The 55,589-nt window shown below is 63.5% G+C and carries 56 protein-coding genes, 1 tRNA gene, 2 pseudogenes and 1 riboswitch (2 of these 60 running past the window's edge); of the genes and pseudogenes, 27 read left to right on the top strand and 32 right to left on the bottom strand.

What is annotated here, in order from left to right; translation table 11 throughout:
* The 4 genes in view from E5CHR_RS25035 to ureC are tightly spaced (at most 16 nt apart) and all read left to right on the top strand, a layout consistent with a single transcriptional unit that may run on beyond the window.
* Positions 1-230, top strand: the 3' portion of a protein-coding gene (locus tag E5CHR_RS25035; RefSeq protein ID WP_162582337.1) for an urease subunit gamma. The gene continues 73 nt to the left of window position 1, outside the view; 230 of the gene's 303 nt are visible here — the last part of the coding sequence; its start codon lies beyond the left edge, outside the window; the stop codon is at positions 228-230.
* A 16-nt stretch (positions 231-246) separates the two neighbouring features.
* On the top strand, positions 247-849 hold the full coding sequence (locus E5CHR_RS25040) for a HupE/UreJ family protein (RefSeq protein WP_174255742.1): 603 nt from the start codon (positions 247-249) through the stop codon (positions 847-849).
* Positions 849-1,154 (top strand): urease subunit beta, encoded by a 306-nt coding sequence (locus E5CHR_RS25045; protein WP_162583891.1) that lies wholly within the window; start codon positions 849-851, stop codon positions 1,152-1,154. Before E5CHR_RS25040 ends, E5CHR_RS25045 begins: the two co-directional genes overlap by 1 nt.
* Before the next feature lie 2 nt (positions 1,155-1,156).
* Entirely contained in the window at positions 1,157-2,875 is a 1,719-nt protein-coding gene (ureC, locus tag E5CHR_RS25050) for an urease subunit alpha (RefSeq protein WP_162582338.1), read from the top strand.
* Positions 2,876-2,883: 8 nt separating this feature from the next.
* Here ureC and E5CHR_RS25055 read toward each other — a convergent pair whose 3' ends face one another.
* Together E5CHR_RS25055 and E5CHR_RS25060 are read right to left on the bottom strand one after the other, a co-directional pair.
* Complete coding sequence (locus E5CHR_RS25055) at positions 2,884-3,270, bottom strand: type II toxin-antitoxin system death-on-curing family toxin (protein WP_162582339.1); 387 nt, start codon at positions 3,268-3,270, stop codon at positions 2,884-2,886.
* Entirely contained in the window at positions 3,267-3,491 is a 225-nt protein-coding gene (locus E5CHR_RS25060; RefSeq protein WP_162582340.1) for an AbrB/MazE/SpoVT family DNA-binding domain-containing protein, read from the bottom strand. The genes E5CHR_RS25055 and E5CHR_RS25060 overlap by 4 nt, the downstream gene beginning before the upstream one ends.
* Before the next feature lie 74 nt (positions 3,492-3,565).
* On the opposite strand from E5CHR_RS25060, the gene ureE reads away from it, so the two are divergent.
* The 3 genes from ureE to ureG are packed head-to-tail and all read left to right on the top strand — an operon-like array spanning position 3,566 to position 5,514.
* On the top strand, positions 3,566-4,159 hold the full coding sequence (ureE, locus tag E5CHR_RS25065) for an urease accessory protein UreE (RefSeq protein WP_162583892.1): 594 nt from the start codon (positions 3,566-3,568) through the stop codon (positions 4,157-4,159).
* On the top strand, positions 4,159-4,848 hold the full coding sequence (locus E5CHR_RS25070; protein WP_162582341.1) for an urease accessory protein UreF: 690 nt from the start codon (positions 4,159-4,161) through the stop codon (positions 4,846-4,848). The genes ureE and E5CHR_RS25070 overlap by 1 nt, the downstream gene beginning before the upstream one ends.
* Before the next feature lie 15 nt (positions 4,849-4,863).
* The gene (gene ureG, locus E5CHR_RS25075; protein ID WP_162582342.1) at positions 4,864-5,514 is read left to right on the top strand and encodes an urease accessory protein UreG; all 651 of its coding nucleotides are present in this window, start codon (positions 4,864-4,866) and stop codon (positions 5,512-5,514) included.
* On the opposite strand, the gene E5CHR_RS25080 is transcribed toward ureG, so the two are convergent.
* Complete coding sequence (locus E5CHR_RS25080) at positions 5,480-6,538, bottom strand: AraC family transcriptional regulator (protein WP_162582343.1); 1,059 nt, start codon at positions 6,536-6,538, stop codon at positions 5,480-5,482. The two genes, ureG and E5CHR_RS25080, sit on opposite strands and share 35 nt — an antisense overlap.
* Positions 6,539-6,658: 120 nt before the next feature.
* On the opposite strand from E5CHR_RS25080, the gene E5CHR_RS25085 reads away from it, so the two are divergent.
* From E5CHR_RS25085 to E5CHR_RS25115, 7 genes are all read left to right on the top strand, one after another.
* A complete protein-coding gene (locus E5CHR_RS25085) occupies positions 6,659-7,507 on the top strand; it encodes a TauD/TfdA dioxygenase family protein (RefSeq protein WP_162582344.1) in 849 nt (282 codons plus the stop codon).
* Between the two features lie 37 nt (positions 7,508-7,544).
* Positions 7,545-8,603 carry a 3-keto-5-aminohexanoate cleavage protein gene (locus E5CHR_RS25090; RefSeq protein ID WP_162582345.1) on the top strand — a complete coding sequence of 353 codons (1,059 nt, stop codon included), beginning with the start codon at positions 7,545-7,547 and terminating at the stop codon, positions 8,601-8,603.
* A gap of 19 nt (positions 8,604-8,622) precedes the next feature.
* Positions 8,623-9,594 (top strand): Bug family tripartite tricarboxylate transporter substrate binding protein, encoded by a 972-nt coding sequence (locus tag E5CHR_RS25095; protein WP_162582346.1) that lies wholly within the window; start codon positions 8,623-8,625, stop codon positions 9,592-9,594.
* Positions 9,595-9,656: 62 nt separating this feature from the next.
* A complete protein-coding gene (locus E5CHR_RS25100) occupies positions 9,657-10,628 on the top strand; it encodes a quinone oxidoreductase family protein (RefSeq protein ID WP_162582347.1) in 972 nt (323 codons plus the stop codon).
* Positions 10,629-10,656: 28 nt separating this feature from the next.
* Positions 10,657-12,285 (top strand): 3-(methylthio)propionyl-CoA ligase, encoded by a 1,629-nt coding sequence (locus E5CHR_RS25105; RefSeq protein WP_162582348.1) that lies wholly within the window; start codon positions 10,657-10,659, stop codon positions 12,283-12,285.
* 37 nt (positions 12,286-12,322) lie between these two features.
* Positions 12,323-13,552, top strand: coding sequence for a porin (locus E5CHR_RS25110; RefSeq protein WP_162582349.1), 1,230 nt, complete (start codon positions 12,323-12,325; stop codon positions 13,550-13,552).
* A gap of 146 nt (positions 13,553-13,698) precedes the next feature.
* The gene (locus E5CHR_RS25115; RefSeq protein ID WP_162582350.1) at positions 13,699-13,971 is read left to right on the top strand and encodes a hypothetical protein; all 273 of its coding nucleotides are present in this window, start codon (positions 13,699-13,701) and stop codon (positions 13,969-13,971) included.
* 41 nt (positions 13,972-14,012) lie between these two features.
* Here the strand turns inward: E5CHR_RS25115 and ilvB are convergent, their stop codons facing one another.
* Positions 14,013-15,770, bottom strand: a complete 1,758-nt coding sequence (gene ilvB, locus E5CHR_RS25120) for a biosynthetic-type acetolactate synthase large subunit (RefSeq protein ID WP_162582351.1) — start codon at positions 15,768-15,770, stop codon at positions 14,013-14,015.
* A gap of 64 nt (positions 15,771-15,834) precedes the next feature.
* Here ilvB and E5CHR_RS25125 point away from each other — a divergent pair, with 64 nt between their 5' ends.
* Positions 15,835-16,329, top strand: coding sequence for an Lrp/AsnC family transcriptional regulator (locus E5CHR_RS25125; RefSeq protein WP_232062188.1), 495 nt, complete (start codon positions 15,835-15,837; stop codon positions 16,327-16,329).
* A gap of 69 nt (positions 16,330-16,398) precedes the next feature.
* On the opposite strand, the gene E5CHR_RS25130 is transcribed toward E5CHR_RS25125, so the two are convergent.
* From E5CHR_RS25130 to E5CHR_RS25150, 5 genes are all read right to left on the bottom strand, one after another.
* Complete coding sequence (locus E5CHR_RS25130; protein ID WP_162577780.1) at positions 16,399-16,614, bottom strand: hypothetical protein; 216 nt, start codon at positions 16,612-16,614, stop codon at positions 16,399-16,401.
* A gap of 189 nt (positions 16,615-16,803) precedes the next feature.
* Positions 16,804-17,220, bottom strand: a complete 417-nt coding sequence (locus tag E5CHR_RS25135; RefSeq protein ID WP_162582352.1) for a RidA family protein — start codon at positions 17,218-17,220, stop codon at positions 16,804-16,806.
* Positions 17,210-18,355, bottom strand: coding sequence for a DSD1 family PLP-dependent enzyme (locus tag E5CHR_RS25140; RefSeq protein ID WP_162582353.1), 1,146 nt, complete (start codon positions 18,353-18,355; stop codon positions 17,210-17,212). Before E5CHR_RS25140 ends, E5CHR_RS25135 begins: the two co-directional genes overlap by 11 nt.
* 14 nt (positions 18,356-18,369) lie before the next feature.
* Entirely contained in the window at positions 18,370-19,356 is a 987-nt protein-coding gene (locus tag E5CHR_RS25145) for a tripartite tricarboxylate transporter substrate-binding protein (protein WP_162582354.1), read from the bottom strand.
* Between the two features lie 28 nt (positions 19,357-19,384).
* Positions 19,385-20,059 carry an HAD family hydrolase gene (locus tag E5CHR_RS25150; protein WP_162582355.1) on the bottom strand — a complete coding sequence of 225 codons (675 nt, stop codon included), beginning with the start codon at positions 20,057-20,059 and terminating at the stop codon, positions 19,385-19,387.
* Between the two features lie 71 nt (positions 20,060-20,130).
* Here E5CHR_RS25150 and E5CHR_RS25155 point away from each other — a divergent pair, with 71 nt between their 5' ends.
* Positions 20,131-21,033: a LysR family transcriptional regulator gene (locus E5CHR_RS25155; RefSeq protein ID WP_162582356.1), complete on the top strand. Its 903-nt coding sequence runs from the start codon at positions 20,131-20,133 to the stop codon at positions 21,031-21,033.
* A gap of 212 nt (positions 21,034-21,245) precedes the next feature.
* A complete protein-coding gene (locus E5CHR_RS25160; protein ID WP_162582357.1) occupies positions 21,246-22,268 on the top strand; it encodes an adenosine deaminase in 1,023 nt (340 codons plus the stop codon).
* A gap of 207 nt (positions 22,269-22,475) precedes the next feature.
* On the opposite strand, the gene E5CHR_RS25165 is transcribed toward E5CHR_RS25160, so the two are convergent.
* From E5CHR_RS25165 to E5CHR_RS25200, 8 genes are all read right to left on the bottom strand, one after another.
* The gene (locus E5CHR_RS25165; protein ID WP_232062189.1) at positions 22,476-23,594 is read right to left on the bottom strand and encodes an ABC transporter substrate-binding protein; all 1,119 of its coding nucleotides are present in this window, start codon (positions 23,592-23,594) and stop codon (positions 22,476-22,478) included.
* A 192-nt stretch (positions 23,595-23,786) separates the two neighbouring features.
* On the bottom strand, positions 23,787-24,698 hold the full coding sequence (locus E5CHR_RS25170) for a LysR family transcriptional regulator (RefSeq protein ID WP_162582358.1): 912 nt from the start codon (positions 24,696-24,698) through the stop codon (positions 23,787-23,789).
* 316 nt (positions 24,699-25,014) lie between these two features.
* Positions 25,015-25,794: a class II aldolase/adducin family protein gene (locus tag E5CHR_RS25175; protein ID WP_443083093.1), complete on the bottom strand. Its 780-nt coding sequence runs from the start codon at positions 25,792-25,794 to the stop codon at positions 25,015-25,017.
* A 33-nt stretch (positions 25,795-25,827) separates the two neighbouring features.
* The gene (locus E5CHR_RS25180; protein WP_162582359.1) at positions 25,828-26,238 is read right to left on the bottom strand and encodes a thioesterase family protein; all 411 of its coding nucleotides are present in this window, start codon (positions 26,236-26,238) and stop codon (positions 25,828-25,830) included.
* A gap of 55 nt (positions 26,239-26,293) precedes the next feature.
* A complete protein-coding gene (locus tag E5CHR_RS25185; RefSeq protein ID WP_162582360.1) occupies positions 26,294-27,115 on the bottom strand; it encodes an ABC transporter permease in 822 nt (273 codons plus the stop codon).
* A complete protein-coding gene (locus E5CHR_RS25190) occupies positions 27,112-27,879 on the bottom strand; it encodes an ABC transporter ATP-binding protein (protein ID WP_162582361.1) in 768 nt (255 codons plus the stop codon). Before E5CHR_RS25190 ends, E5CHR_RS25185 begins: the two co-directional genes overlap by 4 nt.
* Positions 27,876-28,721, bottom strand: coding sequence for an enoyl-CoA hydratase/isomerase family protein (locus tag E5CHR_RS25195; RefSeq protein ID WP_232062190.1), 846 nt, complete (start codon positions 28,719-28,721; stop codon positions 27,876-27,878). Before E5CHR_RS25195 ends, E5CHR_RS25190 begins: the two co-directional genes overlap by 4 nt.
* A gap of 66 nt (positions 28,722-28,787) precedes the next feature.
* Positions 28,788-30,884, bottom strand: a complete 2,097-nt coding sequence (locus E5CHR_RS25200; RefSeq protein ID WP_232062191.1) for an acetate--CoA ligase family protein — start codon at positions 30,882-30,884, stop codon at positions 28,788-28,790.
* A 169-nt stretch (positions 30,885-31,053) separates the two neighbouring features.
* Positions 31,054-31,160: riboswitch (S-adenosyl-L-homocysteine riboswitch) on the top strand.
* 83 nt (positions 31,161-31,243) lie between these two features.
* Here E5CHR_RS25200 and ahcY point away from each other — a divergent pair.
* Positions 31,244-32,659: an adenosylhomocysteinase gene (ahcY, locus tag E5CHR_RS25205; RefSeq protein ID WP_443083125.1), complete on the top strand. Its 1,416-nt coding sequence runs from the start codon at positions 31,244-31,246 to the stop codon at positions 32,657-32,659.
* Between the two features lie 45 nt (positions 32,660-32,704).
* On the opposite strand, the gene E5CHR_RS25210 is transcribed toward ahcY, so the two are convergent.
* From E5CHR_RS25210 to E5CHR_RS25230, 5 genes are all read right to left on the bottom strand, one after another.
* The gene (locus E5CHR_RS25210; protein WP_162582365.1) at positions 32,705-33,658 is read right to left on the bottom strand and encodes a 2-hydroxyacid dehydrogenase; all 954 of its coding nucleotides are present in this window, start codon (positions 33,656-33,658) and stop codon (positions 32,705-32,707) included.
* A 32-nt stretch (positions 33,659-33,690) separates the two neighbouring features.
* Complete coding sequence (locus E5CHR_RS25215; protein ID WP_232062192.1) at positions 33,691-34,668, bottom strand: LysR family transcriptional regulator; 978 nt, start codon at positions 34,666-34,668, stop codon at positions 33,691-33,693.
* Positions 34,665-35,849 carry an alpha-hydroxy acid oxidase gene (locus E5CHR_RS25220; RefSeq protein WP_162582366.1) on the bottom strand — a complete coding sequence of 395 codons (1,185 nt, stop codon included), beginning with the start codon at positions 35,847-35,849 and terminating at the stop codon, positions 34,665-34,667. The genes E5CHR_RS25215 and E5CHR_RS25220 overlap by 4 nt, the downstream gene beginning before the upstream one ends.
* 70 nt (positions 35,850-35,919) lie before the next feature.
* On the bottom strand, positions 35,920-37,017 hold the full coding sequence (locus E5CHR_RS25225) for an ABC transporter substrate-binding protein (RefSeq protein WP_162582367.1): 1,098 nt from the start codon (positions 37,015-37,017) through the stop codon (positions 35,920-35,922).
* A gap of 23 nt (positions 37,018-37,040) precedes the next feature.
* Positions 37,041-38,078, bottom strand: a complete 1,038-nt coding sequence (locus tag E5CHR_RS25230; protein WP_162582368.1) for an adenosine deaminase — start codon at positions 38,076-38,078, stop codon at positions 37,041-37,043.
* 500 nt (positions 38,079-38,578) lie between these two features.
* Between E5CHR_RS25230 and E5CHR_RS25235 the strand changes: the two genes are divergently transcribed.
* Both E5CHR_RS25235 and E5CHR_RS25240 read left to right on the top strand, forming a co-directional pair.
* Positions 38,579-39,961, top strand: a complete 1,383-nt coding sequence (locus tag E5CHR_RS25235) for an LLM class flavin-dependent oxidoreductase (protein ID WP_162582369.1) — start codon at positions 38,579-38,581, stop codon at positions 39,959-39,961.
* Positions 39,962-40,402: 441 nt separating this feature from the next.
* A complete protein-coding gene (locus E5CHR_RS25240) occupies positions 40,403-41,329 on the top strand; it encodes a LysR family transcriptional regulator (protein ID WP_162582370.1) in 927 nt (308 codons plus the stop codon).
* Between the two features lie 152 nt (positions 41,330-41,481).
* On the opposite strand, the gene E5CHR_RS25245 is transcribed toward E5CHR_RS25240, so the two are convergent.
* Positions 41,482-42,465, bottom strand: a complete 984-nt coding sequence (locus E5CHR_RS25245) for a flavin reductase (protein ID WP_162582371.1) — start codon at positions 42,463-42,465, stop codon at positions 41,482-41,484.
* Between the two features lie 330 nt (positions 42,466-42,795).
* On the opposite strand from E5CHR_RS25245, the pseudogene E5CHR_RS25250 reads away from it, so the two are divergent.
* A pseudogene (locus E5CHR_RS25250) lies at positions 42,796-42,897 on the top strand (IS21-like element ISPsy4 family helper ATPase IstB); the annotation flags it as partial.
* 194 nt (positions 42,898-43,091) lie between these two features.
* On the opposite strand, the pseudogene E5CHR_RS25255 reads toward E5CHR_RS25250, so the two are convergent.
* From E5CHR_RS25255 to E5CHR_RS25290, 8 genes and pseudogenes are all read right to left on the bottom strand, one after another.
* Positions 43,092-43,290, bottom strand: a pseudogene (locus E5CHR_RS25255) (ATP-binding protein); the annotation flags it as partial.
* 160 nt (positions 43,291-43,450) lie between these two features.
* Positions 43,451-43,538 (bottom strand) — tRNA-Ser (locus E5CHR_RS25260).
* Positions 43,539-43,552: 14 nt separating this feature from the next.
* Positions 43,553-44,251 (bottom strand): TetR/AcrR family transcriptional regulator, encoded by a 699-nt coding sequence (locus tag E5CHR_RS25265; protein WP_162582372.1) that lies wholly within the window; start codon positions 44,249-44,251, stop codon positions 43,553-43,555.
* 16 nt (positions 44,252-44,267) lie between these two features.
* A complete protein-coding gene (hemW, locus tag E5CHR_RS25270; protein WP_443083126.1) occupies positions 44,268-45,449 on the bottom strand; it encodes a radical SAM family heme chaperone HemW in 1,182 nt (393 codons plus the stop codon).
* Between the two features lie 80 nt (positions 45,450-45,529).
* On the bottom strand, positions 45,530-46,129 hold the full coding sequence (rdgB, locus tag E5CHR_RS25275) for an RdgB/HAM1 family non-canonical purine NTP pyrophosphatase (RefSeq protein ID WP_162582374.1): 600 nt from the start codon (positions 46,127-46,129) through the stop codon (positions 45,530-45,532).
* A 30-nt stretch (positions 46,130-46,159) separates the two neighbouring features.
* The gene (gene rph / locus E5CHR_RS25280) at positions 46,160-46,888 is read right to left on the bottom strand and encodes a ribonuclease PH (RefSeq protein WP_162582375.1); all 729 of its coding nucleotides are present in this window, start codon (positions 46,886-46,888) and stop codon (positions 46,160-46,162) included.
* Positions 46,889-46,913: 25 nt separating this feature from the next.
* Complete coding sequence (locus E5CHR_RS25285; protein ID WP_162582376.1) at positions 46,914-47,828, bottom strand: PP2C family protein-serine/threonine phosphatase; 915 nt, start codon at positions 47,826-47,828, stop codon at positions 46,914-46,916.
* A gap of 37 nt (positions 47,829-47,865) precedes the next feature.
* Complete coding sequence (locus tag E5CHR_RS25290) at positions 47,866-48,873, bottom strand: serine/threonine protein kinase (protein ID WP_068681569.1); 1,008 nt, start codon at positions 48,871-48,873, stop codon at positions 47,866-47,868.
* Between the two features lie 92 nt (positions 48,874-48,965).
* Between E5CHR_RS25290 and E5CHR_RS25295 the strand changes: the two genes are divergently transcribed.
* From E5CHR_RS25295 to E5CHR_RS25310, 4 genes are all read left to right on the top strand, one after another.
* Complete coding sequence (locus tag E5CHR_RS25295; RefSeq protein WP_162582377.1) at positions 48,966-49,880, top strand: YicC/YloC family endoribonuclease; 915 nt, start codon at positions 48,966-48,968, stop codon at positions 49,878-49,880.
* A 29-nt stretch (positions 49,881-49,909) separates the two neighbouring features.
* Positions 49,910-50,530 (top strand): guanylate kinase, encoded by a 621-nt coding sequence (gene gmk / locus E5CHR_RS25300; protein ID WP_162582378.1) that lies wholly within the window; start codon positions 49,910-49,912, stop codon positions 50,528-50,530.
* A 37-nt stretch (positions 50,531-50,567) separates the two neighbouring features.
* Positions 50,568-50,771 carry a DNA-directed RNA polymerase subunit omega gene (rpoZ, locus tag E5CHR_RS25305; protein WP_028249368.1) on the top strand — a complete coding sequence of 68 codons (204 nt, stop codon included), beginning with the start codon at positions 50,568-50,570 and terminating at the stop codon, positions 50,769-50,771.
* A gap of 93 nt (positions 50,772-50,864) precedes the next feature.
* Positions 50,865-53,120, top strand: coding sequence for a RelA/SpoT family protein (locus tag E5CHR_RS25310; protein ID WP_162582379.1), 2,256 nt, complete (start codon positions 50,865-50,867; stop codon positions 53,118-53,120).
* 3 nt (positions 53,121-53,123) lie between these two features.
* Here E5CHR_RS25310 and greB read toward each other — a convergent pair whose 3' ends face one another.
* Positions 53,124-53,696: a transcription elongation factor GreB gene (greB, locus tag E5CHR_RS25315; protein ID WP_162582380.1), complete on the bottom strand. Its 573-nt coding sequence runs from the start codon at positions 53,694-53,696 to the stop codon at positions 53,124-53,126.
* Between the two features lie 343 nt (positions 53,697-54,039).
* Between greB and E5CHR_RS25320 the strand changes: the two genes are divergently transcribed.
* Together E5CHR_RS25320 and E5CHR_RS25325 are read left to right on the top strand one after the other, a co-directional pair.
* The gene (locus E5CHR_RS25320; protein WP_162582381.1) at positions 54,040-54,978 is read left to right on the top strand and encodes an NmrA family NAD(P)-binding protein; all 939 of its coding nucleotides are present in this window, start codon (positions 54,040-54,042) and stop codon (positions 54,976-54,978) included.
* Positions 54,979-54,992: 14 nt separating this feature from the next.
* A protein-coding gene (locus E5CHR_RS25325) for a 2-keto-4-pentenoate hydratase (RefSeq protein ID WP_162582382.1) crosses the window boundary here: on the top strand, positions 54,993-55,589 show its 5' portion. It continues 204 nt past the right edge of the window; only the first 597 of its 801 coding nucleotides appear in the window; it begins with the start codon at positions 54,993-54,995; the stop codon falls past the right edge of the window.

Consider the following 55,589-nt stretch of genomic DNA (forward strand, 5'->3'; position numbering starts at 1 on the left):
CACGCGGGCTCAGGCTCAACTACCCGGAAGCAGTGGCCCTGATCTCGGCCGCCGTGATGGAAGGCGCGCGCGACGGCAAGACCGTCGCGGCGCTGATGAGCGAGGGCCGCAGCATCCTGTCGCGTGCCGACGTGATGGAAGGTGTCGCTGAGATGATCCCCGACATCCAGGTCGAGGCCACGTTTCCGGACGGGACCAAGCTCGTCACGGTCCACCAGCCCATCGTTTGAACAACCCGAGCACACCATGACCATTCGCCTTCTTCGCCAGGTTCCCCTGCTCCTCGTCGCCGCACTGCCGCTCGCCGCGGCCGCCCACACGGGCGCCGACGCCGGGCTGCATCACGGCCTCGCCACCGGCTTCGTGCATCCGCTGACCGGTCCGGACCACCTGGCCGCCATGGTGGCGGTGGGTCTGTGGAGCGCCCTGGCCGCACGGCGAGCGTGGCCGGATCTGCTGTGGGCGCCGCTGGGCTTTGCACTGATGCTGCTGGCGGGCGCGGTGCTGGGCCTGGCCGGCGTCGCGCTGCCGGCAGTGGAGCCCATGATCGGGGCATCGTTGCTGGTGCTGGGGTTGCTGGTCTTCACGCAGCGCCGGCTGCCGGCCCTGGCCGCAGCGGCACTGGTCGGCCTGTTCGCGCTCTTCCATGGCGTCGCGCATGGGCAGGAACTGGCCAGCGAGCCGGGCGCCGCGCTCACGCTGGCCGGCATGGTTGCCGCCACGCTGTCGCTGCATGCCGCGGGCATTGCGGTCGGTTGGGCACTGCGCGGCGGCCACCGCTGGATGCCGCGCGTCGCCGGCACGGCGGTCGCGCTCTTCGGCATCGCATTGCTCGGCGGGGTCGCATGATCAATCCGGGCGAACTCATCACCGACGAGGGCGACCATGCGCTCAACCCCGGCCGCCGCGCACTGACGCTGGTGGTGCGCAACGCCGCCGACCGGCCGATCCAGGTCGGCTCCCACTACCACTTTGCCGAGACCAACGGCGCACTGGACTTCGACCGCGAGGCCGCGCGCGGCATGCGCCTGAACATCGCCTCGGGCACCGCGGTGCGCTTCGAGCCGGGTCAGCAGCGCACGGTCGAGTTGGTGGACTTCGGCGGCGACCGGGTGGTCTACGGCTTTCGCGGGCTGGTTCAAGGAAAGCTCTGAGCATGGCAACGATCGGGCGGCGTGCCTACGCCGAAATCTTCGGGCCCACCGTGGGCGACCGCGTGCGGCTGGCCGACACCGACCTGGTGATCGAGGTCGAGGACGACTACACCCTGCGCGCCGGCGGCTACGGCGAGGAGGTCAAGTTCGGCGGCGGCAAGACCATCCGCGACGGCATGGCCCAATCGCAGCGCACGCGCGCCGAAGGCGGGGTCGACACCGTCCTGACCAATGCGCTCATCCTCGACCACTGGGGCATCGTCAAGGCCGACATCGGACTGAAGGGCGGACGCATCGTCGCGATCGGCAAGGCCGGCAACCCGGACGTGCAGCCCGGTGTGGACATCGTCATCGGCCCGGGCACCGAAGTCATCAGCTGCGAGGGCAGCATCGTCACCGCCGGCGGCATCGACAGCCACATCCACTTCATCTGCCCGCAGCAGATCGAGGAGGCGCTGGCCTCGGGCGTCACCACCATGCTGGGTGGCGGCACCGGTCCGGCGACCGGCACCTTCGCAACCACCGCGACGCCGGGGCCCTGGCACATCGAGCGCATGCTGCAGGCGGCCGACGCGTTTCCGATGAACCTCGGCTTTCTCGGCAAGGGCAATGCCAGCCTCCCGGCTGCACTGCACGAACAGATCGACGCCGGCGTGATCGGCCTCAAGCTGCACGAGGACTGGGGAACCACGCCATCGGCGATCAGCAACTGCCTGGACGTGGCCGACGCCACCGATACGCAGGTGGCGATCCACAGCGACACGCTGAACGAGTCGGGCTTCGTCGAGAACACCATCGCGGCGGTGAAGGGCCGGGGCATCTGCGCCTTCCACACCGAGGGCGCGGGCGGCGGCCATGCGCCCGACATCCTGCGCGTGGTGGGCGAGGCGAACTTCCTGCCCTCCTCCACCAACCCGACGATGCCCTACACCGTGAACACGCTCGACGAGCACGTCGACATGCTGATGGTGTGCCACCACCTCGACGCCGGCATCCCCGAGGACCTGGCCTTCGCCGAGAGCCGCATCCGCAAGGAGACCATCGCGGCCGAGGACATCCTGCACGACCTGGGCGCGATCAGCATGTTCAGCTCCGACAGCCAGGCCATGGGGCGGGTGGGCGAGGTGATCATCCGCTGCTGGCAGACCGCGCACAAGATGAAGGGCCAGCGCGGCAAGCTGCCGGAGGACGGCAGCCGCAACGACAACGCACGCGCCAGGCGCTACGTGGCCAAGTACACGATCAACCCCGCCATCGCGCACGGCATCTCGCACGAGGTGGGCAGCATCGAGGTCGGCAAGTGGGCCGACCTGGTGGTGTGGAAGCCGGCCTTCTTCGGCGTCAAGCCCTTCACCATCCTGAAGGGCGGCAGTATTGCGATGGCCGCGATGGGCGACCCCAACGCCTCGATCCCGACGCCCCAGCCGGTGCACTACCGGCCGATGTTCGGCGCCTTCGGCGGTTCGTTGGCGAAGAGCTCGCTGACCTTCGTGTCGCAGGCCGGGCTGGCTGCAGGTATCGGGCAGCGCTACGGCCTGGCCAAGACTCTGAGCGCCGTGAAGAACATCCGCGGCGTGCGCAAGCAGGACATGGTGCACAACGGCTACACGCCGAAGATGGAGATCGATGCGCAGACCTATGCGGTGCGCGCCGACGGGCAGTTGCTCACCTGCGATCCGGCGGTGGTGCTGCCGATGGCGCAGCGGTATTTTCTGTTCTGACCCGGGGCTCAGCGTTGCTTCAGGTGCTCCCGGATCCACGCAGCAAATCCTTCCTCGTCGATCGTGCTTGCCGCGACGTCGAACATCACGAGGGTCGCTTCAGCCTGGGCGACATTCAACCGCCATCCATTGAGTGCCAGGAACAAGCCGACCGCAAGAAAAGCTGCGCGTCTGTTGCCATCGACGAAGGGGTGATTCTTGGCAATTCCGATTCCGTAGGCTGCCGCCAGTTCGGCGAGATCGGGTTCGCCATAGGCAACAAGATGGCGCGGCCGAGCCAGAGCAGACTGGAGCAGACCTTCGTCGCACAAGCCCGATGCGCCACCGTGCTCGGCGAGGCTCTCGTCGTTCAACAGGATGAGCGAATGCTGGTCGACCCAGCGCCATATGCTCACTTGGCGAGCTGGTGGAAGGTGTCGCGAAACTCCCGCATAAACTCGCGCCCCAGCTTCAATTGCTCTTCCATGTCCGGGTCATAGGGCGTGAGCATTACGCCGTTGGACGCTTCCGTCAGGAACAGTGTGTCGCCCTTTTCAACCTTCAAGCGGGCAAGGACTTCCTTGGGCAAGATAACGCCCACGGAATTCCCGATCTGCGTCAATTTGAGTGCCGACATACGAACCCCGCCTAAGTTATAACAATTGTTATGCTACCGGGGAACAGCTGCTACCTCAAGTCCTTCTCTTGTCCATGCTCACAGCCAACAAACTCATGCCCCAGGGCGGCGGCCTCGCGTCCGTGCTCCTGAAGCGCGCCGCCAGCGTCGAACTCGACTGGGACGTGCGCCAGAAAAGCCGCTTCGACGCCACCGACTCCCAGGGCCGCCAGCTCGGCGTGTTCCTGCCGCGCGGCACGCTGGTGCGCGGCGGCGACGTGCTGGTGGCAGAAGACGGCTCGTTGATCAAGGTCATCGCGGCGAAGCAGCCGGTGCTGGTCATCACGCATTGCAGCGAGCACGGCACGCCCTTCGACCTCATGCGCGCGGCCTACCACCTGGGCAATCGGCACGTGCCCATCGAACTCAAGCCCGACCACCTGAAGATCGAGCCCGACCACGTACTGGCCGGCATGCTGCGCTCGATGCACCTGATCGTGCGCGAGGCCGAGGAGGCCTTCGAGCCCGAGGGCGGTGCCTATGGAGCCCAGGGCCACTCGCACGGCCGCGCGCCGATCGGGCCGGTGCTGCATCCGGATGCCTATGCCGCGGCGCCCACGACCGATCACGGCCACGATCACCACGGCCACTCGCACGATCACGCGCATGGCCACGGCCACTCGCACTGATGGCTGACGCGCCGGGCGCCCTGCCCGCGGCCAGCCTGCTGCAGCTGATCTGGCTGGCCTCGCCGGCCCTGCCGGTCGGCGGCTTCTCGTATTCCGAAGGCCTGGAGGCGGCGATCGAATGGGCCGGCGTCGGCAACGAGGCCACAGTGGCCGACTGGCTGGCCGACCAGCTCCACCTGAGCCTGGCGCGCAGCGACCTGGCCGTCGTCGCACAAGCCATCGGCGCCTGGCGCGACGGCGAGCTCGCACGCATCCGCGATCTCAACGACTGGGTGTTCCAGACCCGCGAATCGGCCGAATTCCGGCTGCAGACCGAGCAGATGGGCCGCTCCTTCGTCGAATGGCTCAAGCTGCGGCACGCCGATGCGGCCGCGGTCTTCGACGCCCTGCCCGCCAGCTACCCGATCGCCTTCGCGTTCGCGGCCGGCCGCACCGAGGCGCCGGTGCGCGACGCCTGCCTGGCCTTCGCCTTCGGCTGGGCCGAGAACATGGCGGCGGCCGCGGTCAAGGCCGTGCCGCTGGGCCAGAGTGCGGGCCAGCGCATCCTCGGCCGCCTGGCTGCTGAAATTCCGGCGGCAGTGGACCAGGCCCTCGCGCTGGCGGATGATGAGCGCCAGGCCTTCTCTCCGATGCTCGCCGTGCTCTCCGCCCGCCACGAAACCCAGTACTCGCGCCTATTTCGAAGCTGATCCGACCTGACCATCATGAGCTCCGCCCTGCACCACATCCCCCATCGCACCAAGAAGCTGCCGCCGCTGCGCGTGGGCATCGGCGGCCCGGTCGGCTCCGGCAAGACCACCCTGCTGGAAATGCTCTGCAAGGCGATGCGCGACAAGTACGACCTGATCGCCATCACCAACGACATCTACACCAAGGAAGACCAGCGCCTGCTGACGGTGGCCGGCGCCTTGCCGGCCGAGCGCATCATGGGCGTGGAGACCGGTGGCTGCCCGCATACGGCGATCCGCGAGGACGCCTCGATCAACCTCGAGGCCATCGACCGCATGCTGGCGGACTTTCCCGATGCGGACGTGGTCTTCGTCGAGAGCGGTGGCGACAACCTGGCTGCCACCTTCAGCCCCGAGCTCAGCGACCTCACGATCTACGTGATCGACGTCGCGGCCGGCGAGAAGATCCCGCGCAAGGGCGGTCCCGGCATCACGAAGAGCGACCTGTTCGTGATCAACAAGACCGACCTTGCCCCCTACGTCGGTGCCGACCTCGGCGTGATGGAAGCCGACACCAGGCGCATGCGCAAGCAGCGCCCCTTCGTGATGACCAACCTCAAGACGAAGGACGGGTTGGCGGAGGTTGTTTCCTTCATCGAGGAACGCGGGATGCTGGCCGAGCATTGACGCGAGGGGCCGCTGGTTTGACGCCAGGCTGAGGCGCCGACCGGGTGCGCCATGCCTCCGGCGAACAGCCGAACCGGGTGCCGAACCACCGGGTGAACGCGCTGTGCGTGGTGTAGCCCAGCATGGCCGCCACCTCGCCGAGGCTGTGATGGGTATTGGCGACATAGCGCGGCGCGAGTTCCTGCCTCACTTCACCGATCAAGCCCTTGAAGGTGAGTCCGCAGGCGTCGAGTTCCCGTTGCAGCGTGCGCATGCTGATCCCCAGGCCGTATGCGACGGACTTGCATGTCGCCCGCCCCGCAGGAAGCATCAGGTAGATCGCCTTGCGAACCTCCTGGTCGACCGAGCGCTCCCGATCATCGGGCAGGGCCGCAATCATCTTCTTGGCATATTCGGCGAGCACGGGATCAGCCGCGGAATTGGCCACATCGAGATCGGCAGCCCGGCACACCAGCCCGTTGAAGGCGCCATTAAACTCGATGCGGCACTTGAAAAAGCGCCGATGAAACGAAGGGTCTGCCGGCGCCGCGTGGGTGAAGCTCACGCTCGTGGGCCGCCAGCGCTCCTGAAGAAGTTCCTCGCCCAGCCGGTAGAGCACGCCGATCGCGAGTTCGATGGATTGGCGCGCAGCGACCGGAAGAAGCAGTTCCTCGCGCAGGACCACGAGACCCCCCACGTCCTCGACGCCGATGGCCAGCCGCTCGTTGAGCAGGTGCAGGTGCTCGATGAGCGTCAGCAGCACCTGCCGCAGCGTGGGTTGGTGCATGAGCAGCAGGCTGACCACGCCGAAGTTCGACAGCTGGCGGCGGGCTGCAATGCGCAGACCGAAAGACTCGCAGCCGGTATCGCGCGCAGCGTCCTCGAACAGGCGCGCCACGCGATCGGCTTCGATCAGCTGGTCCGGCTGGCGAATCAGCTCGGCTCGCAGACCCGCCCTGCGCAGCGCTGCGCCCGGATCGAATCCGAGCTCCCGTGCCACCTCGGAGAAATTCGTCAGCGCCGCAGCGCGCACCAAGGCCACCATCGTCGAAGCCTTTCAGTCGTGCCCAAATTCTGGCATGAAATGTCAAGCGAATGGCATGAACTGCAAAGCGCCGATGCGCAGCGGCTCCTACAGTTCAGTCAACAAAAGACGGAGACAAACATGCAGATCGAATTGCTGACGTGCGCCATCGGCGCGCAGCTCAATGGCGTCAACCTTGCCGACGCAGTTCGCAGCGACGAGCTGTTCTCCGAGATCAAGGCTGCGCTGTTGCGCCACAAGGTGCTCTTTCTGCGCGACCAGACATTCAGTCGCGAAGACCACGTCGCCTTTGCTCGCCGCTTCGGAGAACTGGAAGACCACCCGGTCGCGGGCAGCGACCCCGAGCACCCCGGACTGGTGCGGATCTACAAGTCGCCCGATGCACCGAACGATCGCTATGAGAACAGCTGGCACACGGACGCGACCTGGCGCGAAGAGCCGCCGATGGGCTGCGTGCTGCGCTGCGTCGAGTGCCCGCCGGTCGGTGGGGACACCATGTGGGCGAACATGGCGCTGGCCTACGAAAGGCTGCCCGAGCACATCAAGACGCTGATCGCCCCGCTGCGGGCGCGCCACAGCATCGAGGCGACATTCGGCGCGGCCATGCCGATCGAGAAGCGGCTGATGCTCAAGTCGCAGTACCCCGATGCCGAGCATCCGGTGGTTCGCATCCATGCCGAAACCGGCGAGAAGGTGCTGTTCGTCAACAGCTTCACGACGCACTTCACCAACTTCCACACGCCCGCCAACGTGCGGTGCGGACAGGACTTCGTGCAGGGCTCGTCGTCGCTGCTGCAGTACTTGCTCAGCCAGGCCGCCATTCCCGAGTACCAGGTGCGCTGGCGGTGGCAGCCCGGCAGCGTGGCCATCTGGGACAACCGTGCGACACAGCATTACGCCGTGATGGACTACCCGCCGTGCCATCGCAAGATGGAACGCGCCGGCATCGTCGGCACGCCCACTTCCTGACCCCGCATCCCTTTCCTCGACATTCCCGGAGCATTCAATGAACTTCCTCGACGGTCACCTGTTTCCCGAGAACCAGCAGCCACTGGTCATCACCGCGGCGCCTTACGCCCCCTCCTGGGTGCCTTCCGATTTTCCCGGCGAAATCGCCGTGACGATGGAAGAGCAGATCCAGAAGGCGGTGGATTGCTACGAGGCCGGCGCCACCGTGCTGCACCTGCATGTTCGCGAACTGGACGGCAAGGGCTCCAAGCGGCTGTCCAAGTTCAACGAGCTGATCGCCGGCGTGCGAGCCCGCGTGCCGGAGATGATCATCCAGGTGGGCGGCTCCATCAGCTTTGCGCCCGAGACCGACGGCGCGGCCGCCAAATGGCTGAGCGACGACACGCGCCACATGCTGGCGGAGCTGGAGCCCAAGCCCGACCAGGTGACGGTGACCATCAACACCTCCCAGATGAACATCCTGGAGCAGTTCGACGCGAGGGACATCCAGGGCACGTCGATGGAGGACCCGGCGGTCTTCAACGCCTACAAGGAGATGACCGTGCCGGCCCAGCCCGGCTGGGCCGAGGAGCACATCCGGCGCCTGTCGGCCGCAGGCATCCAGAGCGCCTTCCAGTGCTACAACATCAACAGCTTCGAGTCGGTCGAGCGGCTGATGCGCCGCGGCATCTACAAGGGCCCGCTGGCATTGAACTGGGTGGCGATCGGCGGCGGGATGGACGCGCCGAACATCTACAACCTCGCCAACTTCGTGCGTGCGGTGCCCGACGGCGCCATGCTGACGGTAGAGAGCTCGGTCCTGAATGTGCTGCCGATCAACATGATGGGCATCGCGCTGGGGCTGCATGTGCGCTGCGGCACCGAGGACAACCTCTGGAACCAGTCGCGCACGGCAAAGGTCGGCACCGTGGCGCAGATCGAGCAGCTGGTGCGCATCGCCCGCGAATTCGGCCGCCCGATCGCGACCGCGCAGCAGGCGCGCGAGATCTGCAAGATCGGCGTGTTCTACGACACCGTGGAAGAGACGCTGCTGGCCAACGGCTTCGCGCCCAATCGCAATGGCGGCCAGCAAGGCTTCCTGCGCAAGGCCGCCTGAGCGCGGCACAGGAGACACCATGAAGCGCTCTTTCCACCTGGTCCTGTGTGCCGCGCTCGCCACCGCTGCGCTGGCGCCGATCTCGGCATCGGCCTTTGCCGACAAGCCGGTCAAGATGATCGTTCCTGCGCCGCCGGGGGGCACCATCGACGTGATGGCGCGCATCGTGGGCGACCAGCTCTCGCGCGACATCGGCCAGCCGGTGGTGGTCGAGAACAAGCCGGGCGCGGGCGGCTCCATCGCCGTCAAGTACCTGCTCTCGCAGCCGGCCGATGGCCAGACGCTGATGGTGACGGCCAGCAACGTGCTCACCGAGGTGCCGCATGTGCTCAAGGGAGGCTTCGATCCGCTCAAGGACGTGAAGCCCCTCTCGCTGATGGCGCTTTCCTCCATGCTCTTCATCTCTTCGCCGCAGTTCCCGGCCAAGGACGCGAAGGAGGCCATCGCCTACGTGAAGGCGCATCCCGGCCAGGTGTCTTACGCCTCCTACAGCGCAGGAACGGCATCCCAGTACGCCGGCGCCATCCTGAACAAGGCGGCGGGCCTGGACATGCAGCACGTGCCCTACCCGGGATCGGCACCGGCGCTGGCCCACTTGATGGGCGGCCAGGTTCCGCTCATGTTCGACGGGGCGGTCACTTCCAAGAACCTGATCGCTGCCGGCAAGGTTCGGCTGCTGGCGGTCGCGACCAAGACGCGCATGGCCGAATTTCCCAACGTGCCCACGCTGGCGGAGCTCGGCTACCCACAGCTCGACTTCAGCAACTGGACCGGCGTGATCGCCTCGTCGCAGATGCCGGCACCGCTGGCCGAGAAGATCCATGCGGCCTTGCAGAAGGTCGCAGCGAATGCAACGGTGCGCGAGCGCCTGATCGGTGCCGGATTCGAGCCGATGCCGGAACGGTCGCTGGCACAGGCGCAAAGCGAGCTGCGGCAGGAATACGACCGCAACGCGGACATCGTCAAGACCTTCGGCATCAAGCTCGACTGAGCATCGAGGCATCGCGCGAGCATCGGCGTGCGCGTTCACCCCACGGAAAACAGGAGACACCCATGGCCAAGGCCATCCGCTTTTACGAGACCGGAACGCCCGAGGTGCTGAAGCTGGAAGACGTCGAGGTCGGCGAACCCGGCCCCGGCCAGGCGCGCGTGCGCCACAGCTACATCGCGCTGAACTTCATCGACATCTACTTCCGGACCGGGCGCTATCCGCTCGCGCTGCCCAACGGCCTGGGCTCCGACGCGGTGGGCGTGGTCGAAGCCGTCGGTGCGGGCGTGACGGACATCCGGGCCGGCGACCGGGTGGGCTATCTCATGGGGCCCCAGGGCGCCTACTCGCAGGTGCGCGTCATGCCGGCGGACGTACTGATTCCGCTGCCCGATGGCGTCTCGGACCGCACGGCCGCCACCTTGATGATGAAGGGCATGACGGCACAGTACCTGTTCCGCCAGGTCTTCCCGCTCCAGGGTGGCGAAACCATTCTTTACCACGCGGCAGCCGGCGGCGTGGGCCTCATCGCCTGCCAATGGGCCCGCGCCATGGGCGTCACCATGATCGGCACCGTGAGCACCGACGAGAAAGCCGAGCTCGCCAGGGCCAATGGCTGCGCCCACACCATCGTGACTTCGCGAGAGAACATCGTCGAGCGCGTCAAGGAGATCACGGGCGGCAAGGGCGTGCCGGTGGTCTACGACTCGGTGGGCAAGGACACGCTCGAGGCGTCCCTGGACTGCCTGCAGCCCCGGGGTTCGCTGGTCAGCAATGGCACATCGTCGGGCCCGGTGGTGATCGACTCGCAGAAGCTGGCCGCCAAGGGCTCGCTGTGGGTCACGCGGCCGGCGATGGTGCATTACATCCAGCCGCGCGCCCACATGCTGGACATGGCCGGGGAACTGTTCGAGCACGTGCTGGCCGGGCGCATCGTCAGCGAGCCCAAGCAGGTTTTCGGGCTTGCGGATGCAGCCGAAGCTCATCGCGCGCTGGAGTCGCGCAAGACCACCGGATCGACCGTCCTGGTGCCCTGATTCCACCTTTAACCCGAGCGCACTTCCCATGAACGGATTGATGATGGACAGGCCATTGCTGATCTCCAGCCTGCTCACGCACGCAGAGAACCAGCACGGCGACCAGGAGATCGTGTCGCGTCGCGTCGAGGGTGACCTGCACCGCATGACCTACCGTGAGCTCGGCCAGCGCGCGCGCCGGCTGGCCAACGCGCTGGCCGCGCAAGGCATCGCGCCGGGCGAGCACGTGGCCACGCTCGCATGGAACGGGCACCGCCACATGGAGCTGTACTACGCTGTGTCAGGCTCAGGTGCCGTGCTGCATACCGTCAACCCACGCCTGCATGCCGACCAGGTGGCCTGGATTGCCGATCATGCGCAAGACCGGATCCTGTTCTTCGACCTCAGCTTTCTCCCCCTGGTCGAAGCCATCGCGCCGCGGGTGCCCACCATCAAGACCTTCGTCGCGATGACCTCTCGGGCGCACATGCCCGCCTCCACGACGGTCCCGAACCTGCTGTGCTACGAGGACCTGCTCGAAGACCAGGCCCCCGCATTCGACTGGCCCGAGTTCGACGAGCGCTCCGCCTCGTCGCTGTGCTACACATCCGGCACCACCGGCAACCCCAAGGGCGTGCTGTACAGCCACCGCTCCACGGTGCTCCACGCGTACGCCGCGGCGCTGCCGGATGCGCTCTGCTACTCCGGCAGCGATACCGTGCTGCCCGTGGTCCCCATGTTCCACGTGAACGCCTGGGGCATTCCGTATATTGCCTGCATGGTGGGCGCCAAGCTGGTGTTCCCGGGCCCGCGGCTCGACGGCGCGTCGCTGCACGCGTTGTTCGAAGCCGAAGGCGTTACCGTGTCTGCCGGCGTGCCGACCGTCTGGCAGGGACTGCTCGCGCATGTGGAAGACAACGGGCTGAAGTTCAGCACCATGCGCCGAACGATCATCGGCGGTTCGGCGTGCCCGCCCGCGATGGTCCAGGCCTTCCAGGAGCGCCATGGTGTTCAGGTGGTGCACGCCTGGGGCATGACGGAGACCAGCCCGCTGGGGTCGGTGTGCAAGCTCCAGCCGCGGCAGCTGCGGCTCGACGCAGCGCAGCGCCTCGCCATCCAGGCCAAGCAGGGCCGCGCCGTGTTCGGCGTGGAGATGAAGATCGTCGATGCCGGTGGCGAACGTCTGCCGCACGACGGCCGCTCCGCAGGCGAACTGATGGTGCGGGGCCCCTGGATCGCCTCGGGCTATTACCGCAGCGAAGACGCGGGCCCGGTGGTGGATGGCTGGTTTCCTACCGGCGATGTGTCGACCATCGACGCCGAAGGCTTCATGCAGATCACCGACCGCAGCAAGGACGTGATCAAGTCGGGCGGCGAGTGGATCGGCTCCATCGACCTGGAAAACATTGCAGTTGCGCACCCCGCGGTGGCAGCTGCGGCCTGCATTGCCGCGCGCCACCCCAAGTGGGACGAGCGTCCGCTGCTGATCGTGGTGAAGAAGCCCGGTCACGACCTGTCGCGCGACGAACTGCTCGGCTTCTACGAAGGAAAGATCGCCAGATGGTGGACGCCGGACGACGTGGTGTTCGTCGACAGCATTCCCTTGGGTGGAACCGGCAAGGTGCAGAAAAACCTGCTGCGCGACGCCTGGCGCGACCACTTGCTGACTTCGGCCTGAGGCACCCGATAACCATTCCTATGAGGAGACACAAACCATGAAGAAACTCGTGCTGCCACTTTGCGCGCTCGCTGCTGCAGGTACCGCCCCGGCGCAATCGTCACTCACCCTGTTCGGGGTCGTCGATGCGGGCATCAGCTACTACAGCGTCAAGAGCCGTTCCTGGGGCGCGACGCTGCCGCAGGAGGTGACGCAAAGCCAGAAGGTGTTGTCCAACTCGGGCTACAACTCCAGCCGGATCGGATTCCGAGGGACCGAAGACCTCGGCGGCGGGCTGGCGGCGAGCTTCTGGCTGGAAGCGCCGGTGGCCAACGACTCGGGCGCCTCCGGCATCGCGAACTTCGGCCGCCGCTCCACGGTCAGCCTGTCCGGCCCCTTCGGCGAAGTTCGACTGGGCCGCGACTACACGGCCTCGTTCTGGAACGACGCGGTGTTCGATCCTTTCGGCGTCAACGGCGTCGGCACCAACCTGGTCGCGGTGGTCAACAGCAACCTGGCGGCTTCGCGGGCCCTGGCCACCGGCGGGCTGCTGGGCGGGGGGCTGTCTGCGGGTACCGACAGCTATCTGCGCACCAGCAACGCCATCAGCTACTTTCTGCCGGCGGGGCTCGCGGGTGTTTACGGGCAGGTGCAGTACGCGTTCCACGAGAACACCAAGGTCAGCTCTGTCCCGGCCGGCACGTCCGAACGCGGGCGCTACGTGGGCGGCCGCCTGGGCTGGACCGACGGCAAGGCCGACGTGGCACTGGGCTATGGCGAAAGCACCTTGCTCAGTACCCTGCCCAATGCGGAGAAGATCAAGAGCCTGAACATCGGCGGCTCCTACGACTTCGGAATGGTGAAGATCCTCGGCGAATGGTCGCGCGTGCGCGATGTGCGCGATGGCACTGTGGCCCTCCCCCTCGGGGCGACGGACCGCTACGACGGCCTCGTCGCCGGCGTGAACGTCCCAGTGGGTCCGGGCGTCATCCGCGCTTCCGTTGCGCGGGTGAACTTCAAGAACGGCAACAGCCTGCCGGACAGCGATGCCTCGGTCAACAAGCTGGCACTCGGCTATGTCCACAACCTGTCCAAGCGCACGGCGCTGTATGCGTCGGTAGCGCGCATCCGCATTCGCAACGGCCACAACAATCCGACGGTGATGGGCGTCACTCCGCTCGTTCTGAGCCTCCCTGCCATCCTGCCCCAACCTGCCTATGTCAGCACCGGCGGCCTGGAGCCTCGCAGTTCCTACGGCTACGACTTCGGGATCAGGCACGCCTTCTGATCCCGCGCCCCGCTTGGCCGCTGGCGCCGCAAGGCGGCAGCGCGAATGTGAAATACGTCACAGTTTGTTCGCCGGCTAGACCATCTGGCGTATTTTTTGCTGAAGGAGAAAATCAGATACTTGCCGTAACGAATACCAAAGTTCCTATGGCCTCAGAAGCAATCTTCCTTCCAGCCGCCGGCAGCGTCCAGTTCGCCATCTACCCGGACGGGTACGACGGGGCCCGCATCATTGCCAGAATCGACGAAGAGGCTCTGCACGCCCGCTTCCAGGCCGCCGACGGCGAATTCGAACTGGTGCGAACGTACGACCGCAACGCCGATTCGATCGACGCGCTTGCGACCGCACGCTACCGGGAGAATCCCCGGGTCGAGATCTGCCTGCGCAGCACGGACTTCCAGGCGGCCGGGGCAAGCTGATCAGTTCGGTATCCGCCGACAGCATGGCGCGCCGAGCACCCTCACGCCTCTTCGTACCAGCAGTCTCGGCCCAGCGTCACGCGGTGGTGGCCCTGCCCCGCGGGTATCATCGGGAAGCAGTTCTCCTGCGCCGCCACCTGCACGTCCAGGAAAAAGGGGCCGGGGCAGGCCAGGCACTCGGCCAATGCGTCCTGCAGTTCGGCCGTATCGCCCACACGCCGCGCGCTCCAGCCGAAGGCCCGGGCCAGAGCGACGAAGTCCGGCAACGCCTCGTTCCAGCTGTGGCTCAGCCGGTTGCCGTGGTTGAGCTCCTGCCACTGTCGCACCATCCCCATGTAGCCGTTGTTGCAAAGCACCAGCTTGACGGGCGCACGATGCTGCACGGCGGTGGAGAGCTCCTGGATGTTCATCAGCACCGACGCGTCGCCGCTCACGCACACCGTGAGCGCCTCGGGGTGCGCGATCTGTGCGCCGATTGCGGCCGGCAAGCCGTAGCCCATGGTGCCGGCGCCGCCCGAGGTCAGCCAGCGGCGTGGGCGTTCGAAGCGAAGGTGTTGCGCCGCCCACATCTGGTGCTGCCCCACGTCGGTGGAGACGATGGCATCTCGCCCCGAAAGCGCCTGTTGCAGCGAGACCATCAATTGCTGCGGCAGGATCGTGTCGGCGCGTGGCGCGAAATCCAGGCAACGCCGCGCGCGCCAGCCCTCGATGCGCCGCCACCAGAGCGCGAGGCGCTCGGGGGCCAGCCCTTCCAGCGCAGGCATGCCGAGCAACGCCTCCAGCACTGCGCCGCAGTCGCCGACCATCGGCACGTCGACCTTCACCACCTTGTCGATGCTCGCCGGATCGATGTCGATGTGGATCTTGCGCGCCTGCGGGCAGAACTCGGCCAGTTTGCCGGTCACGCGGTCGTCGAAACGGGCGCCGACACAGAGCACCAGGTCGGCTTCGTGCATGGCCAGGTTGGCCTGCAGCGTGCCGTGCATTCCCAGCATGCCGAGGAAGCGCGGGTCGGAAGCCGGGAACGCGCCCAGGCCCATCAGCGTCAGCGTGCAGGGCGCGTCGAGACGGCGCGCCAGCGTCGTCAAAGCCTCGCAGGCGGCCGGGCCGGCGTTGACCAGGCCACCGCCGCCGTAGAGCACCGGCCGGCGGGCCGTGGACAGCAGATCGGCCGCTCGCTCCAGGCTGGCTCGCGGCAGCCGGGCGTCGGCGCCGCTGCGGTACCGACGCGCCGTCGCGACGTCGCCGGCCTCGTGCCCGAGCAGCGCCTGCTGCACATCCTTGGGCACGTCGAGCAGCACCGGCCCCGGCCGGCCACCTGCGGCGATGGCGAGCGCGAGACGAACGCGAGAAGGGATCTCCTCTGCATTGCGCAGTTGGTGGTTCCATTTGGTCACCGGCCGCGACATGCCCAGCGCATCGCTTTCCTGGAACGCATCGGTGCCGATCACCGCCGTCGCGACCTGCCCGCTGATGCACAGGATGGGCACCGAGTCGCTGATCGCATCGAGCAGCCCGGTCATCGTGTTGCCGACGCCTGGCCCGGAGGTGACGAGCACCACGCCGACCCGGCCGGTGCTGCGCGCATAGCCCTCTGCAGCGTGCACCGCCGCCTGCTCGTGCCGCACCAGCACGTGGCGCAGCCGCGGCTCGCCGAACAGTGCATCGTAGAGGGGCAGCGCCGCGCCGCCGGGATAGCCGAAGATGGTGTCGACACCGCATTCGATCAGTGTCTGCAGCACGGCTTGGGCGCCGTTGCGAAGCGAGAGAAGCGCCGGCATGGGAGCAAGGGTTTGCATGCGTTGATTCTTCCGTCTTCGGTGCAGAATGTGCTTCGTTTGTGGGAAGAATCAGGCGGCTTTCTTGAACAGCAATCGTAAAAAGAGCGGTAATAACGAAGAATTTTTTGACAAGATCGACCTGGCGATCCTGCGCGTGCTGCTTCGCGACTCGCGAAAGACGCTGCAGGAGATCGGCGCCGAGGTCGGGCTGGCGGCCACCAGCTGCTGGAGCCGGATCAAGAAACTGGAGGCCAGTGGCGTGATCAAGCGCTACACGGTCGATGTCGACGCGGCCAAGCTGGGTTATCAGGATTCCGTGATCGTGCAGCTCACGCTGGAGAGCCACAGCGACGAGACGCTGTATGAATTCGGCCGCGTGCTGGCCAGCATCCCGGAGGTCCAGGAAGCCTACCTGGTCTCAGGCGACTACGACTACTACATCCGCATTGCAGTGCGCGACACGCGTGACTACGAACGCCTGCTGCGCGAGAGGCTCTACAAGATTCCCGGCATCCGCCATAGCCAGTCGCATTTCGTATTGCGCGTACTCAAGGAAGCGAGTGCGCCGCTGATCTGAGGGCCGGCACAGGCTTGCGCCAGACCGCATTCCTGGAATGCGGTCCGATCATCATGAGAGATGTCAGGATCAGCTGGGCTGGAGCGGCGCTTCCGGCGACTGCGTGCCTTGCACGAGATCCTGCCGCTGTTGTTGCTGGTGCTGCGGCATGCCGACCGCGGCCAAGCCGCGCCTCGCAATGCCCTTGACGAGATGCCGCGGGAGATGATGCGCCTTGGCGAGCAAAGCCAGGGCTTCGCTGCGCGCCGGCTCGCAGGCCGGCAGCAACTTCTGCAATGAACTCATCGTGGTCGTCCTTGCGCCGGAGAAACGGAAACCCTGGCTCTGCGTCGTGGCGCCGCAGGCTTTTCATCGCGTAAAGGAGAGGCGGTCCCGGCACGGCCGCGGCGCATTATGTGCGCGCCCGCAGCCGGAGCGCCAGCCAATAAGCCTGCTGCCGGCAGTCTTTTTGGGCGCACGCCCAGGAGACACCGATCACGCCAGAGCCGTGGCCTCCACCTCGACCTTGAACCCGAAGTGCAGCGGCCCGGTCGGCACCACGGCCCTCGCGGGGCGTGAGGGTCCGGCCCAGCCCTCGTAAATGGCGTCGAAGGCGGGCCAGTTGGCAATGTCGTCGAGATAGATGCGCACCTGGAGCAACTTGTCGATACCCGAACCTGCCGCCAGCAAGGCCGCCCGAACGTTCGCCAGCGCCTGTGTCACCTGCGCTTCGAAGCCCGCATCGATCAGGCGCTCGCCATGCGGCGCGATCGGCAACTGGCCGGCAATGAACACCAACCCGCCGCCAACCGCAACATGGCTGTAGTGGCCGCCCGGCCTGGCCAGCGCCGCTACCGGGACATGGACAGCGCCGGACGTGCGCTCCGGTCGGACCACGTTTTCACCAGCCATGAAAACGCTCCCAGGTTTGCACGGTGCCGTTTGCCGCCAGCGCCTCGTAGGCGGGAAACTGTGCGCCGGTGGCGCAGGCATGGTTGGGCATTATCCGAAGCCGGGTCCCGGTCGGGAAACGCGCCACGATGTCCGCGTCCGCAGAGCCCTCGCGCGACAGGATGCCGTGCTCCTGGTTGGCTGCCGAGAGCAAGTAGCCGTCGATCGGCACGCCGTCCATGGTGCACACCGCGCCATAGCCGTAGTCGCGCTGCTGGTTGGCCGTGCCCCGGTCGCGGCTCATGGCCATCCAGCCTGCATCGACAATGGCCCAGCCCTTGTCGGCCTGGTGCCCGATGACGGTGGTGAGCACGCTCAGCGCGATGTCATCGGTGCTGCAGACGCCCACGTTGCGCATCACGAGGTCGAAGAACACATAGACCCCGGCCCGCAGTTCGGTCACGCCCTCCAGCGAGGCCGCCCCTAGCGCCGTGGGGGTGGAGCCTACTGACACGATGGGACACGGCAGGCCTGCATCGCGCAGGCGTTGCGCGGCCAGCACGCAGCCGGCGCGCTCCTGCTCGGCAAGGGCAGCAAGGGCCTCGGGCGTATTCAATTCGTAGCTGGAGCCGGCATGCGTCAGCACCCCGGCAAGGCGCATGCCGCCCTGATGCAACACGCGGCCGACTTCGATGAGGACGTCCTCCGCCGGCTTGATGCCGGAGCGGTGGCCGTCGGTGTCGATCTCGATGAGCACCTCGAAAGCGTGGCCATGCTCGCGGCCGAATTCGGCGATCGCTCGTGCGCCCTCGACGCTGTCGGTCAGGATCTGCAGCGCACAACCGCGCTGGCGCAGGTCCAGCGCATGCGCGAGCCGGTGCGGCGCCATGCCGACGGCATAGAGGATGTCGGTCACGCCGTGGCCAAAGAATTGATCGGCCTCTTTCAGCGTCGACACCGTAATGCCGGTTGCGCCGGCATCGAGCTGGGCGGCAACCACATTGGCGCATTTGGTGGTCTTGACATGCGGGCGGAAGCGCACGCCCAAGGCATCGGCCCGCTGCTGCATTCGGACGATGTTCTGCTGCATGCGCTGCAGCGACACGATGGCTGCGGGCGTGTCGATGTCGGCAAGTTTCTTGACGTGGTTCTGCATATGGCTCGCTCGTGTCAGTCGAGGTATTCGCCCTTGGCCTTGAGGGCCGGCACGTCGTCGCGGATGCCGCGCTCAATGAGCGCGGCGACGGCCGCAGGCGTCGCGTCGGCAGGCGCGGGCAGCACGACACCCAAGCCCTCCATCTGCTTTCGCAGAGCCGGATCGGCGACCGCCTGCTGCAGCGCGCTGGTCAACTTCGCCAGCACGGGTTGCGGCGTGCCCCGCGGGGCGAAGAAGGCGTTCCAGGAACGCACATCCAGGGGATGACCGGACTCCGTCGCGGTGCTGACACGAGGCAGCTGCGTCAGGCGCATGCTCGACAGTACAGCAATGGCCTTGATACGTCCGCCTGCGACCTGCGGCAGCGCGGTGGTGCTCTGGTCGCACATGAAATCGGTCTGACCGCCCATCAGGTCGTTGACCGCCGGCGCTACACCCTTGTAGGGCACGTGCGTGACGTTCTGGCCCATGGACGACAGCAGCAGCACGCAGCCGTAGTGCGATATGGACCCGACTCCCGCGCTGCCGTAAGAAGCCTTGCCCTTGTTCGTCGACAGCCAGGCTGCGAACTCGCGCAGGTCTTTGGCCGGAAGGTCGGCGCGTGCGAGCAACAGCATCGGTGCCGCGCCTGCCGGACCGATAGGTGCGAAATCGGCGACAGGGTCGTACGCCAGCTTCTTGTAGAGCGCGACATTGGCGACGTGCGTGCCGATCCCGCCGAAAGAAATCGTGTAGCCATCGGGAGCCGCCTTGGTGGCCTTGGTCAAGCCGATAGCGCCATTGGCGCCGCCGAGGTTTTCGATCACGATGGGCTGGCCCAGGGGCACGGCCATCTTCTGTGCGACGGCGCGAGCCAGCGCGTCGCTGGGACCGCCGGCCGGAAACGGAACGATCAGCGTCACAGGGCGGCTGGGATATGCCTCGGCGATGGCTCCGGGCGTCGCGAACAAGCTGGCGCAGAGGGCGGCAAGGCTGCCAGCCAGGCGAAGAAAGTCGATCATGGGCAGGTCTCTGGTGGGTGGGATGGAATCAGAACGCGGCCGGATGCGAGCCGCGCAGCCATGGCAGCACGCCGTCGAGCGTCGGCGACTCGACTTCCGCCAACGGCGCGCCATCGGGCCTGGCCAACCCGACTCGGTTGTGCCAATACGTACGCAAGCCGACGCTTGCCGTGCCGAACATGTCGTAGCCGGAACCCGCAACGAAGGCTGCCTCGCCCGGCTGCACGTCCAATCGCTCCAACGCCAGGCGATAGGGCCTGGGGTCGGGCTTGTAGAAGCCTGCCTCTTCGGAGGTCACGACCACATCCCAGTCGATTCCCAGGCGTCGAGCGGCGCGTTGGCCAAGGCGTCGGGAGCAATTGGTCACCACAGCCAGCTTGCAGTGCGGCTTGAGCGCCTGCAGCAGTTCGGCAGCGCCGCTCCAGGCCGGCAGCTCGTCCCAATGGTCGTCCAACGCCTGCGATGCGCCAGCGGGCAGCCCGACGGCAGCGCCGGCCTGCCGCACCAGGTCTTCGTATGGCACGTAAGCGCCGCAACCATAAGTGAGCCGCAGGTATTCGGCACGCCAGGCACGGCCCATCTGCTCGGAACCGGCGGCCACGTTCCAGACCGTCCAGGAATCCAGCAGCGCAGTGAGCAGGTCGAACAGCACGGCCGGCGGATAACGCCCGGCTGCAGCGATGGGAGTCGAAGTGATTTGCATGCGACCACTTTAGGCGAGCCAAGGCACGCTTGTGCTTCACTCTTGAGTCATCAATAGTTAAGCTCCAGTGAATGATGCAGATAGAAGACCTTCGCCTCGCTGCTGCGCTGTTGCGCGAGAACTCGCTCAGCGCTGCCGCGCGCTCGCTCGGTGTCACACCGCCCGCCCTGTCGATGCGATTGCGCAAACTCGAGGCTTCACTGGGCCTGGTACTGGCCAACCGCACTTCGCGCAAGCTGCACCTGACGTCGGAAGGCGAACGATTTGGACGGGAGGCCTACGAGCTCTTGCTGAAGTTCGATGGCCTGCGCGAATCCCTGCAGCGCGACGACCGACGCCTGACTGGAACCCTGCGCGTCGCTGCGTCCTTCGGCTATGGCCGGACGCACGTCGCGCCGTTGCTGTCTCGTTTCTCTCGCTTGCATCCGGCCCTGCGGCTGCAACTCGACTTGCGCGAAACCCCGTGGCCCGACAAGCACGATTCCGACGCCGTGGTGCATGTGGGCTCGGTTCGCGATTCATCGTGGGTGGGTCAGACGCTCGCTTCCAATGAGCGGTGGCTGTGCGCAAGCCCCGGCTACCTGCGTGAGCACGGCATGCCCCGCAACCCGGCGGACCTGGCCTACCACGCGTGCATCTGCATCCGCGAGAACGACGAAGACGTGACGCTGTGGCACATGCGGCCTGCTGGCAGCAACGCCCGCAAGAGCGAGACGCTGCGCATCAATCCGGCGTTCGTCACCAACGACGGCAGCGTCGCACGCCAGTGGGCCGAGGATGGTTTGGGCATCGTGTTGCGCTCCCAATGGGACGCGGCAGACGCGCTGGCCGCAGGCCGCCTCGAGCGGGTGATGACGGACTGGGAGTTCGGCGCCGCCCCCGTGGTGGTGCTCGTACCCACGCGCAAGGGACGCAGCGCGCGGGTACAGGCGCTGGTGAACTTCCTGGTTGAAGCGGCAGGGGCGCTGCGGTAATCCCACGACTACAGACGTCATGGCACGACCACGCTGTTTGCAGCGCTCAACACGCTCGACGAACAGAGTGCCGCACTGCACTAGCTGTACTAATTCTTGGAACGTATACGTCTCAAAACCATCACCCTTTTCATCCGGCGCTCTGCTAATCTCATCCAAACCATCCCGGGGCTCACCGCTCGCACGAACCCTTCAGCGCCTCATCCTCACCCATGACCCACCTTGCCGAGTTCATCCGCCAACTTCCGAAGGCCGAGCTTCACATGCATCTTGAAGGCAGCATCGAACCCGAGGTGATGTTGGCGCTCGCGGAGCGCAATGGCATCAAGCTTCGTTGGGAGACAGCTGACGCGCTGCGCCGCGCGTACGACTTTTCAAGCCTGCAGGACTTCTTGAACCTCTATTTCGAAGGCTGCAGGGTTCTTGTCCAGCAGCAGGACTTTTATGACATCACGCGCGCTTACCTGCGCAAGTGCGCTGCGGACCAAGTGCTTCACGCGGAGATGTTCATCGGCCCGCAGAGTTTCACGGAGCGCGGTGTCACCCTCCAATCCTTGATGGACGGCGTACTCGGCGCAATGGACGACGCTCACCGAGAAGACGGCATTGGCTCTGGCCTTCTGATCAGTGCTCACCGGCATCGCACAGAAACTGAAGCGCTTGCGCTTTTGGACAGCATCATGCCTTGGCAGGATCGCGTGGCGGGTATTGGCATGGGGGGACCTGAAGTAGGCAATCCCCCATCCAAGTTCGTGAGTTTCTTCGCCGAGTGCAAACGCCGTGGGTTCAAGACTTCTATCCACGCCGGCGAGGAAGGGCCTGCCGCCTATGTGCGTGAGGCTATTGAGCTTTTGAATGTGGATCGCGTGGATCACGGAAACGCTGCTTTGAATGATCCCTCGTTGGTCGAACTACTGCGACAACGTCAAATTCCGTTAACTGTTTGCCCCTTGTCGAACCTTCGATTGAAGGGGGTGCGTTCGCTAGAGCTCCATCCGCTGCGACGAATGCTGGAGAAGGGTCTCTTTGTCACCGTGAACTCGGACGATCCGCCATACTTCGGTGGATATGTCAACGAGAATCTAATCGAGGTCCAACGCTGCCTTGGGTTGTCTCGTGAGGACATCTTGACGCTCGCAAAGAACAGCTTCCGAGCCGCCTTTATCGACGAGACTGCAAAATCCCGCTTTGTCGCGAGCATTGACGACTATGTCGCCCATCACCCGCTGCCCTGAAAAGATCTGGCTCTGGACCAGAGCCGTCCCGGATCAGACCCAACAAAATTCTTGCCGCATGCCTGCCCACTTCGGCCGACGCCTGGAACTATCAGGCGAATGAACGACTCGACGTCCTTACGAAGCCGGATCGACGAATGCATCTGGCATGTAAGCGTCGCAATGCCCATCCAATGCGCACGGCAAGCCAAGCATATCGATACTGCCTTACCAGCCCTTGCACGTTGTGGCCGCTGCGATGACTTCCTCCCGATCAAATCGATTGGCATTCTCGATCAGCGATGCATTCGTCGCAATGAAAGTCTCGCGAGGTAACTGCTTGGTGATCTGCTTCTCATCGAACATGAAATCTTGGAACCGACCGTAGGCTGCCGGATCCATTGCCCCAATCCACTTGCCTCCATTCATCTTGAAAGCATCATTCAGGGTTTCAAGTTGCGCATTGAGAAGGGCGAGGTCCCATTTGACGAGCGTGGCCTCGTCGGCTCCCGTGGGCTTAGTCCCGGCGAACGCCTTCCAATGAACTCTGCGTGCGCAGTCTGGGTTGGTTGCTGCAAACAACTGCCCCTTGGCGGCCCCACGCACAATGGCCTCCACCATCTTGGGGTCCGAATCAAGAAGCTTTTGCATGGCTGTCAACGTGAAGTCCGGCATGCTGCGCCATTGCGGAGAACGAAAGACCTTAAGCTTTGTCCCGCTGTTCTCGAATCCAGTGAGTGCCGATTGCCAGAACATCAGCGCCTGGACGCGGTTGTTCTTCAGGGCATCAAGCGCAGGCGCACCGCCCCCTACGGCGATCAACTGAATATCGGTCTCGGGGTCGATGCCGTTGCTCCGAAGGAGGCCTTTCAGCAATGACGTGCCACCCGTCGCGAGGCTCACAATGCCCACCTTCTTGGACTTGAGATCCTTGACGCCCTTGATCGGCCCATCGTCAAGCACTGCCAGTCCCCAGTCGATGACTCCATTGCCCATGACCCCGCGAACCTTGGTGTTGCCTTCGGTGTTCGCCTGAATCAGGTTCGTCGCATTGAGTTCCGCGAACTCAATGCCGCCGGAGGCGAGCTGCTGCAGCGCCTGGGCAGATCCCGATACACCGATCACGTTAACGTCATAGCCCTCCTGCTTCCAATAGCCGAGCGCGAGCGGCATCATCAGCCACGGATAGCTCACATTGAGGACCTGGCTCCCAACCGCGATAGTGACCTTCTTCAGCGCACGTTCCTGTGCTTGCGCCGCGCACACCATTGTGGTGAGGGAAAGGCCTAGGACAACGAGTGCCCATCCGTAGATCTGGCAAACACGAACTGAGAAGTGGCGCTGCATGGCAGTCTCCTTGTGCATTGATCCGAGCAGTGGACCATGTTCGTACGTGGACCTAAAGCATGGAATTTCGATCAGCGTGTTCGAATATTTGAGACGCTGCGACTCGATGGCTGCGCAGCAGCGACGTGATCAGCCGCCCTGCCACTGGTGCGCGCACGAAGACCACACTCGGCCTCTCAGCTGAGCCGTCGTTCAGTCGTCGGCCGCGAAGCGGCGAACCGCCTGCTGCAAATGTTCAAGAAAGATGCGGGCCGCAGCAGGCAAGTTGCGATCGGTGTGCACACAGATGTTGAGTGGCCATTTCTCAACTCCCTTGCCCCGCAACGGAACGTACTTCAGCCCGCGTGGGGACTTGGGCCCTCCAAAGTACTTGTTCACGATCGCCACGCACAGTCCCGCTGTTGCCGAGGCGCGCATCAGTTCGAAGGAGTTCGTAACCATGACGCTGCGCGGCTTGATCTTCGCCTTCGCGAACATTCTGACATAGCTTCCCCGAATAGTCAGTGTCTCGTCCGGCAATGCCATCTCTTCGTCGGCGCACTCGCTGAGGTCCACAAACGGCCGTTTAGCAAAGGCGTGATTGCTCGCTACAAGCAAGCATGGCTTGATGAAGACCTGCTCAACGACCGTGATGTCAAAGATATCGGGGGCGATGTAGGAGAGCGAGATATCAAGCTCATCCCTCGCGAGCTGCTCGACCAGCTTAGAACCCCCGGCCACAACTACCTCAAAGTTGATGCCCGGATAGAGCGTGTGGAACCTCTGCAGAAACTGCGGCAGGAACTCTCTCGTGAACGACTCCGAAATGCCGAGTTTCACCGTGCCACGCTGCAACGTTTTGATGGAACGGATGTCGGTTCTCACCTGCTCAAGCCCGTCCTCGACGCCGCGGGCATAGGCCAGCACCACCTCTCCCGCAGGTGTGAGCTTCATCATCTTCTGCCCACGGTGCCGCTCAAATAGTGCGCTACCCAGATCTTCTTCCAACAGATGGATTTGACGTGATATCGCGGAGGCCGCGACGTGCAGTTCTTCTGCAGCGCGTCGAATGGAACCCACGCGTGCAACGCCCACGAAGTACCGCAATCCAATGCTGTTGATCAATCAAAGTCCTCCGGGCTAACTGCGCCATGCGCCCTTGTATCAATATACCGGACGCCCACACCCCCCCTGCCCATGAACAAGCTACCTCTCGCGCGTGACCACCGCCCTGCCGTGTCCGCGGCAACCTGGAGCCACGATGGCGGTGGTCCTGGAAAGATCAATGCCGCAGGGCCGACGCACCGACGGCGCAGCATCATGGCTTTTGAGGCGATCCTTGTTGATCGTTGGCTGGCTTCGACGGTACCGCTCTCACGCAGCCGTTCCGCAGCGCTCGCCCGCAGGGCTGTGGGCATGCGCGCTCGACATCTCTGGCGATCTATGCTCGATAGTCGAGGCCTGAGACTGCCTCGAGCCGCCGCTTGAACGAACTCCACTCACGTGCATGTGGACTAACTTGAGAAGCGTTGGCGCCACCTTTCTCGAACTGGCGCGCTGTCTTCTCGCACACCTCCGGCGAAAGCGGACTGACTTCCTGGCCGCTGGCCTGGATGGCAAGTTGGACGCGGCAGGCCCTTTCCAGATTGAACATAAGGATGAAAGCCTCCGCCACGGACCGGCCGACCGTCAGCAATCCGTGATTGCGCAGAATCATTGCCTTGGCCTCCCTTCCGAAGCTTTGCACCAGTCTCTCGCGTTCATCCAGATCGAGCGCCAACCCCTCGAAATTGTGGTACGCCACCCGATCGTAGAACTGAAGCGCCCATTGGTTGGTCGTCTGGAGCCCATCCCGCAGAGAGGCGACTGCCACGCCCCCCACCGTGTGGGTATGCATCACACACGCGGCGTCAGGCCGCGCCGCATGAATGGCGCTGTGGATGGTAAAGCCCGCAGCATTCACCTCCTCCTTGCGATCATCAATCTTTCCTCCGTTCAGATCAATCTTGAGGAGCGAGGACGCGGTCACCTCGCTGAACAACACGCCGAATGGGTTGATCAAGAAATGATCGTGTCGACCAGGCACACGCACTGAAAGGTGCGTATAGATCGCGTCGTCCATTCCGAACAAGGCAAACAGCCGATAGGCTGCAGCCAAGTCCTGTCGCACCTCCCGTTCACTAGCTTCGCTTACCGGGATGTTGGTCTTCTTCATGCTCATGATTGCGTCCTCAGTGTCCAACAACACCTGCTCTCAGGCTTCCGCGAAGCGGCTCGCGGCTCTCTTCTCCACGGCCGCTTTGGGCGCGATGGCCCGCGCATGGGTTCCCTTACCGATGACCCCTGCGCCATCCTCTGCCCACACCTCGAAGTGGAACAAGGGTCCCTTCTTCTCCAAAAAGCGTGCATGGGCCGTGATCTTCTGACCAAGCGGGGTCGGCGCGAGATGCTCCAGTTCGACCTTGGCACCCACCGACAGCTGTCCCTCCACCAGGATCGGCCACAGGACCTTGGCGGCAGCGCGCTCTAGCTGGGCAAGCAGCCACGGCGTGGAAAACACCTCGGGAAATGATTCGCCGGACTCGGAGGTGAGACGGGCGGCAAGATGAGATTCGGTAACGATGACGTCCACCGATGCATGAGCGTTCTCTTGAAGTTTGTCCATGTAACGATATTCCTGTTGCCTCTGTGATGGGATCTGAAGTTCGAAGTGGGACACTTCAGACGCTCATGGCTTTCTCGGCTTCGTGGTTGATCCAGAACACTACTTTGCGCTTGATAACGTCTACTACTGCGTGTAGGCAGATTCCCATCAGCGAGAGGATGATGAGGATCGCGAACACGCCGGCCGTGTCCATTGAGAAGTTGCGCTGAAGGATCAGATAGCCCAGGCCAGCCTGCGCACCCACGAACTCGCCGACGATCGCGCCAATCACTGCCAGCACGATACCGACATCGAGGCCCACGAAGATGTACGGAAGGGCATTGGGAACCTTGACATACTTGAATGTCTGCCATCGTGAGCCGGTGAAAGCCGTGATCAGGTCGATCTGCTCCCGGGGCGAGGAGCGCAGGCCGACAATGGTGTTGGCCAGAACCGGGAAGAACACGATCGTTGCAGTAATCACGATTTTCGAAGTCACCCCAAACCCGAACCAGATCACAAACAAGGGTGCGATGGCTACCTTGGGGATGGTCTGGAATGCAACCACATAGGGGTACAACGTTCTCTCAACAAGGGTGAACTGCCCAATAAGCGCTCCGAGAAGCAAACCGAACAGCGCGCCCGCGAAGAAGCCAACCAGCGTCTCATAAAGGGTCACCCCCGTGTGCAACACAAACGTGTTGTCGACGAGGCCATTCCAAAGAGCCACAAGCGTCGCCGTCGGGGACGGGACGACCAGCGCCGATACGTCGAAAAGTCTGACGGCGAGCTCCCAACCACCGACGATGACAATGAAAAGCAGGATCCCGAGCGGCCGCTCGGGCCTCCTGCCAAGAACACCCGTGCCAACCTGCTTGGGCAAAGTGGTAGTGATCATGCGTCGAGTGCTCCCTGTGAACTGAAATACTTTCGGATGTGAGAGACAACCTCGCCGAAGGGTGCCGAATTGATCATCTCCAGCTTACGTTCCGCCGGCAAATTGACGCTGAGGATCTCGGTGATACGGCCTGGCCGCGGCGACATCACAATGACACGGTCCGCCAGGAACACCGCCTCGGGAATGCTGTGCGTCACAAGAAGGACGGTCTTTTTACTCGCGGCACGGATGCGCAGAAGATCCAGGTTCATGGACTCGCGCGTCATCGCATCGAGGGCGCCAAATGGCTCGTCCATTAGCAGTAGTGCTGGATCGTGCGCAAGGGCCCGCGCAATGCCCACGCGTTGCTGCATGCCGCCGGACAGCTCATTTGGATACTTGTCGTCGAACCCTGCGAGGCCAACCATGTCGAGGTACTTCTTCGCGTCGGCGCGGTTAGCCTCTGTGATGGCTCCATGGAGCTGGCTTGGCAGGAGGATGTTCTCCAGCACTGTGCGCCACGGAAGCAGCACGGGCGCTTGGAAGACCACCCCAATCTGTCGATTCGGGCCGTCGATCTGCCGCCCGTCGATCTCAACCGACCCGGAGGATCGGCGCAGAATCCCTGCAAGGATCTTAAGCAGTGTCGACTTGCCGCATCCGCTGGGCCCCACGACCGTTATGAACTCACCGTCAGCTACGGCGAAATTGACATCTGACAATGCATGAATCTGCTTCCCCTCGCGGGTTGCATAGAGCTTGTTCAAGCCTGAGACATGGATCATTGAATCTCCTCAGACTGCGTTGCTGCGAGTGTCGCCGCCGGCTTCGATCTGAATTCGGGCACCGCGAAGCGCTCGTCCCGCCACTTGAAGGCCGCCTTGAGTCCGTCGCGATTCATGCGCTCGAAGAACTCCTTGGCCTCGGCCGATTCCGACATCAGGACTTGGGTGAAGATCTCCGCACCGTACTCAATCGCGGGCTGGAAGCCACGCAGTTCGTAGGAACGGTTGAGCCCGAGCTTGTTGAGCTCGACTGAAGGAGGCGGCAGTTTCGCGAGACGCAGCGCCGTCTTCATGGCCTCGGCACGGAGTTGGTCGGCTGGAACCACACGATTCGCAAGCCCAAGGCGAACCGCGTCTTCGGCGTTGACGCGGTCACCGAAGAGCAGGAACTCCTTCGCGCTCTTCATCCCCAGAATCCATGGCGTGATATTGAAAGGCGGTGCCGATTGGAACTGGATCTCAGGCTCGCCGAAGACAGCGGCCTCAGAGGCAAGCGTGTAGTCGCAGACCATGGACAAATCACAACCGCCGCCCAGCGCGAAGCCGTTTACCGCGGCGATCACTGGCATACGCGACTTCCAGATCCGCCACCACGTTTCGTTGCCGAGCTTCACATGCTCGCGCCAGTCCTGCACAGTCGTAAAAGGCTTCTCCCGGGGGGAAAGGTCAAACCCCGCACAGAACGCCCGACCTTGACCGGTGATGATCACCACGCGCACGTCGGCGTCTCCCTCGAGCGCATCCAGCGCGTTCTGCATGTCGATCAGGATCTGATCGTTCAGCGAGTTCAGCTTGTCGGGCCGGGCGAGCTCAAGCGTCGCAACCGTGCTTTCAACACTCAAATTTATGCATTCATATGTCATATTGACTTGACTCCAAATTTTTCGCGGATGAGTTCGTTGGCGCAGCTATCTTTGAGTCTTGGCAATCACTAGCGCGTCCAGCACCACTGCCCCACTGCCTTCCGGCAGGACTGCAACAGGATTCAAATCGATGGCTTCGAGCTCGTTTGCGTAGGCCACCGCAATGTCAGACAGTCGCTCCAGCATCCTGGCCAGCGCATCGCGGTCTCCCACGACGCTGCCGCGGTAGCCGCCCAGCATGCTTCCTAGACGCGTTCGATTGACCAACTCCCCGGCGGTCTCCAGGTCCACGGGAGCAAGCTCGAAGGTAGCGTCCTGAAGGATCTCGACCAATACGCCTCCAGAACCGACCACGATGCCAGGCGGGAAGGGTCGATGCGTCACCACCCCCAGGATTGCTTCGACGCCGCCGCGGATCATCTTCTGCACCAGTACGCCAGTCACGCGTGCCTCAGGTGCCTTGCGGGCGACGCTCTCCTGAATCTGCCGATAGGCGGCCCTCACAGCGTCTGCGTCGGACAGATTGATGATCACGCCGCCGACTTCGCTCTTGTGCGGAAGGTCCGCGGACTCAATCTTCAGCACTACGGGGTAGCCGACTACCTCGGCATGGGCAACAGCATCGCTCTCGGATGAAGCCAGACCTTCGGCGGTCACGGCAATTCCATGGTCCTCGAGAAAGAGCTTGCTCTCGCGCTCGGTGAACGGGTCACCGGATACGAGCCTTGAAGCCCACTCTTCCTGGCGTTCGACGCTGAGCGTTTTGGGAGCGGCTTCGGTGGAGGCAAACGCCGCATAGTCCACCAGATGCTTGATCGCGCGCAATGCATTCCCCATACCGCACAGCGTCGGAATTTGACTTAGTGGAGCAAGCACGTCGGGGTGAATCCTGGCTGACAGATTGTTGAAGAACACGACCGGCTTGTGAGCATGGTTGGCGCGCTCGGCAACGGCCTTGGCGAGCTTCTCGTAGATGGCCGCCTGGTCTTCCCCCATTGAAGAAGGACAATCTTGCGAAACTGCAACGATGTGAATCGACGGATCGTTCAGCAATGCGTCCAGGCAGTCGCCGTACATCTTGGTGTCGAATACGCCAACGCCGGTAGCGTCAAGCGGATTGCGTGGCGCCCCGAAGGGGGGAAGCACGGTCCTAAGATGCGCCACGGTCGATTCACAGAGATCCGGCAACACCAGTCCGCAGCGTTCAGCGATGTCGCATGTCATCGCCAGCTCGCCTCCGCTTACGTTGAGCACGCCTAGCCCAACACCTTCAGGCATCAAGCGAGTCGCAGAGAACAGCGCGATCGTCTGGACCAGCTCGTCGTAGTCTTCCACCAACACCACACCATGACGGCGAAAGAACGCCTGCAACGCACTGTCGGAGCTGGCGATCGCGCCCGTGTGAGCGGCACTCGCAGCCGCTCCGGAGACGGAGCGGCCGACCTTCAGCGCCACGATCGGCTTGCCCGCCTTTCGCATCTTCGCCGCGGCGCTGGCAAATGCAGCGGGATCGCGCAGCGTTTCCACAAAGAGCGCCGCCACCTTTGTCGAGGGATCCTGCGCCAAGTAATCAAGGTACTCGGGAATATCTGTTACCGCCCCGTTTCCGAGGGACACCAGATGGCTGAACTTGAAGCGATTCAGACTGCTCAAGGCGATGCAAGCCGAACCCGAATGCGAGATGAGCGCGATGTCCCCGGGTTCCAAGCCTTCCGGTACAGCGGCGCTGTAGAGAGCCACACCCTGCGCAACGCTGAAAATGCCAAGGCAGTTCGGCCCGCATAGATTTATCTGGTTATCGCGGCAAAACGAACCAATCTCAGCCTGCAAAGCGGCTCCGCGCTCACCCGTTTCAGCAAATCCGCTTGCGTAGAGCACGGCGCTGCGCGCTCCCGCTGCATGCGCACTTTTGAGGGCCTCGAGCGCCTTGTCCGCGCTCAGGGCAATGACGACGCAATCCACCGGTTCTGGCAGCGAATCCACGCCTCGATGGCAGGGTAGACCCAGAACTGATTCCGCGCTGGGGTGAATGGGATAGATGGCCCCTCCGTACCCGACGCGAAGGAGGTTCTTGATAACGGTGTTGCCCATCGTGTCGGGGCGCGGCGACGCACCCAGCACGGCGATGGACTTGGGATTCATCAGTGAAGACAGGTAGTGCAAAAAGCAGGCTCCCGAGCTATCCATTCGAGACACGATTGTCACGATGCGGCGACTCTAGTGAGCGGTCCTATGCGGGTCAATCACAGTTTTTCGGCGCCAACGTACTAATTTTTGAAACACGCTAACGCGGTCCGAACACTAGAATTTACCTACCGAGGAGCGCTGCAACGATCGCACTCGCCAATGCGCGCGAGGCCGGTCTGTCAGGCTCGGAAGGCTGCCAACGACCGGCGGCTGCAACTGCGCTCACCGACAGGGTGCGGTGAGCCTCGGCGTTCATCAGGCTCTGGCGGCAACCCACTAGAAGGAGCAATAGGATGAACGAGAAAGTGACGTCGATGCGTGCGGCAGACCGCGTCGTAGCTGACATCAAGTTGGCCGATTGGGGCCACAAGGAGCTTCGCATCGCCGAGACGGAAATGCCTGGCCTGATGGCGATCCGGGACGAGTTCCTGGGACAGCAACCCCTCAAGGGGGCGCGTATCGCGGGGTCTTTGCACATGACCATCCAGACCGGGGTGCTGATAGAGACGCTGCAAGCGCTTGGCGCCACCGTCCGATGGGCCTCATGCAACATCTTCTCCACCCAGGACCATGCCGCAGCTGCCGTGGCCTCCACTGGCACCCCTGTGTTCGCCGTCAAGGGTGAGACATTGGAGGAATACTGGGACTACACCCACCGCATCTTCGACTTCGGTGGCGCGCGCGGAGACCCCGATGAAGGTCCGAACCTGATACTCGACGACGGGGGCGACGCTACCCTCCTCATGCACCTGGGGACCAGAGCGGAAACGGATCGCAGTGTCATTTCCAAGCCGACGAGTTCCGAGGAACGCATCCTATTCGCAGCGATCGAACAAAGATTGAGCAGCGATCCGACGTGGTACAGCCGCCGCCTGCGCAACATCATAGGTGTGACAGAGGAGACGACCACGGGTGTCTTGAGGCTTAACGATATGAGCGCAAAGGGGGAGCTCGCCATTCGCGCTATCGCCGTGAATGACTCCGTCACCAAGAGCAAGTTCGACAACACCTACGGCTGCAGAGAATCGCTGGTGGACGCGATCAAGCGCGCTACCGACGTCATGATCGCAGGCAAGATCGCCGTGGTCGCCGGCTTCGGCGGCGTAGGAAAGGGTTGCGCGCAGGCGCTGCGCGCCCTCAGTGCTCAGGTCTGGGTCACGGAAGTGGACCCGATCAATGCGCTGCAGGCAGCTATGGAAGGGTATCGAGTAGTGACGATGGACGAGGCGGCAAGCCAAGCCGACATCTTCGTGACCGCAACGGGGAACCGCGACGTCATTACATACGAACACATGAGCCGCATGAAGGATCAAGCCATCGTCTGCAATATTGGGCATTTCGACAACGAGATCGACGTCGCCTCTCTCGCAGAATGTCAGTGGGACGAGATCAAGCCTCAGGTCGATCATGTAGTCTTCCCCGACGGCAAGAGGATCATCCTGCTCGCCAAAGGCCGTCTGGTGAACCTGGGTTGCGCGACCGGCCACCCGAGCTTCGTGATGTCAGCCAGCCTCGCCAATCAGACGCTTGGCCAGATTGAGCTCTTCACCAGGCAGGAAGCCTATGAGAAGGGCCGGGTGTACGTGCTCTCGAAGCTCCTGGACGAGAAAGTCGCACTGTTGCATCTCGCCAAGCTTGGCGCCTCGCTGACCCAGCTCTCCGACGTGCAGGCGGCATACATCGGAGTGGACAAGGCTGGTCCGTTCAAGTCCGAAGCGTATCGCTACTGAAGGCGCGTCGACCAGGGGCGCAGCGATCCTCGCCCACTGGGTGGCTCAATAGCCGCGGTCAACGTCCACTGCAAACTCGGGCACATTCCCGCGTCGCACACAGTCAAGATTCAGCAGGGTCTGACGCGCAATCTCCAGGGTGCTGGCGCGGGTCGCCATGTGAGGCGTGATCAATACCTGCTCCTGGTCCCAGAACGGGTGTTCCGGCGGCAGCGGTTCCTGCATGAATACATCCAGAGTGGCGCCGGCGATATGTCCGGAGCTCAATGCAGCCAACAGGTCAGCCTCGTTCAGGTGAGCACCGCGCCCCACATTGATGACATGCGCACCTTCTGGCAACCTGGAAAACAGTGAGGCACAGAGGAAGCCACGAGTCTCGATAGTAAGAGGCAACAGACATACTAGCGTGTCGCATGCTGCCAGAAAGTCATCCAGTTGAGTTGCCCCGTGGTAGTGGGCCACGTATGCTGGCAGGTCTGCCTTTGCGCTATTGCTCCAGCCTCGCACGCTGTATCCCATCGCATTCAACGCGACTGCGCAGGCACGTCCCATCTGGCCCATTCCCGCAATGCCGACGGTGTGGCTGATGGTGGGACAAGCCTCGAACTTCAACCAATGGCGGTCTGAGCGTGCTCGCAGGACCACGTCCATGCGGCGATGACGATGCGCCACAGCCCAGGAGACGTACGAGACCATTCCGGTGGTCGCGCCCGGATCCACGATACGGCAGACCGGGACGCCACGCGGCAGTTCAGCGTCGATCTCGAGATGATCGATACCCGCGCCGAGCGACTGGATCAGGACAAGGCGCGGCAAAGAAGCGCATACGCCAGGCGGCGGCGACCAGCATGCGACAGCTTCGATGTCCTCCAGCCTTCCGAGTTCAGGCCATGCCCGTACATCGATGTCCGGGCGGAGTGCGCGAAAAGCAGCGATCAGCGAGGTGTTGTCGCCGCAGCGCAGGATGGCGATGCAAGGCGGCTTGGATGTGGTCGACATGAAGGCACGGTGGAAAACCAGGAGCGGTCGCTTCAGCGCTTCACGGCGGCCACGGCACGCACAGCTGCGCACAGACGCTCGACGAAGATGGCGGCAGCGGAAGGCAAGCTGCGGTCCGCATGAACGCTCACGTTCAGCGGCCACCGGTCGAGACCTTGACCACGCAGCGGGACGTACTTCATGCGGGCCGGCGCCTGGTGATCGCCGAAGTACCTGTCCACGATGGCAACGGCCAGCCCAGCCCCGGCTGAGGCCCGCATAAGCTCGAAAGAATTGGTCACGAGCAAGCCGCGTGGTCGAATCTTCGCCTTGGCGAACATGCGAACATAGCTCTCTCGGATAGTGAGAGACGCATCCGGGAGCGCGATGTCCTCGCCTGCGCACTCTGAAATATCAACGTAGTCGCGCTGTGCGAAGGGGTGGCTTCGCGCGACCAGGAGGCATGGTGTGGTCATCGCCTGTGCGACAACCGACACATTGAACGTGTCGGGCGTGATGTAGGACAAGGACACATCGATGTGCTGATTGGCCACCATCTCGGTCAGTTTGTTGCCACCGGCGACGGTCACCTCAAAGGTGATGCCTGGGTACTCGGCATGGAAGCGCTGCAGAAATTGCGGCACGAAATCTCGAGTGAAGGATTCAGAAATGCCGAGCTTGACTTTGCCGCGTCGGACGGCTTTAAGCGACTGGATATCATCGCGGACAGCTTCGAGGCCCGCTTCGAGGGCCATCGCGTACTTGAGCACCACCTCCCCCTCAGGCGTAAGCTTGGCGCCCTTCTGCCCGCGATGGCGCTCAAGCAACTCAGCGCCGAGTTCTTCCTCCAGCAAATGGATCAACCTCGAGATCGCGGAAGCCGCCACATGCAACTCCTCTGCGGCGCGACGCATCGATCCTGCCTTTACCACGCCGACGAAGTACTTGAGCGCATTGCTGCTCACCAGACGCAGCTCAGCTTTCCATTCGTACCGTTCCTCTCGTTTGAACGACTTGGGGTTCGTGTTCATGAAGGCAGCAATCCGACTTCCGGCCTCGAAGAGGCGAGCAGAAGCGAAGTGTCCAGTTCGCCGACCTCGCGCACTCCCACCTGCCGCAGCACCCGCAGCAGTTCATCTGCCAGGATGTCGATCGCCTTTGTAGCCCCTTTCTTCCCGCCGGCGGCGACGCCATAGAGCGTCGGCCTGCCGACAAAAACGAAGCTCGCCCCGAAGCAAAGTGCCAGTGCCACGTCGGCCCCCCTGCGCACGCCGCCGTCCATCATCACGGGGAGCGCCGATCCAACAGCAGCGCGTACGGCGCGCAGTGCCGTAAGAGAACTGGCAGCCCGATCCAGCTGGCGTCCACCATGGTTGGAAACAATGATGCCGTCGACGCCATGTCCGACCGCCTGTCGGGCATCGTCAGGATGCATGATTCCCTTGAGTATGAGCTTGCCGCCCCACCGCCGCCGGAACTCCTTGATGTCGGTCCAGGTGACCTGGGCCGGAGACTGTGTACGAACGAAGTTGGCCACCTGCATGGGACTTGCCTGCCTCCCTGCATACGGCCTCCAGTCCTCGAAGAAAGGCAGACCACCGTTGTTCAGGAAGCGCAGCAGCCAACCGGGATGCAGAAGCGCCTCCATGGTCGCGCGCGAGTTGTGCTTCCAGGGCAATCCGAACCCGTTGCGCAGGTCACGTTCGCGCTTCGAACCCACGGGAATATCGACGGTGACCACAAGATGGTCGATACCGACGCGCGCCGCCCGATCGATCACATCGAGGGCGATGCTCTTGTCCTTCGACGGATAAAGCTGCAACCATGTCTGCCTCAGCCCGTGATGGCATGCGTCCTCCAGCGAGGTATTGCTGACCCCAGACAAGATGAACGGAATGCCGCGCCCTGCAGCGGCGCGAGCTAACATCAGGTCTGCGCCGGGCCGGAGCAAGCCCGCAAAACCTGTTGGGGCAATCCCGAAGGGCTGCTCATAGGTCCGCCCGAACAGCTTGGTCGTGCCTCGCGCCTCCTCCACATCTCGGAGATAGCGCGGGACGAATGCGTGCTGGGCGAAGGCGTCCACATTGCGATTCAAACCGGTCTCGTCCTCGACGCCACCATCGAGGTAGTCATACAAGAAGCGCGGAAGCGTACGTCGTGCGAGACTTCGCAGATCGGCAATCGACAGGGCAGTCTCCAGGCTGCGGCGCATCAGATACACACAACAGACCGTGTGTCACGGTAGTGCCCCGCGGACATCACAAGATGTCGCCAGACATCGCTCACCAGTTCGCGCACTTCTCGGCAGCTTGTCGAATTGACGAGACGTCAAACTGATTGGCGCGCCGGTAGAGATCCGCATCGTGGATCATCAGAGAGCTCGCCGGCACGGTGCGCGCGATCTGCCCCGACTTGAGCATGTACTGCTCCAACCGCGTCACGGCAGCGCCATCTACATTGCCCCAGTACTTGCCGCCACCAATGTTGTAGCCATCTCGGAAAGAGTCGAGCTGTGCTTTGAGCAGATTGGTGTCCCACTGGGCCAGCATCGATGGGTCGACCGGACCTGTGCTTTTGGTATTCGGCCAGTCCTTCCACTGGATGCGGCGGACGCAGTCAGGATTGGCGAATGCGAATTCCGACGCCTTGGCCATCCCTCTGACAATGGCCTCAACCATCTTTGGATCGGCCTCGATCGTCTTCGACATCGCCGCAATGCTGAAGTCGGGAAGGGTTCTCCAATCTTCTCCGCGCAGGTATCTCATCTTGAGGCCTGCGTTCTCGAAGCCCGCCATCGCGCTTGCCCAGAACATGAGCCCCTGCACGCGCCCACTCTTGAGCGCGTCGATTGCTGGCGCGCCGCCACCCGTGGCTACAAACTTGACATCCTTGTCCGGATCGATGCCCTTGTCCTTGAGATAGGCGCGCAGAATAGCCACGCCCCCCGACCCCAGCCCAAAGACACCAATCGTCTTGCCCTTGAAATCTGTGATGGAACGAAGCGGTGAGTCTTCAAGCACGCCGACGCTCCAATCGATCACACCGTGGTTGGTCACGAACTTGACCGGCTGGTTGTTAAGCGACTGGGCCTGCACTGCGACGCTGGCGTTAATTTGCGCGAAATCCGCCTGGCCGGCAATCAGCAGCGCGATCGTCTGAGCGGGCGGCGCCAGCGGGGTGATCTCTACATCGTAGCCCTCATCGCTCCAGTAACCCAATGCAAGCGGAAGGTTCAGTGTGGGATAAGAGATGTTGAGCACCTGCGTGCCCACAACGATCCTGACCTTCTTCTTTGGAGTTTGCGCAGTGGCTTGGGTGCTCGCAAGTACCGCGAAGGCTCCGATCAAGACACCTAACCATCTGACTGCTTTCATGAACATAATAGGTACACCAGTGAGAGAAATCAGGCCAACCAGAACTTGTCTAGGCCAGCAACGAGCTCGTTCTTTCGGTTCGTCGAGGCGAACGAGCCCTGGAATCCATTGCGCAGCAATGAATAGACGTCGCCGTCCGACAACTGGAGCGCTGAAGCCACAGCCACCAGGTTGTCGTTCATGTAGCCGTTGAAATACGGCGGATCATCGGTGTTCACGCTTACCCTGCAACCTGCGTCGAGCAACGTTTTCAGGTTGTGCTGCTCCAGCGAAGGGAAGACATTCAGACAGATATTGGAAAGCGGACACACCGTCATTGGGATCTGATCGGCGGCCAGGCGCTCGATTAGTCGCGGGTCATCCTGTGCCGTCACGCCATGATCGATGCGATCGGCACCTACGACGTCCAGTGCCTCCCAGATGTAGCTCGGGGGACCCTCTTCGCCGGCATGTATGGTGATTGGCCATCCCATGTTCTTGGCTTGGCGGAACGCCCGCTCAAACTTCGAGGGCGGATTTCCCTTCTCCACTCCACCCAGGCCGACCGCGACGAATGACTCCTTGAACGGACGGGCGGCCTCCAATGCCTCGAAGGCCTCTGCTTCGGTGCGATGGCGTTGCAGCCCGAAGATGAGCTTGGCATCAATGCCGAAGTCAGCGCGCGCATCCGCGATCGCTTCCGCCACGCCGCCGAGCACGGTATCCAATCCGATGCCACGCTCAATATGGCTCTGGGGAGACATGTAGAACTCCACATAGACCACCCGGTCTTCTGCAGCACGCTTCAGTTGCGTGTAGGTGACTTCGTAGAAATCCAATCGGGTGACCAGGACGCCCAAAGCGGAGTAGTACAGCTGCAGAAACCCAGATAGGTCCTTGAAGTTGTAGGCCGCTCGTACTTCCTCGGCGTTCTCGTAAGGAACCTTGATGTGATTTCGCGCGCTCAGAGCCATCAGCGTCTCGGGGCCGATAGTGCCCTCGAGGTGAACATGCAGTTCGGCCTTCGGTGCATGAAGGATCTTTGACTGCAACGAGCTTAGATGCGATTGCGTGGTGGGTTGAGTCATCTCAATGGCCTTCCGGGAAGGATCTATGTCTTGATATTAGGGACTGCCGAGCTTGCCGGGGTTAGCATTTTTCGGGGGCGGCGTTCGTAAAAGTCGCACACCTCCGTTGCTCGGACCGCATGCTCCATGACGCGCCCTGCGACTGATCGCAGCCCCACCAGAACCGGCGCGCCACGTTAATCTGCTTCTACGCAGACTTCCGTTTGATGCCGCTGTCGATGGCGGAGAGGTGACCTCAAGGCGAGGAAACGATGATGCTGTGCGACCGCCGAGGCCCAATGGTCAGCATTTTTAGATCACAGCGATTGCATTGTTGGCACGGTCGCCAGCAGGGTCCCCCGCCCATCCGATTGCAGTGGGCGCGTTGCCGTTTCCGCCACGGTGCGTCAAGTTTTCTCTGCTTGTCGCCAAGATGCACGAACGCATACTGACCTCACCTGCCGGGCTGCCCGACGGACATTGAGTCCACCGCGGTTCGAGCTAGAAAAGGAATGATCAGAATGCGCAACATCAAGACTGAAAAACTCAAGCTCGGCGGCCTGTTTCACCCGACCGGCAACCACGTCGCTTCATGGCTGCATCCCGATACGCAACTTGATGCGGGATCGAACTTTCGCCACTACGTCGAGCTCGCACACCTCGCTGAAAAGGGCAAGTTCGACCTCATGTTCCTTGCAGACGCCGCCGCAGTGCGCGGCGGCGACCTCGAAGCTCTCAGTCGGTGGCCTCAGTACATGGCGTATTTCGAGCCCACCACACTCTTGGCGGCGTTAGCGGCCGTAACCAGCCACATCGGCCTGGTGGCAACTGCCACCACTTCCTACAACGAGCCCTACAACATCGCCCGACGCTACGCGTCGCTCGATCACATCAGTGGGGGCCGTGCGGGCTGGAACGTGGTGACGTCGTCGAACCTTGACGAAAGCAAGAATTTTGGGCACGAAGAGCACCTTCAGCACGGTGACCGCTATGCGCGCGCGAAGGAGTTCGCTTCAGTGGTACGCGGCCTGTGGGACAGTTGGGAAGACGATGCCTTCGTGCGGGATCGCGAGAAGCAACGCTACTTCGAGCCAGCCAAGCTCCACGTCCTAGGTCACAAGGGGACGTACTTTTCGGTCAGGGGGCCCCTCAACATCTCGCGTCCGCCCCAAGGTCACCCGGTGATTGCGCAGGCTGGCTCTTCAGAGCCCGGCAAAGAACTGGCCGCCGAGACTGCAGATATCGTCTTCACCGCCCAGGGCGATCTTGAGGGGGCCAAAAATTTCTACAGTGACCTCAAGAGCCGCATGTCAAAGTTTGGACGCGATCCGCAGTCCTTAAAGATCATGCCGGGCCTGAACCCCATCGTCGGGCGCACCGAGGGTGAGGCCAAGGAAAAACACGCCTACCTGCAGTCGCTAATCCATCCTTCGGTCGGCCTTGAGCTGCTTTCGAACGCAATCGGAGGTGTGGACCTCAAGGGCATCGACATCGACAAGCCTTTGCCCACCGACTTCCTGGATCGAGACACCAACACCAGCAAGAGTACCCTTGAAGGGGTCATGAAGATGGCTCAGCGCGACAACCTGACCGTGCGCCAGCTTTACGAGCGATTTGCCGGCGCCCGCGGCCAGCGCACGCTCGTCGGGACTGCCGAGCAGATCGCCCTCGACATGAGGCACTGGTTCGAGTCCGCCGCCGTGGACGGCTTCCTCATTCAGCCCGCCGACCTGCCTAACGGGCTGAAGGACTTCGTACACGAAGTCGTACCGGCACTCCAGCACATGGGCGTCTTCCGGACCGAGTACGAGGGCACTACCCTGCGAGAGAACCTCGACCTGCCTAGACCTGCGAATCAGTTCACCGCAGCGACGACCAACGCGTATAGGCATGATCAGGACTGATATCAAACCTCGGGTTCAATGTGCCACATGGCGGGAGCGGTGTGCATTGCCACCGTCGACGGCGACCGCAAGCGTATAGACATGGGCGCCACCTCTGAAGCGTCTCCACCGGTGGTTCACCTTCGCCTTGGCGTGTAGCAACAAGGTGGAGCCCCGCCACCCCGTTCCACGCTTGCGGGATTGACACGAGCGGCTCTGTCGCTGCTGCTCGCTGTCAGGATCATCACGATTGCTTTACTCATCCGATGCGCAAGCCACTTTTCTGCAAAGTCATGGCTTCACGCCCGTTCGAGACACACACTGTGCAAGTGTCGCGGTCGTCCGGAGCCTTCACTGCGCAAGTTGATCTTCTTGTCTATAGCGACTGCTGATGCCGCATGTCGGCCTAGCTAAAGTCCGACAAAGCCGAGAGAATGACGCTCCTCATACCGATGCCCGTCCATGAAGATGCTCTTATCTCCGTTAATGCGCTACATCTGCCAGGTTGCGGAAGATGGATCGATCCGAAAGGCTTCCGAGTATCTTCACATTTCAGCATCGGCGATCAATCGCCAGATCATCAATTTCGAAGAGCTGATCGGCGCGCCCATCTTCGAGCGCTTGCCTCGGGGGATGAAGCTGACAGACGCCGGACGCGTTATCTACGGCATCATCAAGGACTTCGAGAAAGTCTCCGACGCCGCGGTGTCTGAAGTCAGCGCGATCAAGGGTAAGTACAAGGGACACGTCGCCATCGGCACCATCCAGACCTTGGCAGGAGATTTCTTTGCGGAATTTCTAGCCTCCTCGCGCAAGGAAAACCCCGATGTTTCATTTTCCCTGTTCAGCGGCAACACCGATGAGATTGTGCGCAAGATTGTCGGGAATGAGTTGGACATTGGCATCTGTTGGGAGCCACCTGAGCAGGTGCCCGTCGAGAAGCTAAGGGTCTACTCAATGGAGATCGGCATTGCGATGCATCCGTCGCACCCGCTCGCGCAGGAGCATGACCTGTCGCTCCAGGAGTGCCGTGACTTTCCAATCATCTTTCCATCTGGCGGCATGGAGATCAGAAAACTTCTGGACCGAATCAACGTTGGACGGCAAACAAGCATATCGCCAGCAGTCACGACCAATGCAATGCCGCTGATTCGATTGCTCGCGCTCTCAGGCACCGGCGTCGCAGTCACAACGCGTATCTCAGTTGCGAGCGACGTTTCAGCCGGGGCGCTCATCTTCAAGACGTTGCGCGATGTGGGCACCCAACACCTTAGACTGGCAGTTCTGCACCGCCAGGCATTGTCATTGCCTTCAGCCGCGCGCATGCTGTGCACTGCAATCCTGCACGCGCTCGATGACTATCTGGGACCAGCGCCACACGACATATGAGGCACTCCCGGTCGCGGCTGGTTAATATGCGCACTGCTACGAGCCGATAGGCGCAACTGTCAGAGTATTCGACGCCGCTGCGGGCAGTTCTGCGGGACCCGATCACGGACCGCAACCAGCGCAATCTCATCCGGTTACTTCGCGCTTTTCATTTAGGCCGAGAGCCGATCGTGAAGCTCTTGAAGGACCTCGCGCGCAACGGCTACGCTCTGCTCAGAGAGACCCGCCATCTGCTGTCTCTCGAAATTGCTGAAATCCGACATCAGGGACGCCAGTAAGGCGTCGCCCTTGCTCGTCAGAGCATACACTTCGCTTTGGCAAGCAATGCACCCCCTCTTTTCAAGCGATGCAAGCGCGTCCCTAGCGGAGGGCGGAGGAAGGGATGAGCTTTCGACGATCTCGTCGAATGAGCGCGTCCTCCCATCTCGCAAGGCGAACAATGTGAATCCTTGCGGCAGGTCTACGCCACGGGACTGGCGAAACTGTTCGAAGAGCGCCGCAAACCCGACGCCTAGAGATGCAACGAGCCGGGTAAACCGCAGGTCGTCTGGCGATTTGTACTTGCCGACGAAAGCCGTTCCAGTGCGCTCTCGTGACTCCTCATGCTGCAGGGTGCCTGGATGGTCCTCGGCTATTGCGTATCGACCCTGAGCGAATACCAAGGCGCTCGCTGCAGCTCGCGCAAAGTGGACCACGCGGCCAATCAGCAGCACATGGTCTCCTGCATCGTGGAACGCCTCCGTCGTGCATTGCAAAATTGCTGCTGCACCGGGGATCAACGGTGCGCCGAGCAGCCCGGGCCGCCAGTCGATACCCGCAAACTTGTCTTCCATCTTGCTTGCAAACCTTTGCGACAGATCAATCTGATCCGAAGCAAGTATGTGAACGGTGAAGGCCGTGGCCGAAACGAACGCGTCGAAGCTACGCGAGCTTCTTGAGATTGACCACAGGATCAGCGGAGGATCCATGGAGAGCGATGAGAAGGAATTTGCAGTGACGCCAACTGGTCCACCGACGCCGTTGCCGGTAATAACCGTCACTCCAGTAGAGAACTGTCCGAGGCAACGCCGAAAGGCTCGTAGGTCTTGAGCGGGATCACCCTGTTCTGTGATTTGCTTGTCTACTAAGTTGCTCATGGAATTTTCCGTGAAGGATGCTTACCTGCGGGCTTCAGTCGAAGCAGGCGGACAGAGAGTGGGCAGTGAATGGAAGCTTGCAGTCGACGGACATTAAGGCGCCGGCACTCAAACTGCGGGGGTTCACTCGTTGTCGAATCATGTCTTGCAAGCTGCGGGCGTTCAATCGCTATATTCAGTACACATCGAACCGTTTTTTGCAACGCTCGCAGATGCCTCGCGTCGGTATAAAGTGAGCCCGCGGCCCGGCTCATCCCATCGTATTGAGCGCCGCGAACTTCCGAGTGAAGAGGCGCGCCCATGCGTCGGCATCCGAGGGTGAACAGCCCCAAGCGCTACGAACGCGGCTCGATGGCGCTCACGGGCAACTTGCCGGTCACGCAGTGGGCCGGCGCCTTCGCCGACGATCAGACGCTGACGGCGGCGACTCTCGGTGTTGTAGACGGCGATCGAACGGAGATCGACGCGCCGAGCAGGCAGCGAAGATCAACATCCAATTGAGGACGATTGCAACGCCGCCGAAAGCAGCCCAGGCAAGGCCTCGGCCGGTGAGTGCCGGAGAGGGTCCTCTTGATCGCGCAGACGATCAACAGCGTTACCCCTCCGAATACCAGCACCAGAAGAGCCAGGATGCGCCATCGGTGTGTCAAGCGATCCAGCAATGCAGTCGTCATCTTCGGATCACCGAAGACGCTCGCCCACTCTCCGAAGCTTAGATTGGTGGTGATAACCACGCTGGTTCTTTCGTACAGCTTGTGGAGAGCAGGTGGAACAGGAGTGCGCCTCCGGACTCGCTAAGGGTAGGCAGCCCAGTTCATCCAGGATTGTGTGGGATCTGGGTGGCTTGGGCCGCCTGGGCGTGGCCGGGGCTGCCCAGGGTTGGGGACTAGGCGCTCGATAGCGCTCAGCGGCGTCCAACCAAATGCATGCCAGAAATGGGCCTGCTGGGGCCATTTGGTTGCAACCCGCGTGGTTACCCGGTTACTGGCGGAGAGTGTGAGATTCGAACTCACGGACGGTTGCCCGTCGGCAGTTTTCAAGACTGCTGGTTTAAACCACTCACCCAACTCTCCGGGCAGTCGGCATTTTAGCCGCTGGCTTCATCCGACCCGTCGCGCCCGGCACCAGCGCGCGCGGGCAGCCAGCCGCGCAGCACCAAGTCCACCACGCCCTCGGCCCAGGCGCGGCGCTCCTCGGGTCCTGCCAGGGGCTTGGAGATGAAGAAGCGCACCCCGCCGAAGGCCAGGGTCGAGAGCTGCACAGCGGCCAGTTCGGGATCGGGCACGTGCAGCTTGCCGCCACGGTTCGCCTCGGCCAGGTATTCGACCACCGGGGCAAGCACATAGCTGTTCTCGGCGTACAGCGACTTCGCGAGCTCCGGAAAACGCACGGCCTCGGCGATCACCAGGCGCAGCAAGGCAAGGGTCTGCGGGTCGGTGGCGCCCAGGTACATGCGCTCGACGAGGTCGAGCAGCACCTGTCTTTCATCGGCATCCGAGCGCACGAGCGTGGACTGCATCGTCTCGCGGGCGCTGCTCACGGCGCGATGGACGACCTCGCGGAACAAGGCCTCCTTGTTCTCGAACTGGCGGTAGATGGTGATCTTGGCGACGCCGGCATCGCGCGCGATGGCCTCGATGCTGGTGGCGGCGTAGCCGTGCTCGAGGAAGGATTTCAGCGCAGCGGCAAGGAACGCTTCGCGCAACGCCGCCGCCTGTTCGGGGCTGGGACGGCCGCGGGCACGGCGCTTGATGACTTCTTCTTCCGGCAGGTTTCGGGTCGGCATGGCGGCGCTGGTGGTCTCAGCTCTCGGGAAGGAAGATGGCCTGCAAGTCGCTCAGGAAGTCCAGGCCGCGGGCGGTGGGCCACACGCGGGCGAGATCGCGTTCGATCAATCCCTTGCGCTCAGCCTCTTCGAGCCCGCGCTGGATGGCGGTGACGGCCAGGCCGGTGCGCTCGCCGAACTGCGCCAGCGTAAACCCGTCCTTCAGGCGCAAGGCATTGAGCATGAATTCGAAGGGCAACTCGGCGATCGTGACCTCATCACTCTGCGCGACTGCGCGGGCGGCGAGCGCGTTCTCCATGTAGAGGCGCGGGTCGCGAAAGCGGACCTGGCGCACGATGCGATGGGCAAAGCTCAGTTTGCTGTGCGCGCCGGCGCCGATGCCGAGGTAGTCGCCGAACTGCCAGTAGTTGAGGTTGTGCGCGCAGCGGTGACCGGCGCGTGCGTAGGCGGAGATCTCGTAGCGTTCCAGCCCACGCTGCGCGGTGCGCTCGGTGATGCGGTCGAGCATGTCGTAGGCGGCATCGTCCTCCGGCACCTTGGGCGGGAACTTGGCGAAATAGGTGTTGGGCTCGATCGTGAGGTGGTAGACCGAAAGATGCGGCGGCGCGAGCGCCAACGCCTGGTCCAGGTCGGCATCGAGCTCGTCGGCGCTCTGCCCCGGCAACGCGTACATGAGGTCCAGATTGAAGGTGTCGAAGGCCTGCGCCGCCTCCTCGACCGCCGCGATGGCCTGGGCCCGGTCATGCACCCGGCCGAGCGCCTTCAGGTGCGCGTCGTTGAAGCTCTGCACGCCCACCGACAGGCGTGTGACGCCCGCGGCTCGGTAGCCACGGAAGCGGTCGCGCTCGAAGGTACCGGGATTGGCCTCCAGCGTGATCTCGCAGTCGGGAGCCAGCTTGAGCCGGGCCCGGAGGTCACCGAGCAGGCGGTCGATGGCGGCCGGCGAGAACAGGCTGGGGGTGCCGCCCCCGAGGAAGATGCTGTGCACGCTGCGGCCCCAGACCAGCGGCAGGGCCGCGTCGAGGTCGGCGATCAGCGCGTCCAGGTAACGCTGCTCAGGCAGCGGTGCCTCGCCGCCGTCGCTCCGCCACTCGTGCGAATTGAAGTCGCAGTAGGGGCATTTGCGCAAGCACCAGGGCAGGTGCACGTAGAGCGAAAGCGGCGGCAGCGCCGACAGCTGGAGGGGCCCTGGGCGCATCCAGTGCAGCACGTCGTTCGCGCGATCGACATCGGCGCTGCGCGGCTGCGCGGGCTCTGCGGTGATCGGCAGAAAAAGGGTCACAGCCATCGCTCCCGCATCAACGCCAGCATCGCTCGCGCTGCCTGGCCTCGATGACTGTGGGCGTTCTTCAGCTCGGGCGGGAGCTGGGCAAAGGTCTTGCCCAGCTGGGGCAGCCACATCACCGGGTCGAACCCGAATCCGTTCTCGCCGATCGGCTCACGCGTGATCTGGCCCGCGGCGCGGCCAACGGCGATCAGCGGCTCGGGATCTTCGGGGCTGCGCAGTGCCACGAGCGTGCTGACGAGCGCGGCGCGGCGATTGTCGAGGCCCGCCATCTGCTCGAGCAGCGCGCGAACATTGTTGGCGTCGCCCTTCTCGTAGCCGAAGCGCGTAGCGTAGTAAGCCGTGGCCACGCCGGGCAGGCCGCCGAAAGCGTCGACGCAAAGGCCGGCGTCGTCGGCCATCGCGGGCAGGCCGGTGGCCGCCGCTGCATGCCTTGCCTTGGCCAGCGCATTCTCGACAAAGGTGAAGAAGGGCTCCTCGGCCTCGCCGACGCCAAGCTCTGCCTGGCGCACGAGCTCGACGCCGAGCGGCGCGAACAACTGCTGCAGCTCGGCGAGCTTGCCGGCGTTGTTGGAGGCCAGGACCAGTTTCATCGGCAATCCGCGGATCGCGCCGTCGCCCAATCAGCCGGCCAGGGCCCGCGCCTGCAGCGCGGTCAATTCAGCGATGCCCTTCTCGGCCAGCAGCAGCAACGCATTCATTTCGTCGCGCGAGAAAGCCGCCCCTTCGGCCGTGCCCTGCACTTCGACAAAATGCCCGGCGCCGGTCATCACCACGTTCATGTCGGTGTCGCAGGCGGCATCTTCGATGTATTCAAGATCGAGCAGTGGCGTGCCTTGCACGATGCCGACGGACACCGCGGCGACGTGGCCCCGGATCGGCGAAGCCGCGAGGGTGCCGGCGGCCAGCAGCTTGGTGACCGCATCCTGCGCAGCCACGAAGGCGCCGGTAATGGCCGCGGTGCGCGTCCCGCCGTCGGCCTGGAGAACGTCGCAGTCGAGATGGATGGTGCGTTCGCCGAGAGCGGCGAGGTCGAAGACGGCGCGCATCGAACGGCCGATAAGCCGCTGGATCTCCTGCGTGCGGCCACTCTGCTTGCCGCGCGCGGCCTCGCGGTCGCTGCGCGTATGGGTGGCCCGCGGCAGCATGCCGTACTCGGCCGTGACCCAGCCCTCGCCGCTGCCGCGCTTGTGCGGGGGCACCTTTTCCTCGACGGAGGCGGTGCAGAGCACGCGCGTCTGGCCAAACTCGATCAGCACCGAGCCTTCGGCATGGATGGTGAACCCACGGGTGATGCGTACGGGACGCAGCTGGTCAGCAGCACGGTCGCCGCTTCGTACGAAAACTGTCATGTCAACCCAGCAAAAGTGGAACGGATCAGGACTTGCGCGCTGCGGAGGAGCGCTTGATGGCTTCGTTGATCTCGGCGATCGACCGCTCGATGGCGTCTTCGTCGAGATCATCGAGCTCGCTGTCGGATGGCATGCCCGCCTGGATGGTGGAGGCAAAGACGCCATCGCTGATGCTGTCGGTGGATACGCCGCGGGTCTGGCCTGTCGCGTCCGGCGTCTCCCATTCGAGCGCGATCAGCGTGACGTTGTCGCTGTGGGTGCCGCCGTTGCGCAGGGCCATTTCGGCGAGATCGGGCGCCACGTCTGACACGGGCTTGCCGGAGGACAGCATGCGCACGAGCAGACTCTCGTCCAGCACGCTCCAAAGGCCATCGGAGCACAGCATGATGCGATCGCCCCGTTGCAGCTGCAACGGAGCCGAGATGTCGAACAAGGGGGTGGTCGGCGATCCCAGGCAGGTCAGCAGCAGGTTGCGGTTGACGATCTCGGCGCCCGTGGCCCCGCCCGTACGCGGCCGCTCGGCGTGGGAGTGGTCGCGCGTGCGGGTCAGCAGCTCGCCGTCGCGAACCACATAGAGGCGGGAGTCTCCGCAGTGGATCCAGGTCGCGGTAGTGCCTTGCAGGACCGCCACCACGACGGTCGTGCGCGGGGTATCGAGCATGCCCTTGTTGCCCGCGTATCGCATGATCTGCTGGTGCGCGGCCATGACAGACGCCGTGAGGAAGGCCTTCACATCCTTCACCATCGGCCGCGCCTCGCGCTGGTACAGCGCTGCGATGGTTTGCAGCGCCAACTGGGCAGCCACCTCGCCTTCGGGATGCCCGCCCATGCCGTCTGCCAGAACGAACAGGCCGGATTCGCGCGTGTAGCAATAGCCCATGCGGTCTTCGTTCTTGAGACGGCCGCCCTTGCGGCTGACTTGAAAGACGGAAAATTTCACAGCGCCCGCCTGAGGAAGTAAGCAACGTGGGAGGTCATCATGCCGGACGGGTAGTCGGAGCCGCCGCTTTGGGGAGGCCCTTCTTCTCGAAGGAGCGCATGTTGTCGATCGACAGCCGCACCTTCTCACTTACCGTGAGCTTGGTGTAGCGACGCTCGCCTTCGCGGCTGAGCTCCTTCTGCAGGGCAAAAACCGATTGCGGCCGCGACAGCGGGTCGAGCGACATGCACCACTCGACCACCTCGATCAGGTTGTCCGAATAGATGCCGCGCAGGCGCGAGAGCGACAGGCCGAGCCGATCCTTCTCGATGCGCTGCGGCGCATCGTTGGGCGGATAGCCCTGCATGCAGGCATAGATGCAGGCGCCGATGGCGTAGATGTCGGTCCAGGGACCCATGGAGGAATCGCGGCGGTACATTTCGGGCGCGGCGAAACCGGGGGTGTACATCGGGCGGATGAAGTTGCCTTCCTTGGAGAGCACTTCGCGCGCGGCGCCGAAGTCGATCATCACGGCGCGATCGTCATCGGTCACAAAAATGTTGGCGGGCTTGATGTCCAGATGGAGCATCTTGTGCTGGTGCACGATTCGCAAGCCGCGCAGGATCTCGTCGAATAGCGAGCGGATGGTGGATTCGCGGAAGACCTTCTGCTTCTTGAGGTCGCGGGCCGTCACGATGAAATCCTGCAAGGTGGCACCTTCCAGATAGTTCATGACCATGTAGACGGTCTCGTTCTCGCGGAAGAAGTTGAGCACGCTGACCACCGAGGCATGCGAGATCTGCGCGAGCGAGCGCCCTTCTTCGAAAAAGCTCTTGAGCCCCAAACGGTAAAGCGACAGTTTCTCAGGAGGGACCTGAGGTGCGAGTTCGCCGGTGCCGCGTGTCGCCAGCGAAGACGGGAGATACTCCTTGATCGCCACCTGCTGGCCGCTGTGGTCGACAGCGAGATAGACCACGCCGAACCCGCCTGCCGAGATGCGGCGCACGACGCGATAACCGCCGATGACCGTATCAGGCAACAAGGGCGAAGGTTTGACCTTTGACATAATCCGGGAGTTTCGCCCGAAGGCGGGAGTGCGGCAAGCGAAGCAGATGCCGTTGTCTCGGGGCGTGCATACCAATTCAAGAGCGAGGCGCGATGCCAGTTTACAGCATGACCGGCTATGCCAGCGGCCAGACCGCCGCGAGCGGCGGTCACCACGACGCCGAGCCGCGAACCGCCGGCGCGGGCCGGCTCGGCGTCGAGATCCGCTCGGTCAACAGCCGTTTTCTCGATCTCACTTTCAAGCTTCCGGAAGAGTTGCGCCAGCACGAGCCCATGCTGCGCGAGCTGCTGGCGCGCCAGCTCAAGCGCGGCAAGGTCGAGTTCCGCGCGGCAATCGAGAGCGGGGCCGCAGCGGGGATCGGTGAGCCCTCGACCAAGCTGCTTCAACGACTCAACGGGCTGCAGGACAGCGTCCGGGCCTGGTTGCCGGCCGCGCGCGAGCTCAGCGTGGCCGACGTGTTGCGCCTGGCGGCCGGTGACACCGCAGCTCGCAGCGATTGGGGCCCGGAGCTTTCCGGGCTGGCGACGAAGACGCTCAAGGGCCTGATGACCGCGCGTGAACGCGAGGGCGCACGGCTGGCCACGATGCTGCAGGAGCATCTCGGCCACCTGCGCGCCCTGGTTGCGCAGGCGCTGCCGCTCGTTCCGCAGCTGGTCGAGCAGCAGCGCAACCGCTTCCTGGAACGCTGGCAGGAAGCCCTGGGCGCGAGCGGCGGCGCGCCGCCGGAAGCCGCCCAGGACCGCGCGCTGGCGGAAGCCACCGCCTTTGCAATTCGCATCGACGTGGCGGAAGAACTCACGCGCCTCGGTTCGCACCTGGACGAAATCGAACGTCTGGTAAAAAAAGGAGGCGAAATCGGCAAGCGCCTCGACTTCCTGATCCAGGAGCTGCATCGCGAAGCGAACACCCTCGGATCCAAGTCGGCAACGCTGGAGCTCACCCGCATCGGCGTGGACATGAAGGTGCTGGTCGAACAGATGCGCGAGCAAGTTCAGAACATCGAGTGACAGGAAAACAGGGAACAGGGAACGCGCGAATGGACTATCCCGGCAACATCTTCGTGGTTGCGGCGCCGAGCGGCGCCGGCAAGTCGAGCTTGGTCAAGGCCCTGATGGAGCTGGACTCTGCGGTGCAGCCGTCGGTGTCGCACACCACACGAGCACCGCGTGGCCAGGAAAAGCACGGCCGCGAATACTTCTTTGTGCCGCATTCGGAATTCGACGCGATGGTGGCGGCCGATGCCTTCGTCGAATGGGCCCATGTGCACGGACAGCGCTATGGCACCTCGAAGAAGGCGATCGAGGATCGCATCGCCCAAGGTGCCGACGTCATCCTGGAGATCGACTTTCAGGGTGCTATCCAGATCCGCAAGACCTTTTCCAATGCGGTGATGATCTTCATCCTGCCACCGAGCTGGGAAGAGCTGCGGTCCCGGCTCGAACGGCGCGGCGAGGACAGCGCCGAGGTGATCGAACTGCGTCTGCGGAACGCCGCCGAAGAGATGGCACGCGCCAATGAATTCGACTTCGTTATAATCAATGAGTTATTTGAGCGTGCGCTTTTTGACCTGAAGGCGATTGTCCACGCTCAGCGGCTTCGGTATTCCGCACAGCGCCGCGCGCGTGCCGACACCTTCGCCGCCCTGAACATCCCCTGATTCCTACCAGGCCTCGCCTGTAAGCCGAAAGACCCAAATGGCCCGCATCACCGTCGAAGATTGCCTGCAACACATCCCGAACCGGTTCCAGCTCGTTCTGGCCGCCACCTACCGGGCGCGCATGCTGAGCCAGGGCCATGCGCCGAAGATCGAGAGCAAGAACAAGCCTGGCGTGACGGCCCTGCGAGAAATTGCCGAAGGCAAGATCGGGCTCGAAATGCTCAAGAAAGTCCCAGGTTGAGCTGACGCAGCCCTGCAACAAATAAGCACCGCAACGCGGTGCTTTTTTATTGCACAAAGACATCTGACCAGTCGCCAAGCTAAAGTGACAAGCATGAGCGCGGTTGTCAAGCCCCAATCAGGTGCCCCGAAAGGCACACCCCGGCCGAGTCCGGCGGCGCTGAATGCAGCTGCCGCCAGCTTCGCCGCGCTCACGGATCGCCTCGACTACCTGAGCGCAGAAGACGTCGAGCAGGTTCGCCGCGCCTACCGTTTTGCCGATGAGGCCCATTTGGGCCAGCTGCGCAACAGCGGTGAACCCTACATCACCCATCCGATCGCCGTGGCCGCTCAGTGCGCGGAGTGGAAGCTCGACGCGCAGGCGCTGATGGCAGCGCTCCTGCACGACGCGATCGAGGATTGCGGCGTCACCAAGTCGGAGCTGATCGAGCGCTTTGGCGCGCCGGTCGCTGAATTGGTCGACGGCCTCACCAAGCTCGACAAGCTGCGCTTCAACACGCGCGAGGAGAACCAGGCCGAGTCGTTTCGCAAGATGCTGCTGGCGATGGCGCGGGACGTACGCGTCATCCTGGTCAAACTGGCCGACCGCACGCACAACATGCGGACGCTTGAGGACGCCCCCCGCGAGAAATGGGCCCGGATCTCCAGCGAGACGCTCGAGATCTATGCCCCGATTGCGCACCGGCTCGGGCTCAACCAGACCTACCGCGAACTGCAGGACCTGTCCTTCCGCCACCTGCGGCCCTGGCGCTACGCGATTCTCGCGAAGGCCGTCGCCAAGGCCCGCGGCCGGCGCCGCGACCTGATCCAGAAGGTGCAGCAGGAACTGGAAACCGCCTTCGCTGCAGCCAGCATGAGCGTGCGGATCGCAGGTCGCGAAAAGACGCTCTATTCCATCTACCGCAAGATGGAAGAAAAACACCTGAGCTTCGCCCAGGTGACCGACATCTACGGCTTTCGCCTCATCGTGCCGTCGGTGATCGCCTGCTATACCGGGCTGGGCATCCTGCACCAGATGTACAAGCCGTTGCCGGGCAAGTTCAAGGACCACATCGCCATCGCGAAGCTGAACGGCTACCAGTCGCTGCACACAACGCTGGTGGGGCCGGCCGGCGTGAGCGTCGAATTCCAGCTGCGCACCGAAGCCATGCACGTGGTGGCCGAGTCCGGGGTGGCCGCCCACTGGCTCTACAAGGCGGCCGAACCGAGCGCGGCGACGGGCGAACGGCTGGGGACCAAGTGGCTGCAGTCCCTGCTCGATATCCAGGACGAAACACGGGACGCTGCCGAATTCTGGGACCACGTCAAGGTCGATCTCTTCCCCGACGCGGTCTACGTCTTCACCCCAAAGAGCCAGATCCTGGCGCTGCCGCGCGGCGCGACGGTCGTCGACTTCGCGTACGCCATCCACAGCAACATCGGCGACCACACTTCGGCCGCTCGAATCAATGGCGACCAGGTTCCGCTTCGTACCGAGCTCAAGAATGGCGATGTGGTGGAAGTCATAACCGCACCCGTTTCAACGCCGAATCCGGCGTGGCTGGGCTTCGTGCGCACCGGCAGGGCACGCTCGAAGATCCGGCACTACCTCAAGACCCTGGCGCACGCCGAGTCGGAAGGGCTGGGTGAAAAGCTGCTTGCGCAGGCCCTGCGCGCCGAGGGTCTCGGGAACCTGCCGGAAGACAACGACGAGCACCAGCAAATCTGGGAAAAGCTCCTGCGCTTCACCGGCAACCGCACGCGCTCGGAGCTGCTGACCGACATCGGCCTGGGAAAGCGCATCGCCACCATCGTCGCCAAGCGGCTGATGGCGCTGCTGGCAGAGCGCGGCGAGAAGCCCGACGCCCTGATGCTGAGCCGCGAGCGCTTCACAGCCCACGAGGCCGTCTCCCAGGGCGCCGTTACGTTGGACGGCAGCGAGAACTCCTCGGTGCGCTTCGCACTCTGCTGTCGGCCCATTCCCGACGATCCCATCGTGGGTTACCTCGGCCATGGAGAAGGCCTGGTGGTGCATACCGAAGCTTGCGGCGTCGGCCAGCGCCTGCGGCACAAGGACAGCGAACGGTTCTTCGCCGTCGAATGGGCGGACGAACCGGTGCGCACTTTCGAGACCGGCGTGGTCATCACGGTGCGCAACGACAAGGGTGTCCTGGCGCGCGTCGCCGCCACGCTGGCGGATGCCGAGGCCGACATCACGCACGTGGAGATGGCCGACGAGACGCCGCAGGACTCCACCGACCTGCGCTTCGTGATTGCGGTGCGGGACCGCACCCATCTTGAAGCCGTACTGCGGGCGGCGCGGCGCACTCCCTCCGTGCTCGCCGCAGCGCGGACCGTTCCGGCGCCCTGAGCCTCAGCCCGCCGCGGGCGACGCCGGTGGATAGCTGACCGACAGCACCTCGATCTCGTGCACGCCCCCGGGCGTCGCCAGCTTGACCACATCGCCTTCACGCGCCTTCAGCAGTGCCCTGGCGATCGGGGAAATCCAGCTCACCTGCCCGTGCGCGCTCTCGGCTTCATCGATGCCCATGATGGTCAGCTCCCGCTCGTCGCCGGTCTCGTCAGCGTAGCGAACCGTGGCACCGAAGAAGATCTGATCGCGGCCATGGTGGACCGAGGGGTCCGTCACCTCGGCCACCTCGAGGCGCTTCGTCAGGAAGCGGATGCGCCGGTCGATCTCGCGCAGGCGCTTCTTCCCGTAAAGGTAGTCGCCATTCTCGGATCGGTCGCCGTTCTTGGCCGCCCAGTGAACCGCCTCGACCACCTTGGGCCGCTCGACGTCCATCAACGCAAGCAACTCGTCGCGCAGACGCGCATAACCTTGCGGGGTAATGTAGTTCTTGCCGCCGACGGGAAGCGGCGGCATGCCGGCCGTGCCGTCGTCGTCATCGTCCGCGTCGTTCTCTTTGGTGAATGCCTTGCTCATGGCTTGAAGCTCCAAAGGAAGCCTGCAACTCTCGCGGCAGGTTTTTCTTGATCAGAGTGCGGTTGCGGTTCGAACCCCACGGTCCCTCGGTTCGTAGGCAGCGCCGCTCTCGCGAGGCGCTGATTTTATGGAGCGGAGCAAAAGGTACGGCGCCCACCCGCGCTGCCGCCGACTCCTACCTCCTGGATCGCGACACCCGGATCGGCATGGACTCCATGCCGGGAAAGCATTTCCGCCGCTCTCACCCCGTTGCTAACCTCTCCTCGAGTCACATGACTGCCAGAGGAGACAGTCGCATGAACAGGCGAAACACGATCGAACTGAGATCCTCTTCAGAAACAACATGAAAATTGCCGTCGTCGGAGCCACCGGAAGAATCGGTGCCCAACTCACCCAAAAGCTGCTGCGTGCGGGCCACCAGGTCAGGGCCCTCTCGCGGGGCGGTCCGTCCCTCGACGCATTGGCACAGGCCGGTGCGGAGCCATTCTTGGGAAGCTTCGACACGGGCGCAGGAGAACTCGGCAAATTCTTCCAAGGCGCGGATGCCGCCTTCCTGATGGTGAAGACCGACTGGGCCAGCGACATCCACGGGCACTATCCGGCGGTCGCACGCCGCTTCGTCGATGCGCTGCGCGATTCGCCGGTCCGGCTGGCCGTGAGCCTGACGGCCATCGGCTCTGAAGTGAAGGGTGGCACCGGCCACTTCGCCGGCTTCCACCAGCTCGATCAGAAGCTGAACGAGCTCGAGAACGTCGACCTGGTGCACTTGCGTGCCGGCTGGTTCATGGAGAACCTGCTGGCCTGGACGGGTGCCATCGCCAAGCATGGGCGCATCGGCTATTCGCTGGATCCCGACCTGAGGATGCCCTGGGTCGCCACGCATGACATCGCCGACCTGGCGGCCCATGAACTGAATCATCCCACGGGGGACAAGCGCATCGTCCGAGAGGTCGGTTCGGAAGACCTCTCCATGCCGGAGGTGGCGGCGATGATCAGCCGCGAGATCGGGCGCGCGGTGGAATACCGGTTCATCGACAGGAACCGCAAGGACGTCGAGGCCAAGTTCCTTCAGAGGTTCGGTACCCGGGCGTTGTGGCTCTACGAGAACCAGACGCTTGCTGCGCTGAACGACGGCCGGGTGCGCTTCCATGGAAAGCGCCGGCCGCTGTCCACCGCGATGGAGAGCTTCCTTCGCAACACTTGGAAGCCGCACTACCTGGCGTCGCTCGCCAACCCACACGAGCCCGAGTCCTTCAACACGTGGTGCGCCCAGGCGGCCTGAAACAGAAACCATCCATGCAACACCCACCCGAACCCGCCGAAGCCCTGGCCGCGGCGCTGCGCGATGCCGAGCAGCAGCGCGCCCCCTGCACGCCCTTGCGGCAGCGTGCCGAGTCCCTCGGCTGGCCGACCACCCAGGAGAACGCCTACGCCGTGCAGCGCATGAACGAGGCGCGCCGCATTGCGGGCGGCGACCGCGTCACGGGCCGCAAGATCGGGCTCACTGCCGCCAGCGTGCAGCGGCAGCTCGGCGTCGACCAGCCGGACTACGGCGCGCTCTGGAGCTCCACGGCTTTTGGCGACGGCGCGGAGATCCCGCTGGCCGGTTTCATCCGGCCCAAGGTGGAAGCCGAAGTCGCAATCGTGCTCGACAAGGACGTGACGGCCGCCGACGCAACCTTGGCCGAGCTCTTCGCGGCCACGGCCTATGCGGTGCCCGCGCTCGAGATCGTGGACAGCCGCATCGCGGACTGGGACATCCGCCTGTTCGACACGATCGCCGACAACGCATCGGCCGCCGGCTACGTGCTCGGCGCCGACCCGAAGCGGCTGGACCAGCTGGGCCTGCGCGACGCCGGCATGACGCTGACCGAAGATGGCCGCGAGGCGAGC

It is taken from the genome of Variovorax sp. PBS-H4, assembly GCF_901827205.1.
In the GTDB taxonomy this organism is placed as follows: Bacteria; Pseudomonadota; Gammaproteobacteria; order Burkholderiales; family Burkholderiaceae_C; genus Variovorax.

Bases quoted from the DNA above. Each gene is read 5' to 3' on its own strand.
- E5CHR_RS25040 (WP_174255742.1), top strand. From the start codon at position 247: ATGACCATTCGCCTTCTTCGCCAGGTTCCCCTGCTCCTCGTCGCCGCA.
- ureC (WP_162582338.1), top strand. From the start codon at position 1,157: ATGGCAACGATCGGGCGGCGTGCCTACGCCGAAATCTTCGGGCCCACC.
- E5CHR_RS25060 (WP_162582340.1), bottom strand. From the start codon at position 3,491: ATGTCGGCACTCAAATTGACGCAGATCGGGAATTCCGTGGGCGTTATC.
- ureE (WP_162583892.1), top strand. From the start codon at position 3,566: ATGCTCACAGCCAACAAACTCATGCCCCAGGGCGGCGGCCTCGCGTCC.
- E5CHR_RS25070 (WP_162582341.1), top strand. From the start codon at position 4,159: ATGGCTGACGCGCCGGGCGCCCTGCCCGCGGCCAGCCTGCTGCAGCTG.
- ureG (WP_162582342.1), top strand. From the start codon at position 4,864: ATGAGCTCCGCCCTGCACCACATCCCCCATCGCACCAAGAAGCTGCCG.
- E5CHR_RS25080 (WP_162582343.1), bottom strand. From the start codon at position 6,538: ATGGTGGCCTTGGTGCGCGCTGCGGCGCTGACGAATTTCTCCGAGGTG.
- E5CHR_RS25085 (WP_162582344.1), top strand. From the start codon at position 6,659: ATGCAGATCGAATTGCTGACGTGCGCCATCGGCGCGCAGCTCAATGGC.
- E5CHR_RS25090 (WP_162582345.1), top strand. From the start codon at position 7,545: ATGAACTTCCTCGACGGTCACCTGTTTCCCGAGAACCAGCAGCCACTG.
- E5CHR_RS25095 (WP_162582346.1), top strand. From the start codon at position 8,623: ATGAAGCGCTCTTTCCACCTGGTCCTGTGTGCCGCGCTCGCCACCGCT.
- E5CHR_RS25100 (WP_162582347.1), top strand. From the start codon at position 9,657: ATGGCCAAGGCCATCCGCTTTTACGAGACCGGAACGCCCGAGGTGCTG.
- E5CHR_RS25105 (WP_162582348.1), top strand. From the start codon at position 10,657: ATGAACGGATTGATGATGGACAGGCCATTGCTGATCTCCAGCCTGCTC.
- E5CHR_RS25110 (WP_162582349.1), top strand. From the start codon at position 12,323: ATGAAGAAACTCGTGCTGCCACTTTGCGCGCTCGCTGCTGCAGGTACC.
- E5CHR_RS25115 (WP_162582350.1), top strand. From the start codon at position 13,699: ATGGCCTCAGAAGCAATCTTCCTTCCAGCCGCCGGCAGCGTCCAGTTC.
- ilvB (WP_162582351.1), bottom strand. From the start codon at position 15,770: ATGCAAACCCTTGCTCCCATGCCGGCGCTTCTCTCGCTTCGCAACGGC.
- E5CHR_RS25130 (WP_162577780.1), bottom strand. From the start codon at position 16,614: ATGAGTTCATTGCAGAAGTTGCTGCCGGCCTGCGAGCCGGCGCGCAGC.
- E5CHR_RS25135 (WP_162582352.1), bottom strand. From the start codon at position 17,220: ATGGCTGGTGAAAACGTGGTCCGACCGGAGCGCACGTCCGGCGCTGTC.
- E5CHR_RS25140 (WP_162582353.1), bottom strand. From the start codon at position 18,355: ATGCAGAACCACGTCAAGAAACTTGCCGACATCGACACGCCCGCAGCC.
- E5CHR_RS25145 (WP_162582354.1), bottom strand. From the start codon at position 19,356: ATGATCGACTTTCTTCGCCTGGCTGGCAGCCTTGCCGCCCTCTGCGCC.
- E5CHR_RS25150 (WP_162582355.1), bottom strand. From the start codon at position 20,059: ATGCAAATCACTTCGACTCCCATCGCTGCAGCCGGGCGTTATCCGCCG.
- E5CHR_RS25155 (WP_162582356.1), top strand. From the start codon at position 20,131: ATGATGCAGATAGAAGACCTTCGCCTCGCTGCTGCGCTGTTGCGCGAG.
- E5CHR_RS25160 (WP_162582357.1), top strand. From the start codon at position 21,246: ATGACCCACCTTGCCGAGTTCATCCGCCAACTTCCGAAGGCCGAGCTT.
- E5CHR_RS25165 (WP_232062189.1), bottom strand. From the start codon at position 23,594: ATGCAGCGCCACTTCTCAGTTCGTGTTTGCCAGATCTACGGATGGGCA.
- E5CHR_RS25175 (WP_443083093.1), bottom strand. From the start codon at position 25,794: ATGAGCATGAAGAAGACCAACATCCCGGTAAGCGAAGCTAGTGAACGG.
- E5CHR_RS25180 (WP_162582359.1), bottom strand. From the start codon at position 26,238: ATGGACAAACTTCAAGAGAACGCTCATGCATCGGTGGACGTCATCGTT.
- E5CHR_RS25185 (WP_162582360.1), bottom strand. From the start codon at position 27,115: ATGATCACTACCACTTTGCCCAAGCAGGTTGGCACGGGTGTTCTTGGC.
- E5CHR_RS25190 (WP_162582361.1), bottom strand. From the start codon at position 27,879: ATGATCCATGTCTCAGGCTTGAACAAGCTCTATGCAACCCGCGAGGGG.
- E5CHR_RS25200 (WP_232062191.1), bottom strand. From the start codon at position 30,884: ATGAATCCCAAGTCCATCGCCGTGCTGGGTGCGTCGCCGCGCCCCGAC.
- ahcY (WP_443083125.1), top strand. From the start codon at position 31,244: ATGCGTGCGGCAGACCGCGTCGTAGCTGACATCAAGTTGGCCGATTGG.
- E5CHR_RS25210 (WP_162582365.1), bottom strand. From the start codon at position 33,658: ATGTCGACCACATCCAAGCCGCCTTGCATCGCCATCCTGCGCTGCGGC.
- E5CHR_RS25215 (WP_232062192.1), bottom strand. From the start codon at position 34,668: ATGAACACGAACCCCAAGTCGTTCAAACGAGAGGAACGGTACGAATGG.
- E5CHR_RS25220 (WP_162582366.1), bottom strand. From the start codon at position 35,849: ATGCGCCGCAGCCTGGAGACTGCCCTGTCGATTGCCGATCTGCGAAGT.
- E5CHR_RS25225 (WP_162582367.1), bottom strand. From the start codon at position 37,017: ATGTTCATGAAAGCAGTCAGATGGTTAGGTGTCTTGATCGGAGCCTTC.
- E5CHR_RS25230 (WP_162582368.1), bottom strand. From the start codon at position 38,078: ATGACTCAACCCACCACGCAATCGCATCTAAGCTCGTTGCAGTCAAAG.
- E5CHR_RS25235 (WP_162582369.1), top strand. From the start codon at position 38,579: ATGCGCAACATCAAGACTGAAAAACTCAAGCTCGGCGGCCTGTTTCAC.
- E5CHR_RS25240 (WP_162582370.1), top strand. From the start codon at position 40,403: ATGAAGATGCTCTTATCTCCGTTAATGCGCTACATCTGCCAGGTTGCG.
- E5CHR_RS25245 (WP_162582371.1), bottom strand. From the start codon at position 42,465: ATGAGCAACTTAGTAGACAAGCAAATCACAGAACAGGGTGATCCCGCT.
- E5CHR_RS25265 (WP_162582372.1), bottom strand. From the start codon at position 44,251: ATGCCGACCCGAAACCTGCCGGAAGAAGAAGTCATCAAGCGCCGTGCC.
- hemW (WP_443083126.1), bottom strand. From the start codon at position 45,449: ATGCGCCCAGGGCCCCTCCAGCTGTCGGCGCTGCCGCCGCTTTCGCTC.
- rdgB (WP_162582374.1), bottom strand. From the start codon at position 46,129: ATGAAACTGGTCCTGGCCTCCAACAACGCCGGCAAGCTCGCCGAGCTG.
- rph (WP_162582375.1), bottom strand. From the start codon at position 46,888: ATGACAGTTTTCGTACGAAGCGGCGACCGTGCTGCTGACCAGCTGCGT.
- E5CHR_RS25290 (WP_068681569.1), bottom strand. From the start codon at position 48,873: ATGTCAAAGGTCAAACCTTCGCCCTTGTTGCCTGATACGGTCATCGGC.
- E5CHR_RS25295 (WP_162582377.1), top strand. From the start codon at position 48,966: ATGCCAGTTTACAGCATGACCGGCTATGCCAGCGGCCAGACCGCCGCG.
- gmk (WP_162582378.1), top strand. From the start codon at position 49,910: ATGGACTATCCCGGCAACATCTTCGTGGTTGCGGCGCCGAGCGGCGCC.
- rpoZ (WP_028249368.1), top strand. From the start codon at position 50,568: ATGGCCCGCATCACCGTCGAAGATTGCCTGCAACACATCCCGAACCGG.
- E5CHR_RS25310 (WP_162582379.1), top strand. From the start codon at position 50,865: ATGAGCGCGGTTGTCAAGCCCCAATCAGGTGCCCCGAAAGGCACACCC.
- greB (WP_162582380.1), bottom strand. From the start codon at position 53,696: ATGAGCAAGGCATTCACCAAAGAGAACGACGCGGACGATGACGACGAC.
- E5CHR_RS25320 (WP_162582381.1), top strand. From the start codon at position 54,040: ATGAAAATTGCCGTCGTCGGAGCCACCGGAAGAATCGGTGCCCAACTC.